We start from the raw sequence: 57,671 nt of genomic DNA, 5'->3' as shown, positions 1-57,671 counted from the left end.
GTATATATGACGGGATTTTCATAAACATTGTAGATTTTAAAAGGTATCCTTATGACCGCTAGTCCATTTGATGATTTTCGTGCTTTGCTTACAAATTTACCTGTTGCTGATGAGTTTTCTATAATTTTGGCAAAAAAACGGCAAAAAGACTTAACAAAAGAGCAAGGAACATTAGGAAAACTAGGAGATATTGCTGTTTGGTATGCGGGGTGGAGGGGTACAGAAAAACCTATCGTAACGAGACCTTTGGTCGCTATTTTTTCTGGAAATCATGGTATTGTAGAGGAGAATATTACACCATTTCCACAATCTATGACACAAAAAATGGTAGAAAATTTTGCCTCTGGTGGAGCTGCTATCAATCAAATTTGTATTGCTTATGATCTTGGATTAAAAATATTTGATTTAGCATTAGAATATCCAACAATGAATATTACGAAGGATGCCGCAATGGATGAGCGGAGTGCGGCTGCTACAATGGCATTTGGAATGGAATCCATTGCGGGTGGAACAGATCTTTTATGTATTGGAGAAATGGGAATTGGAAACACAGCAATAGCTTCAGCTTTATGCTTAGCATTGTTTGGAGGGGAAGTGGAAGAATGGACAGGAAATGCTATGGAATCAGAAGGTGATTTTTATCAGCGTAAAATTGCAGCGGTTAAGACAGCTATTTCTTTGCACAAGGATTATTTCAATGATCCTTTTGAGATAATGCGTCGCTTAGGAGGACGTGAGATTGCTGCTATGGTTGGTGCTATTTTAGCAGCAAGAATAGAAAAAATACCCGTTATTTTAGATGGTTTTGTGGCAACAGTAGCTGCAGCGGTTCTTTATAAAATGCATCCAAAAGCTCTTGATCATACCCTTGTTGGACATGTTTCTTCTGAGACAGCTCATCGTAAACTTTTAAAAAAAATTGGCAAAGAACCACTTCTAGATTTGGGGATGCGTCTTGGTGAAGGGACAGGAGCAGCTATGGCAGCTGGTATCGTCAAAGCCGCTGTTTTAACACATGCACAAATGGCAGTTTTGGAACAAGAAAGTTTGAATGCCTAAAAGATCATGAGACGGATATAAAAATCTTAAGAGTTTTGTTCATGCGTCTTGTCGTGTAATTTAATATAATTAAGTGGAAGTTCCGTTGTATATTTAATCTGTTCCATTGCGAAAGAAGATGAGACATCACGGATATCAATTTTAGAAATTAATTTTTTATAAAAAAGATCATAAGCTTCAATGTTGGGCACAACAACACGCAATAAATAGTCAATATCTCCACTCATTCGATAAAATTCAATGACTTCACGGAATTCTTGCACAATTTTTGAAAAACGCTTAAACCATTCATGACTATGTGTATTTGTGCGAATAGACACAAAAACAGTGACGTGTGCGTTTACTTTTTCTGGAGAAAGAACAGCAACACGACGCTGAATGACGCCATCTTCTTCAAGTTTTTGAATTCTACGCCAGCAAGGAGTGGTCGAAAGTCCCACTTTTTTAGCAATATCAGCAACAGAAAGTGTCGCATTTTCTTGCAAAAGATGTAAAATTTTTCGGTCAAGACGATCCATATTTTTTCTCAATATTTTAATTTATAAAAATTTACGCACTAAACAACGCAGATATACAATAAGCTCATCGTTAAACCATGGGTTTTTCTGTAACCAAGAAGTATTTCGCCATGACGGATGAGGCAAAGGCATAACATTATAGCCTCGAGGTTGAGGAATGGAAAGAATATTTCTCCAATCACCAACAGTTGCAGAAACGGTTTTATGTTTTAATTCTGTAATGTGCCACTTTTGCGCATAACTGCCAATAGCAAGAACAAGCTTTATTTGAGGCATTGCCTGAAATATCTTTTCATGCCATATTTCTCGACATTCACGTCTTGGTGGTAAATCAGCTTTATTTTTATCATAACCTGGAAAACAAAATCCCATAGGAACAATAGCAAAGAGAGATTTATTATAAAATTCTTCTTTCGTGACACCTAGCCAATTACGCAATTTTTCGCCAGAGCGATCATTAAAAGGGATAGAAGTTTCATGGACACGCAACCCTGGCGCTTGGCCTGCAATTGCAATCGAAGCAGTATCGGATAAATAAACGACAGGGTTTGGTTCATGAGGAAGAGGAGGAAAATAATGGGGTTGTTGGACGCAAACACGACAGGAATAGATCTTTTTTTCAAGTTTGATAATTGGGCTACATTGTTTCATTAGTAAATAAAATTAAAAAATATTTTTTTATTCTGTGCGAGGATTTGCTTTGCGCCATTCTTTTGGTCGTTGAAAACTTGATGCCCATATTCCTTTCTTTTTCTTTCTAGCTTCTTGCTCTTCTTTGGGGTATTCATAATAATTTACAGCCCAACCATTATGTACAAGTGTTGCGTTGATATTGCTAACTTGTTTTGTTTTACATGTTGCAAGAATACGGCGATATTTATCTGTTTTTTTCCAGTGACATGTAACAGTTTGATTTTTTAATAGTTGTTCTAAATATTTTTTTGCCTCAAGCCCACAAGGGTAGCGCGCTTCCTTTTTTCCACAAAATTGGTGGAGTTCAGGAGCATCAATTCCAGCTAGTCGAATCTTAATTGAAGAAATCATAATGGTATCGCCATCAATGATTAATGCATTTCCTTCAACAGAGTTTTGAGAAGAAAATTTTTCTTTTTGAGGCAACCGCTGAGTTTTCTTAAAATAAGTTGACATAATGATAAGAATGCTAGCAGCGACAAAAATACTGAAACCGATTACTTTTAGATTAAAGCTTCTTAGATTAAAATGAGAAAAAGATTTTTTCATGAAATAAAGAAACTGCTAACATTATTATAACTCTATTTTAGTATTGTTTATAATTGACCCGAGAAACTTTATTCATATGACGAAACAGTGTTTCGTTTTAATGACAAAATTTTCATTAGATATCACAATAATCAAATACTCATACAGAATATATGTAAGCAACTTAAATAATAAATCAACTTATCCAAATCCGTACAAAACATACAAAGTTTAAAGTAAACTTTTTAAACTTAAGGAAATAAAAAAACATCCCTCAAAAAATAACTTTGAAGAGCAATACTCCCACATTTCTTTTGGAGTATAAAATCTATCAATTTAATAATAATTTTATTTATTTAATTTTTGTTTCCTTAAATTCAACGTGCTTTTTTACAACTGGATCATATTTACGCTTGCTCATTTTATCTGTCATTGTACGGCTGTTTTTCTTTGTTACATAGAAAAAACCAGTATCTGCAGTTGATAAAAGCTTGATCTTAATGGTTGCTGCTTTAGCCATAATGTAAATACCCTATTTATACTGAAAAAATATTATTGCTGTCAAAACTTATTTCCGACATCATCAGATTTTCCGGCAACACTACGGATGTTCTCAAAAAAGTCAAGAGCTGATTAATTTTCTCATAAGTTGGACAAACACCAAAATGACATATAAACCGAAAAAAACAGCCATGGCTATTGAAAAACCAAAGGGTTTAAAGATATCCATGGATTTTCCGATAAAGGTCGGTCCGATGAGCATACCAATTCCATAACAAAAAATAAAAGCAGAATTAGCAGCAGCAAGTTCTTGCCCCTTGAGACGGGCTCCTAAATGTGCAAGACTAATTGTATAAAGGCTCGCTGATACACCACCCAGAAAAAACAAATCAAGCATCAGAATCCATGGATATTGAAGAATCCATGGTACTATAAAAGTTCCTATAAAACCTAAAATAGCGCAACTCATCAGCGGGTAGCGTCGATCTTTGGCGTAGTCGCTTATAATGCTGATAGGAATTAAGAGGAAAATATTCCCAAGTGCAAGGGTTGCCATAAAATGTGCTGCTTCATTCTCATTATAACCAATGGATAAACTAAAGGGTATTATAAGAGTTAATACGCCCATTTGAATGGCCCCGTAAACAAGGACCGCCATCATTGCACTTGGAACGTGAAAAAGATAACGAAAAAATGGCATATATTGATTTTTTTGAAATTCTGGACTTAATTTCCAAGCGGTAAGAATTGGTATAGTAGCAAGTATAATAAGGCTATATCCAACAGCAAAAGGAATAAATCCTTGTGTTCCCACTTTTGCTAGCAGCGTTAGACCTATTATAAACCCTAATCCTAAGACAATAGCATAAATAGAAAGGATCAAACCGCGTTTTTTTGGGGGAGCATAACTGTTGATCCAAAACTCTGACAGGATAAACATAACTGTCATGCTGAAATGTAATATAAACTTTAAAATAAACCAAACCCATATGGGATCAAAAAAATAGAATCCTAAAAAACTTAAAGATCCTATCGCCATCATAAGCAATATTGTTTGAGCGATTCCTAAGTATAAGGCAATTCGAGACGTAAAAATAGCTGCAATAATTGTGGCGATTCCACCAACTGTTCCACTATAGCCGATTGTACTGTTGGAAAGTCCTTTCTCTGCCATAAGAAGAGAGACAAGTTGTGTTCCCATTGCCAATGCTGTTCCAACAGTGCCAATGGTTGCAATAGCGGCAATAATTGCACGCAAAGAATTATTTTGAGAGTCAAAAGGTTTTTTTTTCATGAGAATGGCTTAAGGTACTCTTGTTTATTTAAACAATGAAAAGATGAGCTGAAATGAAAGGGAGCCAAAACTATCCTTTGCAGTTTCTCTCATTTTCTAAGTATAAAAAACTGCAAGATTTTTATATGGTTATTATAGACTTAACAATAAAATTTATCCTCTTGTATACTAAAGAAATAAGATTGTATATATAAATATTATATAATATAAGTCATTTCTTAAATTGAATTTATTATTCATATATATTCAATGGAGGGCAAGAAGATTAATTTTTTCTTTTCCCATAAAAAGTATACTTTTGTTTTTTTAATTTGTTTTTATGGTAGGATGTCGGTGAAAATTTTATTGGACGAGGTTTTGTTAACAGTTCAAAGCATAAAGCGCCAGCAAAAGGTTGTACCGTTATAAGTTTTACTTCTACAACATCACTGAGCTGATAGCCTTTATGGCTACGCTGTCCTACAAGAACATGTTGTGCTTCATCAAAATGATAATAATCATTTTTAAGTGTAGAAATATGGATAAAACCATCTGTATTGAGTTTATCAAGTGAGATAAAAAGACCTGCTTTTGTAACTCCGGAAATGCGGCCTGTAAAAATACGACCGATTTTATTCGTTAAATAGTGAGCAACAAGCCGATCAATCGTTTCTCTTTCAGCCATCATTGCACGGCGTTCGTATAAAGAAACTTGCGTAGCAATTTCTGCAAGATTTTGTTCTTGTGTATCTGTTAATTGATCATTTCCTAATTTGAGAGCTTTAATGAGTGCTCGATGAATAATGAGATCAGCATAACGACGGATTGGTGATGTAAAATGTGTATAGTTCTGCAAATTTAAACCAAAATGGCCACTATTTTTAGGGTTGTACTCTGCTTGTGATTGTGAACGCAAAATAACTTGATTGACTAGTTCTTGTTGTTGAGTATGAGCGACCTTTTCTAAAATTCTATTAAGGCGCGCTGAGGTAAGTTCGCTTCCGCGGGAGAGTGGTATCCCCAAACTTTGAAGAAAGCTCCGAAGTATTTCTTGCTTAGCAAGAGAAGGTTTTTCATGAATACGATAAATGAGCGGCTGGTGATGTTGTTTTAATGTTTCAGAAGCTGCAATATTAGCTTGTATCATAAACTCTTCAATTAAACGATGCGCTTCTAATTGTGTTTCACTCACAACATCTTTTATGCATCCATTTTGATCAAGAATAATCTTTTTTTCTGCAATTTCTAATTCTAGTGGTTGGCGACGATTTCGCGCAGCTTTAAGGCATGCATAGGCTTCCCATAAGGGGTGCAAAATGCTCTCAAAAAGAGGGGTTATTTTTTCATTTATATTACCTTCAATTGCCAATTGTACTTCTTGATAAGAAAGTTTGGCTCTTACACGAATCATAGTACGATGAAAACTATGTTTTCGTTTATTACCGTTTGCATCAAAAATCATACGAACGGCTAAAGCTGGTCTTTCTTTTCCTTCACGCAGAGAACATAAATCATGAGAAAGGCGTTCAGGTAACATTGGCACAACGGTATCAGGAAAATAAACAGAATTTCCACGTTTCAATGCTTCTTTATCTAAAGCGCTTCCTGTTTTGATATAATAAGAAACATCTGCAATGGCTACAATAATAATCCAACCATCATTATTTGCTGGATCCGTATCCTTGGTTGCATAAACTGCATCATCATGGTCTTTTGCATCTGGTGGATCAATTGTAATAAAGGGTAATTGTCGCCAATCTTCACGATTATCCATATTGGCAGCTTTGATATGTTTGGCTTGCTCAAGAACACTTTCAGGAAAAATATAAGGAATTCCTTTCGAAAGAAGCGCTATCATTGAGAGTGTTTTCTCACTCTTAATGTGCCCTAAAACATTCTTTATTTTTGCGCTCTTTAATCCGTAACCAGTATTTTTTTTTATTTCGACTTCAACGAGATCACCAATTTGAATCTTCATTTCTGGAGACATTTCAACAATGAGTTCATTGGTTTTGCGGTCTATAGGATCAAGGCGCCATTGATTATTTTCCAATTTTCGCACAATAGCAAATGCGCTTTTGGGAGATACATCAATTTTACGAATAATTCGTCCCGTATAAGGATGGCTTGAGCTTTCAGAATTTTTATTTCGAAAAACTTTTACAAGAATATGATCTCCAACACCAATATTACTTCCTTTTATGTGATGAAAAGAGTGTATTTCAATATTGGGCTTTGGAGAATCTTCCCATTCAAGAGGTTGTGCAATAAAACTTCCATCTTTATCACGTCCGCTAATTTTTACTAAAGAAACAGGGGGTAATTTTCCTTTGTTTATTGCTCTTTTGTGGTGTTTAGATATGAGATTTTGATCCTTTAACTCACGTAACATATCTCTAAGCCAGATACGAGAATCGCCTTTTAAGTTAAAAGCTTTAGCGATTTCTCGTTTACTTGAGTGGTTAGGATTCTCAATTATAAAGGAAAGGATTGCTTCCTTATTGGGAAAAGTTTTCCCCTTGAATGAAGAGAGATATTTTATGTTTTTTTCACCTTTAGCCAAAATTTATGTCTCTTTTATTTTTGCTTTTGTTTTAGAAGAAGCTCTTTTTGAAGTTGTTTTTTTACTCGATGCTTTAGCCGATATAAGTTCTAGTGCCTCTGGAAGTGTTACACTAATGGGATCTTTATCTTTTGGCAATGTTGCATTAATTTTACCCCAATTGACATAAGGACCATAACGCCCGTTGCGCACGGTAATGGTTCCTCCTTCGGGATGCTCTCCTAATGTTGCCAATGCTTCAGGTGTTGTTCTGCTTTGCCTGGTTTTGTTTTCTTGTTGTTCTGCTAATACTGTAACAGCGCGATTGATACCAATATCAAAAACTTCATCTGCATGAAGAAGGCGCGCAGATTTTCCATTATGGCTAAGATAGGGACCATATCGTCCAATCGTAGCCGTGATTGTTTTTCCGGTTTCAGGATGAATGCCAATTTCACGGGGAAGGGATAGTAAAGCCAAGGCTTTATCAAGGGTTACATTTTCTGCCTGCCATTCTTTTGGTAATCCTGCACGCTTAACTTCTTTGCTTTCACCAAGTTGAATATAGGGACCAAACCGGCCATTACGAAGAGAGATCTCTTTTCCTGTTTCAGGGTCAATACCAAGTATAACAGGTTCATCATTGCGTACAGCTTCATTCTCTTCTCCAGTATCTGTACCAAGTTGGTGTGTGTATTTACATTCGGGATAATTGGAACAGCCAACAAAAGCACCATAACGCCCAAGTTTTAATGATAATTGACCATTTTTACAAAGAGGACAGGAACGCACATCACTTCCATCTTCGCGTTCAGGAAAGGCGAGAGGTGCTAATGTTATATTTAAAGCATCAAGAACATTGGTTATACGGAGTTCTTGGATATTGCTAATAGATGCATTAAATCCATCCCAAAAATCTCGCAATACGTCTTTCCAAGAAAGTTTGCCATCAGAGATAAGATCCAGCTTTTCTTCAAGATCTGCTGTGAAACCATATTCTACATAGCGATTAAAAAAATTTTCAAGAAAGGCTGTAACAATACGTCCCTTGGCATCGGGAATAAGCTTTCGTTTATCAATGACAATATATCCACGGTCACACAATGTCGCTAATGTGGATGCATAAGTTGAAGGACGACCAATTCCTAACTCCTCAAGCTTTTTAATTAATGAAGCTTCAGAATAACGAGAAGGGGGCTCTGTGGTATGTTGTACAGATTCAACTTTTTCTTTTGTAAGTGCTTCACCAGTGTTTATTTGTGGTAAACGTGTTGTTTCATTTTCTTCATTATTTTCTTCGTCTCGTTGATCCGTGTAGACGGAAATAAAGCCATCAAAACGAACAACAGATCCTGTTGCCCGTAGATTTGCACGCTCTTCTCCTTGCTGTGCTTCAATTTCAACGGTTGTACGTTCAATGTCAGCAGAGCGCATTTGGCTGGCAATGGCACGCTTCCATATCAGATCATAGAGCTTTGCTTGATCGCTATCGAGAAAATTACGGACTTGACTAGGATTGCGTTGAAAATCTGTTGGGCGGATCGCTTCATGTGCTTCCTGTGCATTTTTTGCCTTTGTTGAATAAAAACGTGGCTTTTCAGGAATATAGTCTTTTCCGAAAGTTTCATGAATAACTTTTCTTGCTGAATCAATAGCCTCTGGTGCTATCTGCACACCATCGGTACGCATATAAGTAATAAGCCCTGCCGTTTCACCATTAATTTCAATGCCTTCATAAAGCTTTTGGGCAATTTGCATAGTGCGAGAAGCTGAAAAACCTAGTTTTGAAGAAGCTGCTTGTTGTAGTGTAGAGGTCGTAAATGGAGGAAAAGGATTTCTCTTTGTAGGTTTTGCTTCAACACTGAGTGTATGATATTGAGCTTTCTCCAGCATAAAGCGAATTTGGTCTGCTTGTTCTTGAGATTGAATATCAAGCTTGCCTATTTTTCTTTGATTAAACATTGTCAATCTTGCTTGGAAACTATCATTTTGGATGGTTTTTAACTGTGTTGTAATGGACCAATAATCTTCTTTGATAAAATGTTCTATTTCTGATTCACGATCACAAATAATACGCAAAGCAACCGATTGAACGCGTCCTGCTGAACGCGCACCAGGGAGTTTACGCCATAAAACAGGTGAAAGTGTAAAACCAACGAGATAATCGAGAGCACGACGTGCAAGATAAGCATCGACAAGGGATGTATCAATATCACGTGGATTATTCATAGCATCAAGCACAGACTTTTTGGTGATGGCATTGAAGACAACTCTTTTAATAGGTTTATCTTTTAAAACTTTTTTTTGACGAAGAACATCCAGAATATGCCATGAAATAGCTTCCCCTTCACGATCAGGGTCTGTTGCTAATATAAGGCTATCGGCTTCTTTAACGGCTTTTGCTATTTCATTTAAACGTTTAGCGGCAGCAGAATCTATATCCCATTTCATAGAAAAATCTTGATCCGGTAAAACAGAACCATCTTTTGCAGGCAAATCACGAACATGTCCAAATGATGCGACAACTTTGTATTGAGATCCAAGATATTTATTAATTGTTTTTGCTTTTGCTGGAGATTCAACGATAACGATATTCATAATTTTACCCAAATATTGAAATAAAAATTTTTTTATAAACGCCTTTTACGCGAATAGCTAATGCCAATTGCTTAAGAGCACATAAAAAAATATTAGCCATATAAAAAACATGAATATTGTACAACTTATGATTGTCATTATTAGAGTACACCCTATATAGAATTACACGATTTATTTTCCACTGTTATTACAAAAACATACGGCGAAATACTAAGATAACGTCTATTGAGAGGTAGGAGGGGAAATGCTCAAGGATAGAGGATTATGTTTATAAATCATTTAAAAGTTATCCAATATATTACAGACATGTCAAAGCAAATGAATCAGATGGCGCGTCAGGCGCACAGTCCGCTTTTAGCATTGCTTTTGGATATGGTTGCCAAAGAAGGGCAAAGCATTATTAATAGTGCTGAGGCTCTTGGGGAAGATCAAGATTCGACAATGACACACAACCACCAGAGTGTCGAATAAGCTTTCCAGCAAGCTCGAGTTCTACCAACAAGAGGTAGAGAGTTGGGAGTGAAATACCTGAGTGGATACTGAGTGTGTCTAAGTCGATTGGCGTTGTTGAAAGAGCGGAGAGAACTGCTGCACGTGCTGCATCATCATCTGCTAAAGAGAGATCGCTGTTTTTTTCATCTGCTAAATTAAAATTCTCCTTTTCAAGTTGTAAGGAGGATGGTTCCTCAAAAAAATTGAGTTGCGAATTTGGAAGCGGTGAAATTAATGGCGTAAGTGTTTCTATAATGTCAGAAGGATGTGTGGTGAGTAGAGCACCGTCTTTGATAAGATTGTTTGTACCAACAGATCTTGGATCAAGTGGAGAACCGGGAATGGCAAAAATTAGCCGTCCCATTTCAGCTGCTTGACGTGCGGTAATTAAGGACCCTGAGCGCAGGGCTGCCTCTACAACCAAGAGACCAAGTGATAGAGCTGCAATAATACGGTTTCTTCTTGGAAAATCGATAGCACGCGGCTTCCAAGAAATGGGCATTTCGCTGATGATGGCTCCACCGTTGGCAATAATATCTTCATGCAACTTTTTATTTTCAGGAGGATAGATATGATCAATTCCTCCCGCCATGACTGCAACAGTTCCTGTTTTTAAACTTGCTTGATGCGCAACGCTATCAATTCCACGAGCGAGCCCAGAAATTGTTACAAAGTCTGCTTCTCCGAGAAAACGCGCAAATTGAGCTGTAAGCTTTTTTCCCGCAGCTGAAGCATTTCGAGAACCTATAATTCCAATAGAAGTTTTTTGAAAAATTGAAACATTACCTTTGATAGCAATAAGCGGCGGAGGGGCTTCTGTAACCTTAAGAAAAGCTGGATAATCTGGTTCTCCCATACCGATAAACCGGACACCTAATCTTTCAGCTTCTTGCATTTCTTTTTCTGCATCTTCTAAGCTTGCTATTTTAATAGATACAGAACCACCCCCTTTTCTACTAAGCTCTGGCAGTGCTGCCAGAGCATTTTCTGCTGTTTTATAATGATCAACGAGATTGCGAAAACTAACAGCTCCAATATTTTCACTGCGCAATAACCGTAACCAGCTTAGACGTTGATGATCAGTAAGCAGGATTCCTTTATTTATCTCCGTGTTGCGTACCAATCTTACTTTCTTCCCCAATTAATAATCTACCGATATTTGCAGAATGTTTTATAAACACAAATACGCTCATCACAATCAGCATACAATAGAAATAAGAAGCGGAAAAATAAAAAACAAATATCGGTGTGATCGTAACAGCAATAAGCGCAGATAATGAAGAATAACGCATGAGGAGAAAAATCGCACTCCATACAATAATAAAAATAATTGCTGCAGGCCAATAGATTCCTAAGCAGACTCCTAGATAGGTAGCAACACCTTTGCCACCTTTAAATTTAAGCCATACGGGGAAAAGATGTCCTAAGAAAACAAAAAAGCCTGCTAGAGAAACAAGGATACTATTGTCTAGCGGATCACTAAAAAACTTTATAACGAAAACAACGATAGTTCCTTTCAACATATCACAAAGAAGTGTTAGAGCAGCAAGCTTTTTATTTCCTGTTCGTAAAACATTTGTTGCTCCAATATTGCCGGAACCGATTGTTCTTATATCACCAATTTTGAACAATTTCGTAAAAAGAAGCCCAAATGGAATCGAGCCAATGAGATAAGATACGAGGAAAATAAACCATGGAGTGGACTGAAAAAATATTTCTGCTTCATTCATTAAGAATCTCATTAAGTTTGTTGATCAAGTTTAAAAACGTTTTTCCCTTTCACAAAAGTCTGGATCACGCGTCCTTGAAAACGTGCATTCTCAAAAGGGGTATTTTTTGAACGTGAATAGAGCTTCTCTTTCGAAACAACCCATGGTTCTTCAAGATCAACCACAATAAGGTCTGCATGAGCCCCTTTTTTGAGTGTTCCTGCATTGAGTCCAAAGAGCTTTGCAGGCGCCGTTGACAAAAGTTCCGTTATCCGTAGAAGAGATAGGCTCTCATTATGATAAAGACGTAAGGCTGCGCTCAATAAGGTCTCCATACCAATAGCGCCAATTGCCGCGTCATTAAATGGTAAATGTTTTGTGTCGATACTCTGAGGATCATGAGAAGAGACAATAACATCTATAATCCCATCCTTTATTGCTTCAATCATTGCTACACGGTCTTCTTCTGTACGCAATGGGGGCATTAAGCGAAAAGAAGTGCGATATTGTCCAATGTCATTTTCATTGAAAGATAAATGATTAATAGATACACCCGCTGAAATTTTCTCACTGCGTTTTTTACCTAAACGAAGTGCATCAGCAGAGAGTGCTGTCGATATTTGAGCGGCATGATAGCGTGTTTGCGTTAATGCTGCTAAACGTAGATCTCTTTCAAGTGGGATAACTTCTGCTTCGCGAGGGATGCCAGAAAGACCAAGCCAACTGGCAAGCAGTCCTTCATTCATCACACCTTGCCCTGTAAGATCTTTATCTTGCGTTTCATGCATCAATGGAACATCAAAATCGCGTGCATAAGTCATTGCACGCCGCATAACAGATGAATTTTGAAGTGTTTTTTTTCCTTCACTAAAGGCAACGGCTCCAGCATCTTTGAGCAAACCAAATTCGGTTATTTCTTGTCCGTTGAAACCTTGTGTGATTGAAGCAACGGGATAAATATTGACCAATGAGATTTCCTGTGCTGTATGCGTAATAAATTTAACGAGTGCTACATTATCAATAACTGGATGCGTGTTTGGCATCATAAGAAAGGAAGTAATACCACCTGCTGCGGCCGCGTAACTTGCTGATGTAATTGTTTCACAATGTTCATTCCCTAATTCTTCAACAAAAACGCGCGCATCAACAAGTCCAGGGAGAATTGCTTTGTTTTGTGCGTTAATAACTTCTGCTTCTTCAGGGAATCCCTGATTCAGAGCTTCTTTTCCAGCGGCTATAATTCGTCCATTTTCAACAATAACTGTACCAATTTCATCGATTGCGCGCGAAGGATCAATAATACGAGCATTTTGAAAAACAACTGGTTTTATCATTTTTTTTCTCCACTGATCTTTGCGCGTGAATCTAATAGAGCCTCCATGACAGCCATACGCACTGCAATTCCCATTTCTACTTGCGTATGAATCATACTTTGTGGTCCATCTGCTATATCGGATGCAATCTCTACACCACGGTTTATTGGACCAGGGTGCAGAATAATAGAATCATTTTTGGCATAGGCTAAATTTTCTTTATGTAAGCCAAAATAATGGAAATATTCACGCGTAGAAGGAATAAAAGAGCCTGTCATCCGTTCATGCTGTAAGCGCAACATCATGATAACGTCAGCATTTTTAAGACCTTCTTTCATCGTGTTAAAAACCTCAACACTCATATGAGCGATTTCTGCGGGTAAGAGTGTTGAGGGAGCAACAGCACGAACACGAGCACCCAAAGCATTGAGACACAGGATATTGGAACGGGCAACACGTGAGTGTAAGATATCTCCGCAAATCGCAACAGTTAATCCTTCAATACGACCTTTTGCCCTTTTAATGGTTAGAGCATCTAATAAAGCTTGGGTTGGATGTTCATGAGCACCATCACCTGCATTAATAACACAACAATCAACTTTTTGCGCTAATAAAGCTGCCGCTCCTGCACTGTTATGGCGAAAAACCAGTATATCTGGCTTCATCGCATTGAGAGTTGTAGCAGTATCAAGTAATGTTTCTCCCTTTTTTACAGATGAGTTGCCGATCGCAAGACTCATCACGTGTGCACCTAGCCTTTTACCCGCTAATTCAAAAGAAGATTGTGTTCGCGTAGAGGCTTCAAAAAAGAGATTAATTTGAGTCCGTCCATGCAAAGTAGATTTTATTTTATCAATTTTGTTAGAAAGGATAATATTTGCTTCTGCACGATCAAGCAATGTATTAAGATCTTGTACACTCAGATCTTTAATAGCTAAAAGATGTTGATGAGGGAAAAGTGGGAAAAAATTATCTTGCATCATAGCATTCTTCTTTATCTCTCTCTAAACAGGTTAAACAAGCATTTGTTTGAATATGATAAATGTTTCTTAACTCTAAAAAGACAAATAGTCTATGATATGAATGATTTGAATGTAGGAATATACCTATGAGTGCTGTATCTGCGCAAAATACTCGTCGAAAAAATACATTTCTTAGCGATACGCTTATGTTTCGTATTGCTTCTACTTTGCCTAAGTTTTTGTTAGCAAGTTTTGAAGAAATAGGGGATTTTGCCGCGAGTCGAGAAGCATGGAAACTTTCTTGCTTAGCGAATCATTATAAGCCTTTACTATGCTATAATGATGAATGGGGGCAACCAACAGAAAGATTAGAGATCCATTCTTCCTATCAAGCTCTTCAACAATATTCTAGACAAGCAGGTTTGGTTACCTCGCTTTGGGAAAATACGAGCTCAGAAAATGGAGTACGCTATCAAGCGCGTGCGATTCGTTTAGCTTTATCTGCTGGTTTAGAAACAGGACATTTGAATGAAGTTATCATAACGAGTGCAGCTATTGCTGTTTTAATTAGTGATATTGAGCTCTTCAAAAAATGGCAAAATGTACTTTTATCACGCCAATATGATTCCTCATCAAAGCCTATTCATCATAAAAAGGCTGCTTCTCTAACTTGTGCATTTGACGATATTGAAAAATACGCTTTCAATTTTCCAAGTGTTAAGAAAATTTCTTTCGATGAAAGTATGGAACGTGATCTATATCGTTTAAATGTTGTAAAAACCAACGTTATTAATCCTACCGCTGACGGATATCTTGTTAGTGCAGATTTAGATGGTCATTTAAGTTGTTTTTTTATTCCACGCATACAAGAAAATGGTGCATTAAATGGATCTATATCGATTCGTCATTTAATTCAGCGTTCTGGAGAACTGTTAACACCAGAGGGGGTTGTCGACTTCCAAGGCAGTTATGGCTGGCTTTTGGGAAATGCTGGAGAAGGGCTTAAAGTTATTAAAGATATCGAGACGATGATGCGTTTCGATCAATCTGTCATGTCGGCAGGTGTTTTACGAGCTGCTCTTCAATTTGGTATGGATTTTTTCCGGAAAAAAATGCCCAATCAGCCTTTACCTCCACTGACAGAACGTATTTTTGCAGATATTGCATTAGATATAGCTGCCTCACAAGCATTGGTTTTGCGTTTAGCAAGAGCATTTGACAATGCAGCAAATGACCGTTCTGAAGCAGCTTTTGCCCGCATTATGACACCTATTATTGCTTATCATGTAAGTCAATTGGTTGTGCCTATTATTGGTGAAATTATTGCACAACTTGGTATTGAAAGTTTTATAGAGAATAATCCATTATCACAAATGTTGCATAATGGGCCTGCGCGAATTGTGAGAAATAGTTCTGCTAATCAATTGGTAAAGGATGCTATTCTTATTGCTGAAAAAGCACCGGGATTGTTTCAGAAATTGTTGGAAAAAATTGCTCTTGATATTGGACCAGCGGGACCCCGAGCAATTGAAATTATTAAGTCAGCAGGTGATATGGCATCAGCAAATGAAGGTGCAGGAAGATTTTTTGTTGAACAAGTAGCTTATGCAGCAGCAGCAGCAGCATTACGTTCTACAGACATAGAACATGTTGCGAATGCCTATATGGAAAGCCGCCTTGGGGGACAATGGAGATCTTCTTACGGGATGCTCATTGCACGATATAATGCAGGGCATTTGCTCAATGTCCTCTATCCTTCCATATGATGAAAGTTTTGAATTCTATTGAGAGCACCTTGCAATATAAAAGCGGCGGCTGCCGAATCAATACGGCTTGCTCTTTTAGCGCGCGATACATTCATTTCTAAAAGAGACCGTTCCGCAGCAATTGTTGATAAACGTTCGTCCCAAAAAACAAATGGAATTTTTGTATAAGCTTTCATATTGCTCACAAAAGCTCTGGTTGCTTGAACACGAGAGCCACTGCTGCCATTCATGTTAAGAGGTAAGCCAATGATAATAACGCCTACATTTTCACGGTCAAAAATTTTAATAAGTGTGTAAGCATCTTCTGTAAATTTTTTTCGCTGTAGTACAGGACGCGGATTTGAGACAGTCAGCCCCATATCAGAAATCGCAATTCCGATAGTTTTTGTCCCTAAATCTAAGCCTGCTATTGTTTGTCTAGGCAAAAGATGTTTTATAACTTCATCTATATTAATAACAGTCATAAAGGTATAATACGTTTTTTAATGTTTCAGATCTATAGTTATATTCTTTATTCATGTTATCTAATATTCTTGCACTTACAAGTGCACCCTTGTATAGCCAGAATAAAGATCAAATAAATAAACAAAAAAGCAGAAAGGCGTAAAGAGTATGTCTGTTGATCAAGAGACAGTCAAGCGGATAGCACATTTAGCAAGGATTGCCCTCCACGATGATGAGATAGAACCTGTGACAAAAAAATTCAATGCTATTTTAGGTTTTGTAGAGCAATTGAATGAAGTTGATGTCAGTGGGGTTGAGCCATTAACATCTGTGATGCCGATGACTCTACGAATGCGTGAAGATAGTGTTACAGATGGCGATAAAGCAGCAGATATTGTAGCCAATGCCCCTGTTACAGAAGAAAATTTTTTTCTTGTCTCAAAAATTGTTGAGTAACTTTTTATATTTTTGAAATTTGAGAACCAATATGACTGATTTAACAACTCTCACAATTGCGCAAGCTCGTGATGCTCTAACAAAGAAAAATCTCAAAGCAACAGAATTAACGGAAGCTTATTTACAAGCAATAGAGTTGGCGAATCCAACTTTGAATGCTTATGTAACAATAACAGCAGAACAGGCAATGAAAATGGCTGCTGAATCAGACAGTCGCTTAGCGAAAGGGCAGGGAGGGCTTTTGGAAGGAATTCCCTTGGGGATTAAAGATCTTTTTGCAACCTATGGTGTTCATACTCAAGCCTGTTCAAATATCCTTGATGGTTTTAAACCGCACTATGAATCAACTGTCACGGCTAATTTATGGCAAGATGGTGCTGTGATGTTAGGAAAACTTAATATGGATGAGTTTGCTATGGGCTCATCCAACGAAACATCATATTATGGTCCCGTTATTAGTCCATGGAGAAAAAAAGGCTCAAATGAAAAACTCGTACCCGGTGGTTCTTCGGGAGGATCCGCAGCCGCTGTTGCTGCACAAATTTGTGCTGGTGCAACTGCAACCGATACAGGTGGCTCAATACGTCAACCAGCAGCTTTTACTGGAACTGTGGGAATAAAGCCAACTTATGGACGTTGTTCGCGATGGGGCGTTGTCGCGTTTGCTTCATCTCTTGATCAAGCTGGACCTGTTGCTAGAGATGTTCGTGATTGTGCTATCTTACTCAGATCAATGGCCTCTTTTGATGAAAAAGATTCTACTTCCGTCAATTTACCAGTTCCTGATTATGAAAGTTATCTTGGTCAATCAATCAAAGGAATGAAAATCGGTATTCCAAAAGAATATCATGTGGATGGAATGTCTCCAGAAATTATTGAGCTTTGGCAAAAAGGAATAAATTGGTTAAAAGAAGCAGGTGCTGAGATTAAAGATATTTCTTTGCCCCATACAAAATATGCTCTACCTTCTTATTACATTATAGCTCCTGCAGAAGCCTCTTCTAATTTAGCGCGTTATGATGGTGTGCGTTTTGGTTTGCGCATGCCTGGGAAAGACATCATTGAGATGTATGAAAATACGCGTTCTGTTGGTTTTGGTGATGAAGTCAAACGGCGCATTCTGGTTGGGACTTATGTTCTTTCATCAGGTTATTATGATGCCTGTTATTTAAGAGCTCAAAAAGTAAGAACACTCGTAAAACGTGATTTTGATCAATGTTTTGCTTCAGGCATTGATGCTATTTTGACACCAGCAACACCAACATCTGCTTTTGGTATTGCTGATGAAAAAATAAAAAATGATGCTGTAGCAATGTATCTTAATGATATTTTTACTGTACCAGTTAATATGGCTGGATTACCAGGAATTTCTGTTCCTGCTGGTCTGTCATCAAATGGTTTACCTCTAGGATTGCAATTGATTGGTAAACCTTTTTCTGAAGAAGTCATTTTTCAGATAGCGCACATTATTGAACAAGAAGCAGGAATATTCAGTGCAGAAAAATGGTGGATGTAATAGTCAAAATTCACAAAGGAGCATTTCTCATCCTTAATGAGAAATGCTCTTTTAAATGGTGGAGGGAATGAGCTCTATTTCCTTAATTCGTAGTCTTACCCACCAAGATAGGCTTCTTTAACACGCGAATCAGAGAGCATAGTTTTTCCTTCACCGTGAAATAAAATATGTCCTACCTCTAAAATATAAGCATAGTCAGCTATGGAAAGTGCAGCAAATGCATTTTGTTCAATAAGAAGAACAGTTTTCCCCATATCATTAATTTTTCGAATAATCGAAAAAATTTCTCGAACGAGAAGTGGTGCTAACCCCAACGAGGGTTCATCTAATATGACCATATCAGGATTGCTCATGAGTGCACGGCCCACAGCAACCATCTGTTGTTCACCACCTGACATTGTTCCTCCCAACTGTTTTGCTCTTTCACGTAGGCGCGGAAAAAGGTCAAATATCCATTCAATATCACGGGAAATTCCCTGCTTATCGTGACGAATATAAGCGCCTAGATGAAGATTCTCTAAAACAGTGAGATGGGGCATGATACGTCGTCCTTCAGGGCTTAAAGCAATCCCTAATCGCAAAATCTCTTCTGGTGATTTTTTAATAATAGATTTGCCATTATAGGTAATTTCTCCATAAACAGAGCGATTAAGCCCTGTAATAGAACGTACAATACTGCTTTTTCCTGCACCATTGGCTCCAATTAAAGTGACAATACTGCCCCGCTTTATGGACATAGAAAGATTTTGGACAGCTTTAATGGCGCCATAATGAACGTAAAGATTTTTTATTTTAAGAATATCCATAAACATCTCCGCCAAGATAAGCTTCAATAACTTTAGGGTTATTACGAATTTCATCTGGTGTACCACTGGCAATGCAACAGCCATATTCCATAACCAAAATATGTTGGCAAAGCCCCATAACCACTTTCATATCGTGCTCAATAAGAAGAATTGTAAGATCAAAGTCTTTTTGCACTTTTGCTATGAATTTTCTAAGATCTTCACTTTCTTGTGGATTCATGCCAGCAACAGGTTCATCAAGAAGAAGCAATTTGGGCTTTGTGGCTAACGCACGTGCAATTTCTAGACGTCGTTGCACACCATAAGGTAAAGCTGTTGCCGATTGATTGGCAAGATGATCAAGTTGTAGCTGTTCAAGGAGCTCCAAGGAATTTTTATAAACTTCCTTCTTTTCTTTTATTGCTTTTGAAAAAAAGAGAGCTGAAGAAAACCAAGGATATTTTTGTCGAACATGCGCTCCTACCATAACATTCTGCAAAACCGTTAACCCTGAGAAAAGACGAATATTTTGAAATGTTCTGGCAATATGGCTTCTACAGATAATATAAGGAGACGCTCCAGAAATTTTTTTCTCATCAAAAAGAATGATGCCGCTTGTAGGAGCATAAAATCCAGAAATCATATTGAAAACTGTTGTTTTTCCAGCACCATTGGGACCAATTAATCCAGTAATACTTCCTCGTTTAATTGCCATATTAACATTATTTACAGCAACTAATCCGCCAAAACGCATTACAATATTATTGAGTGAAAGGATATTGTCGTTCATAGCTTTCCCTCAGTATTAGAAAGCTTTTTGCGTGTCAAAAAGCTATAAATTCCATTCCATGAAAATTCTCGTTGTCCCATTAACCCTTTTCTCCAAAACAAGATAATTACCAGCAATAAAAGAGAAAAAACAACCATACGAAGCCCTGGGGTTTCTGGAATATGTATAAAACCTAAGTCAAATGGACTTTCAATGATACGAAGCCATTCAAGCATGACTGTAATAATAATGCTGCCAATAATGCTCCCTGTAATTGAACCGAGACCACCAGCAACAACAATCATTAAAATATTAAAAGTCAGAAGAAAATTAAACATTTTTGGATCAATGGTTGAAATAAGAGCCGCCATTAATGCGCCACCTATACCTGCAAAAAATGCTCCAACAGTAAAGGAAAAACTACGGTAGAAAAAAGCATTAATTCCCATAGTTTTCGCAGCTATTTCATCATCACGGATAGCACGTAATACGTTACCAGTATTGCTTTGCAGTAAGAGGACAATAAAGAGAACTGTAAATGCTAGCCAACCATAGTTCCACCATAATGTTGCATTTTGAGGTATTCCTTTGATTCCCAAAGAGCCATTTGTGAGCGATGTTGCGTTCGTAATGACAATGCGAATAATTTCCGCAAAACCTAATGTTGCAATTCCAAGATAATCGCCACCAAGACGCAATATTGGTAAAGCAATTAATAAACCTACAACAGCAGCACACAAACCACTTACGACAACAGCGATAAAAAAAGGTAACTGCAAATGATATAATGGTTCAGCAATAGGATCAAGAATCCACATCATTTCTTTTTGTTCAGGGGAAAGAAGTAAAATTGCGCAAACATAAGCACCAATAGCCATAAATCCAGCATGTCCAAGAGAAAACATACCTGTGAAACCGTAAATCAAATTAAGCGAAATTGCCAATATCGCATTAATAGCAATCAGATTGATGATACGAAGCGTATAGTCATTAAAATGGCTATCAGCATAAAATAAAAAACCTATGAGAACTAAAACACTTATACACGATAAAACAGTTGTCGCTGACTTTGCCATTAGATTTTCTCCTGATTTCTTTTACCCATTAATCCTGTGGGCAATATCAATAGAATCAGAATCAATAAAATGAAAGCGAAGGCATCTCGATATCCAGATAGCGCGGGGAAAAATGCGATAATCATAATTTCAATAAACCCTAATAACAATCCTCCCAACATTGCTCCTGGTATCGAACCAATACCTCCGATAACAGCAGCAATAAATGCTTTGAGACCAGGAAGAACACCCATATAAGGCTGAATTTGAGGATAACGTAAAGACCACATAATGCCTGCTATGGCGGCAAGAGCTGAGCCTATTCCAAATGTAAACGCAATAACTTTATTGACAGACACACCCATCAAACGTGTTGTTTCAATATCATGGGAGATTGCGCGCATAGCAAGACCCGGTTTTGTTTTATGGATAATCCATAATAGTAATAAAATAAGAATTAATGACACAAAGGGAACGATCAGAGACATGGGAGCAATTCTGATGATACCATCTGCTCCTGATCCTAGATGCCATAAAAATGGTGTTACAAGAAAGTCTGGCTGTTGTACACCTTTCGGAACACCACTAAAGAGTACAGTAGCAAGATTTTCAATAAAAAAAGAAACACCAATTGCACCGATAAGTGCCGAAATACGCGGAGCATGGCGTAGAGGTTTATAAGCAAATTGATCAACAGCAACACCCACAGCACTTGTAATAAAAATGGAAAAACAAAGAGCTAAAACCCAAATCGGTGTAAAGTCTTGCGGGGAAATTTTAAAATAATAAACAAATCCTAGCGCAAGAATTAAAAAAGCAGCAATCCAATAAATTGGAGGACGCCTTTTAAAGCCTATAAAGACCGAATAATAAACAAGAGCAGCAAGGAACAAAAGAAGAAAAGCTGCCCAAGCAGGCATAAAGCCAATTGTGGAAAAGAAAACAAAATATGCTCCCAGCATAAAGATATCACCGTGAGCAAAATTAATGAGTCTCAGTATACCGTAGACCATGGTGTAGCCAATAGCAATAAGCCCATAAAGAGATCCCAATGCCAGTGCATTAAAAAAGTACTGGATGAACATTTCAGTGCTCATCTCTCATCCTTCCACATTTGTTAATTTACATAGGACAATAAGAAATTTCTAAGTTTTTGGTTGAGAAAAAGATCCTCAACCAATTCTTGCATTTTAATAAGCACAACTTTTTAATTAAAAAGCAGGTTTAACTTCTTCTAAATAAACACGTTTTCCATCCTGTATTTTAATGATACCAATAGGAATTTTAGGATTATGATTTTCATCCATTGACATATCCCCAAAGGGGGTAGGAAAATCTTTTAATTGGCTAAGTGCGATAGTAATTTTTTCACGATCAGTGCTACCAGCATTTTCAATAGCCTTCATGAACATCATATAACTCGTGTATCCCAAAACAGAATTGATATTTGGCTCTTTGTCTGGGTAAGCTTTTTTCCATTCTTTTGTGAATTCTTGCGCAGCTACTGACATATTTGGCATATCCTCACTATAGGGAAGTGTCGTATGTAAGAAACCTTCTGCAGCTTTTCCTGCAATCGTAATGGTTTCTGGATTATCCATAGCATCTCCACCCATAATTTGAAATTTAGCCCCTAATTCTCGTGCTTGTTTCATGATGATAGCACCTTCAGAAAAGTAAGATGGAATGAATAAGATATCAGGTTTCTGGGCGATAATTTGCGTGAGAACAGCTGAAAAGTCCTGATCTCCAGAATTATAATTTAAATTTGAGATAACTTCACCACCTAATTTTTTGAAAGCACGCGTAAAATAACTTGCAAGACCAATAGCATAATCGCTTGAAATATCTTTAAGGATAGCAGCCTTTTTTGCGTGTAAAGTTTGGCTTACATAAGTTGCGATTCCTACTCCTTGATAGGAATCAATAAAGCAAGCACGAAAGTAATATTTTTTACCCTGTGTAACAAGGGGACTTGTTGAGGACGTTGCAATGGTTGGAGTCTTTGCCTTTTCAGATATTTCACCACCTGCTAACGAGAGCGAAGAACCATAGCTACCAATGATTCCACTCACTTTTTCACTTGCTGTTAAACGCATAACAGCATTAGCCGCTTCTACTTTATCAGACTTATTATCAATAATAACAAGTTCTACTTTACGTCCTAAAATTTCTGGAACTTTTTTATGGGCTAATTCTATACCTCTAATTTCAAGCTGACCTCCAAATGCATTTTGACCACTTAATGGAAGATAAACACCAATCTTAATAGGTTCACTCGCATAAACATTTGCTGTAAATGCCATAAATGCTGCGATTATCGTAAGGATTTTCTTCAATTGCATTGCGCATTTTCCTTAATTGAATTGTCGTTTTTTCACCTTATATTGAACTTCTTCATCATGCAAGTTACACATTAATCAAAATATCATTATGTAAAAAAACTTTTATATGATCTCTTTTGTAGGGCACTTCTTGTAAGGTATGTAAAGTGTACAATCAAATAGTTTTATAAATATTCACGTTGATATTCTCTGACATTAACATAGAAGATACGACAATGTGGGGAAATCTTATCTTGGGGCTTGCGTGTTGATACAAGAGCAATGTTTACTTAAACCTAGAGAATCAATATCGTACAATTTATAAGCTACAGGATCACGTTATTATGACGAGTAAGGATGCATTAAAGGATTGTTCCCCATCTGAGGATAGTATAGGTGCTTGTGGGGAGATTATCGAAATCAGTGGTGTCATTAAGTGGTTTGATGGTAGTAAGGGGTATGGATTTATTGTACCTGATTTACCTCATTTCCCCGATATATTATTGCATGTTACAGTAATGCGAAGGGATGGTTTTCAAACAGCTTTGGAGGGAGCTAAAGTCATTTGTGCTGTGGAAAAAACTGAACGAGGATTAAAGTGCGTTCAGGTGAAATCCATAGATTGTTCTTCAGCAATCCATCCATCAGAAGTTCCAGCCCGTACCCATGTTGTTGTTACTCCAGAAAGTGGACTAGAACGAGCAATTGTTAAATGGTTTAATCGTGACAAAGGATACGGTTTTCTTAGCCGTGGGCAAGGAACGGAAGATATTTTTATTCATATGGAAACATTGCGCCGTTTTGGTTTAGCAGAGCTTCGTTCGGGTCAAGTTGTTCTTGTACGTTTTGGTAAAGGAGAAAAAGGTTTAATGACAGCAGAGATTTATCCGGATATAGGCATTCCTTTAGCTACGCATTAAATTTCACGAGTGAAATCAGTGTGTTTTCTATATTTTTAAAGGTGATTGTTTCATAAATTGCTATAGAAGTAGATTTTTAAAGAAAATATAGCTCTCGTGAATCCATAAACCAAATGAAGAAAATTGTGCATATTACGTTGAAAGAAACTAGAAAATAACAAGGAAGCAATTCTCTTGTTTTTTGACTTTTAAACTCTGGTACTTTTTATTTTATAAACAAAATTTAAAATTTTTCTCTGGTGGAGACAAGAATGTTAAAGCCTTTTAAAAAGGAGTATATTGTTTTATTGGTGATGCTTTTTATGTTAGATATGCGTGTTGTTGTAGCAAAGGAGCCCATAGAGATTCCTGTGCATCCGATTCCTTTAGAAATACATACAAAGCAAGGTCCGGTTTTTTATAAGGTAGAGATTGCTTTTACGCCATCTCAAGCAGCAGCTGGTTTAATGTATCGAACTGATTTTCCACGCGATCGTGCAATGCTCTTTAAGCAGCTAAAAAGTTATCCATCGGGAGATGAGCAGAAAATTTTTATGTGGATGGCAAATACGCCTTTACCTTTAGATATGATTTTCTTAAACTCTGAGGGAATTATTGTATCGATTATTGAAAATACTTCTCCATTTTCAACAAATACCATTTCATCAGAAGTTCCTGCAGCTTTTGCACTTGAAATTAATGCTGGTGAAGTTTCTGAAAAACAGATACAAAAAGGACAACGTGTTATTCATCCTGTACTTTGTGGAAAGTGCAATAAAAAATGACCGCTGAAGATATTCGTTTTTTTGAATATAATGGTTTGCGATTTGCTTATCGAGAAGAAGGACAAGGCGCTCCTGTTTTGTTGATCCATGGTTTTGGATCTTCTGCACGGGTGAATTGGTATGCAACAGGTTGGTTTCGTATTCTCACGGAAGCAGGATATCGTGTTATTGCTCTTGATAATCGCGGTCACGGAGATTCAGTTAAAAGTTATGATCCTGCTTTTTATACACCTCAAGCTATGGCTGGTGATGCGATAAAGTTACTACAGCATTTAGAGTTATCTAAAGCTCATGTTATGGGATATTCTATGGGAGCTCGTATTAGTGCTTTTATGGCTCTTTTGCATCCAACATATGTGAACAGCGTTATTTTTGGTGGTTTAGGTATTGGTATGGTAACGGGAGCAGGAAATTGGGAGCCTGTGGCTGAAGCTCTTCTAGCGGAAGATATTTCTACCATTACCAATACGCGCGGTTTAATGTTCCGTAAATTTGCAGATCAAACGAAAAGCGATAGGCGTGCTCTTGCTGCTTGTATCATTACATCAAAACAGGAGTTAACGGCGTCTGAAGTTTACAAAATCAAACAACCAGCACTTGTTGCCGTTGGTTCATTAGATGAAATTGGCGGTGATGCAGAGCCATTGGCAGCCTTGTTGCCTTGTGGTGAAGCTTTATCAATTCCTGATCGAGATCATATGCTTGCTGTAGGCGATAAAGTTTATAAAAAAGGCGTTATCGATTTTCTTTCTCGTTATCCTATAAAATAAGAACTCTTCATAGCTTTTAGAATTTACAGAAATACCCAATATTTTTATTTCGTATAAATTGAAAAAAGCTTATTAAAAAATCTTTCTGTTATGACGTAAGTTTTTATAAAAAATGAAAAGAAAAATAAACTCTTATTAGCTTATTTTGTATATTTTCCAGAGAGGTAATTCTTCTAAGATTAGATAATTATACTTTAAAGGTTATTAAAAAGAATTATTTTCGAATGATGTAATAAATATTTTTTGCTAAAAAATGTAGTTTTAAATAAAAAAATATTTTTATTTGTATTTTTTATAAAATAAACAAAATTATAAATTATTGATCAATTTATTCTTACGAATATGCATTTTAAATACAGATGCTAAAATTGGAGATAAAGTAAAATTATTAAAAATATACAGTTTTTTTTTGCCATTTTTTAATCTATACGGGTATATTTAATAATGATAGACTCCTTTTGTAAACGTTCTTTATGAATGTATAAAGAACGTTGTGAATATATGTAATATTAAGTAAATATTCAGATTATGCTTTTTTACTGACTTTACAGAATCATAAGAGTGTCTTATTTGCACGACACGCAATTATTTTAATCGTTTCAAAAAAACAGGAGAGCATAGTGAATGCTGATGAAATAAAAAAACTTGATAATTATTTTAAAAATATATTCCAAAACTCAGCATTGCAAGTCAGAGCACGGCCTAAAAAGAGTGATTCTTGTGAGGTTTATATAGGAGATGAGTTTTTAGGCATTATCTATCGAGATGAAGATGAAGATGAGCTCTCCTATAATTTCTCAATGGCTATATTAGATATTGATTTAGAAAATTGATTCGTTATTCATAGTTGAATGAAGTCTTTTTTATCCCATAAGATTTATATAAGTTTTAACGCTTTAAAACTCGTATGGTTATTTCGTGCAATAATAAGATGGTCATGGATAATAATGCCTAATGCATTTGCTGCATCTTTTAATCTATATGTCATTGTTATATCTGCATTAGAGGGGGTGGAATCGCCAGAAGGGTGATTGTGGACTAAGATAAGTCCTGATGCGGATAACTCTAAAGCTCGAGAAATAACTTCACGAGGATAAACAGGGGTATGATCAATGGTTCCAGTTTGTTGCACCTCATCAGCAAGTAAGCCGTTTTTCTTATCAAGAAACAAAATACGAAACTGTTCACGTGTTTCGTGAGCCATAACAGCTTTACAATACGCTAACACTTTATCCCATGATGAAAAAATATCGCGCTTAAACAATTGCGCACGAGCAAGACGTCCAGCAACATCTGAAATAATTTTTAAATCAACTGCAGTGGCGGGACCACATCCTGGAATTTCTTGAAGTCGGTGAATATCCGCTCCCAACACATCAGCTAATGAACCAAAACGCGCTATCAAATTTTTAGCTATGGGTTTTGTGTTTGCACGGGGTATTGTGCGAAAAAGCAATAATTCAAGATACTCATAATCTTCAATTGCATTTCCTTTTGACTTTAAATAGCGCTTCCGAAGACGTTCACGATGTCCTTGATAATGTTTATGAAGCTGTGCGTTTTTCTGAGGCTCTTCACTTTTTCTTTCTGATACTGGGGTGAGTGGAGAACTCGATGTTAATGCAAAGTGATTACTTTGAGTACCTTCCTTTTGATTTAATTTTTTAGCCATAACATCTCTACGTTGCGTTAGGTATGCGAATTTGGAATATAAAAAATATTTTTAGGAGATTGCGTAAATATTTCATATCCTTCATTTGTCACACCAATTGTATGTTCATATTGTGCTGTCAGAGAACGGTCACGGGTAACAGCAGTCCAACCGTCAGATAAAATCTTAACTTGTGGTTTACCAAGGTTAATCATAGGCTCAATTGTAAACATCATACCTTGTTTTAATTCGACTCCTTCTCCAGGGGCTCCATAATGGAGGATATTAGGAGCATCATGAAAAAGCTGGCCGATACCATGTCCGCAAAAGTCTCTCACAATTGAACAGCGTTCAGATTCTGCATACTGTTGAATGGCTGCCCCGATATCACCTGTCGTTGCTCCAGGCTTAACGACAGCGATTCCTTTCATAAGACTTTCATAGGTTATTTTTAGCAAGCGTTCTGCTGCACGCCTAATTTTTCCAACAGGATACATTCGGCTTGAATCCCCATGCCAACCATCAAGGATAAAGGTTACATCAACATTTACAATATCACCTTCTTGCAAAGGTCTTTTATTGGGAATGCCATGGCAGACAACGTGATTGATAGATGTACAGCATGAATGGCTGTATCCATGATAATTTAGATCAGCAGGAAGTGCTCCTCGCTTAGCACCAAAAACGAATACAAAATCATCAATTTCTTGCGTAGTAACGCCCGGCTTAATAATATCCGTAAGCGCATCAAGGCATTCTGCAGCAATACGACCAACTTCACGCATTTTAGCAAAAGCATAATCATCGAAAATGCGGATTTTTCCATTAAATTTTAAAGGGATTTTATTATATTCGATATACTCAGTCATTGTTTCTTCTATTTTCTATTTTTACTCTCTGAATCGGAAAAATGCCTTCTACACTTACATGACACTTTACAGCATAACATTCTACCCCTGATTTTAATGCTAAATCAAACTTACGTCCATAGAGTGGATCAAGATCATGACAAATTGTAAAAGCTGTGCAATCTTCTCGTTGAATAATATAAAGCATAGCAGCTCGTTTTCCTTGTTGTACAACTCCTATGAGCTCATCAAGGTGACGTGCACCACGTTTTGTTTCGCTATCAGGAAATTCTGCTAATCCTTTCTGACGAATAAAATGAACATTTTTGACTTCTAGGTAACAATCAGGAAGAATGTCATCTTGTAAAAGAAAGTCAATTCGTGATTGTGTCCCATAGCGTTGTTCTTTTAAAATTGTTTTATATCCACTTAATTCTGGTAGTAATCCGTTTTGAATTGCCTCTAACGCAAGCTTATTGGGTAAAGAAGTATTAATGCCAACCAAAGTATTATCGGCTTCAATAATTTCTAATTGATAGGCATATTTTCGTTTGATGTCGTTATGATAAGAAAGCCAAATATTGGAGTTGAAAGCTGTTAATCCAAGCATTGATCCTGTATTAGGTACAGACACGGTGAGGACATGCTGATCATCTTGTTGAACATCTGCAAGGAAACGTTTATAACGACGGATAAGCTTTGCAGGAAAAAGTTTGGGAATAAAGTGCATATCCCTTTTTAGGATTTATGATTTCATAATTCAACTGAGATTATGATTTATAGGGGCTGTTCCCTATTAAAAAAGATAAAATTGATGTAAAAAACGCTACGATATCTTATATAAATTGTTATAAATTCCATCGTTCACTTTAATGGCTTTTAAAATTTATTATTAGGTTTAGAAACTATTATCTTTGAATGAAAAGATAACATTGTCTATAATTTATTATTAAACAGCATTAGAGTATTGTGAAAAAGGTTTCGTAAAAAATAGTGGAGAGGGAGATAGTTTAAGTGAAACTAGGTAAGATTGATGGCAGGAACGAATAAGAATCGTGAAAATTTAACAAATGGTCCCATTATTATTTTAGTTGAACCGCAGCTTCCTGAAAACATTGGTATGGTCGCAAGGGCAATGGCAAATTTTGGGCTTTCTAAGCTTCGATTAGTCAATCCTCGAGAAATGTTTCCAAATGAAAAAGCTAGAGCTGCTGCAAGTAAAGCTGATCATGTCATTAACAATGCTGTGATTTTTAACACATTGCGTGATTCAATTGCAGATTTACACTATGTTTTTGCCACAACAGCACGTGAAAGATGTGGATTTAAAACTGTAAAAAGTGCTGTCGAAGCAGCAAGCGTATTACGTCAGCGTGAAAGTATCGGACATAAGACAGGTATTGTCTTTGGAAGAGAGAGATGGGGACTAGAAAATGATGAAATCAGCCTTGTTGATGAAATTATTACTTTTCCAGTTAATCCTGCTTTTGCGTCACTTAATATTGCGCAAGCGGTTCTTTTAATGTCTTACGAATGGATGAAAACTGGTTTAGAGAATGTCAGCGATACGGCATTTCGTGCCGCAGAGATGGAACCTGCAAATAAAACAATATTTCATGGTTTTTTATCTCAGTTAGAAGAGGCTTTGAATATCCGTGGGTATTTTAGACCCCCAGAACGCAAAGAAGTAATGATTGCAAATTTGCGCTCTGTTTTTACGCGCGCTAACTTTAGTGAACCTGAGGTTCGTTTATTGCGAGGCATTATATCTTCTTTGGATCATTTTTCGCCACAATATCCACGAGGGAGTAGAGCACCTGAAGAACGTGATCGTAAAAAAATTAAAAATAAGTGTGAAAACTAATGGATGAACGACCTGTTCTTTTTTTTGATAGCGGTATTGGTGGTTTAACAGTGTTTAGGGAAGCGCGTATTCTTATCCCTGACATGCAATTTATCTATGTTGCTGATGATGCAGGATTTCCTTATGGAAATTGGAAAGAAAATATTTTGAAAGAGCGTATTTTGAAGATTTTTACAAATCTTTTAACACGCTACAATCCAGCTTTATGTGTGATTGCTTGCAACACTGTTTCTACACTGATGATAGCAGATTTACGACAGAATTTTCCTCATGTCCCTTTTGTAGGAACGGTTCCTGCAATTAAATCAGCTGCAGAACAAACAAAATCTGGTTTTATTTCCGTATTAGCGACTCCAGGAACAGTTAAACGTGCTTATACAAATGAATTAATTAACTCTTTTGCTGGACAGTGTCATGTTCAGCTTGTGGGAAGTAAAAAGCTGGCTGGACTTGCTGAAGATTATTTACGGGGAAAATCTATCGATTCAGAAGAGTTAAGAAAAGAAATCCTGCCATGTTTTGTGGAAAAAAATGGACAATATACGGATGTTATTGTTTTAGCCTGCACACATTATCCTTTTTTGATTAATTTCTTTCGTGAACATGCTTTATGGTCCGTTGAGTGGATTGATCCGGCGAAAGCGATCGCCAAACATATCAGATCTTTATTACCATTGTCGGGAGAAATACACCATCAATATATAAAGAAATATCAAGATTTTGCGTTGTTGACATCGAAAAATATCACTTCTTTAACGGAGAATTTGTTTAAAGGATTTGGCTTAAAACTCATGAAAGGAGTTGACTTTGGGTTACGAGACCAATAATGATGATCTAGCTATTTTTTCAAGAAAATAGCATTAATTGACGTGTCCCGTGGATAACTTTGCATATTGATATGTTAAGGTATTCTGTCAGTCTTTATAGTATTTAAAGGCAGAGGAGGGCGCGTTTCCTTGGGGTCTTAAGATCTCGTGTTTTATTTTATAAGGAAATGCGATGAGTAAACGCGAAACAACAAAGTATAAAATTGACCGTCGTATGGGAGAAAATATTTGGGGGCGTCCAAAATCTCCTGTCAATCGTCGTGATTATGGTCCAGGTCAGCATGGACAGCGTCGTAAAGGAAAACTTTCTGACTATGGGGTGCAGTTGCGCGCTAAACAGAAATTGAAAGGGTTTTATGGAGATATTTCAGAAAAACAATTTCATAAAACCTATGAAGAAGCTGCTCGTCGACGGGGAGATACTGGTGAAAATCTTATCGGTCTGTTAGAATCACGTTTGGATGCTGTTGTTTATCGTGCAAAATTCGTACCTACGATTTTTGCTTCTCGCCAATTTATCAATCACGGTCATGTTAATGTCAATGGGCGGCGCACAAACATTCAATCTTATCGTTGTAAACCCGGTGATGTTATTGAGGTTCGGGAAAAATCGAAACAACTTGTTTTAGTGTTAGAATCAGTGCAATTGGCAGAACGTGATGTCCCTGATTATATTGAAGCAGATCATAAACAGATGAAAGCAACCTTTACACGTATTCCTGCTTTTGCAGATGTTCCTTATGCTGTGCAAATGGAACCTAATCTGGTTGTTGAATTTTATTCTCGATAATTTTTCTGTAAGAGAAATTGTTTCTCTCTTCTATTATGATAACTTCAAAATATTATGTTATTCTTACAATATTTGAAGTTAATAAGTTCTTTTTGTAAATGGTTCTATATTAAGTTTATTGCTATGTTTTATAGTCATAAATTTGTATAGTTCCATTTCTTTTTTGTGTATCTAATTTATAAATTCAAAAAACATAAATGTAAGCTTGCTTTAATATTTGTTTTTATCTTTGCAAAACGAGCCGTTTATTGTGCAGGATATGGTATTATGAATGATGTTTCAGTTGAATATCAGGCAATAGAAGAAAACGAAGGGAGAGATGATCCTTTAATAAGCGAAGCAGATAATTGTCATCCAATGTTTCGTGTTGCTCCTTCAAGCGTAGAATTTAATAAATTACGCAAACGACTTTTACGTCATATGCGACAAGCTTTGGATGATTTTTCTATGCTCTCTACAGGAGAAAAATGGCTTGTTGCTTTATCGGGTGGAAAAGACTCTTATGGTTTATTAGCGCTTCTTTTAGACTTAAAGTGGCGAGGTCTTTTATCCGTTGAAATTCTTGCCTGTAATCTTGATCAAGGGCAACCAGGATTCCCTAAGCATATTCTTCCAGACTTTTTAAGTTCTTATAAAATTCCATATCGTATTGAATATCAGGATACTTATTCCATTGTTACAGATAAATTGGCAGAGTCGCAGACATATTGTTCACTTTGTTCTCGATTACGACGTGGTAATCTCTATCGTATTGCACGTGAAGAGGGATGTTCTGCATTAGTTTTAGGTCATCATCGTGATGATGTTTTAGAAACATTTTTTATGAATTTGTTTCACGGTGGCCGATTAGCTGCCATGCCTGGAAAACTTAAAAATGATGAAGGAGATCTTTTTGTGTTACGTCCTCTTGTTTATGCTGCTGAGGAAGATATGGAAAAATTTTCTCAAGCAATGCAATTTCCGATTATTCCTTGTAATCTTTGCGGTAGTCAAGATGGTTTGCAACGTAATGCCATGAAAGAAATGCTGAAAAATATAGAAAGACAAATGCCAGGACGTAAAGATACGATGATTCGCGCTTTAACAAATGTACGCCCAAGTCATTTGCTTGATAAGAAATTCTTTGATTTTAAAACGTGTTAATAATAATTAGATATTTAAAAAAAATACGTTCAAAGAGTTTAAGATAAGATACTTATTTATAATGATAATTTATTGTTTTTTTAATTTAGATACGTCAGATTGTTTTGTTTCAAATTCTCTTATATTGCATCTATAAAAAACATCTGCCTGCATATCACAAAGGAAATTCTCGTGTGCATCAAACTCTCTTGAAAAAATTTTTCTTTCACTAACCAATGACTGTCGCAATATCAAAAATAGGAAAATAGTACGATTGTTGATTTGCTCTTTTGTTAATTAAAAATAGTGAACCTTGTGGATTTTATTTTATTCTGTTGCGCCGCCATCACCGTCATTTAAGGTATTAAATTAAGAGAATATATAACTGCTTGATATTTTGGGAGTGTATAGCAACACTCAGGGCAAGAATTGCTCGTAAATTCTCATGAAGTGAGTTACATAAGTGATCAAGTTCGATTGTGAGTAACCGACCTTTTATAAACCAATGCTGATAGAAATCTTCATCATTGAGGACAGAGAAGGAGTTAAATTTTTAAACGGCTATACCATAAAGGTCATAGGCATCCGATTGTTCGATTTTAACGGTGACAAATTCACCAACACGCAGTGGGCGTCGTGATGATATATGGACAACACCATCTATTTCTGGAGCATCGTACTGACTCCGTCCTTTGGCAACTTTTCCTTGACTTTCATCAATAAGAACTTGGAGTCTTTTTCCAATTTTTTTCTTTAAAAGATATGTAGAAATTTGTTGTTGTTTTGCCATAAAACGATGCCAGCGGTTTTCTTTCACCTCTTCAGGAATATTTTCTAATCCCAAATCATTTGCGGCAGCTCCTTTTACTTCTTCATATTTAAAGCACCCAGCGCGTTCAATTTTTGCTTCTTCTAGCCATTCTAGAAGTATATTAAAATCTTCATTCGTTTCACCAGGAAAACCAACAATAAATGTTGATCGCAAAGTAAGATCTGGACAGATTTTCCGCCATTTTTCAATTTTACGGTTTGTTTTTTCCATAAGTGCGGGACGCTTCATGTGACGCAAAACAGCCGGTGATGCATGCTGAAAAGGAATATCCAGATAAGGAAGAATTTTTTTTGCAGCCATAAGTTCGATAACTTCATCAACATGGGGATAAGGATAAACGTAATGCATACGTACCCAAATACCCATATCGCCTAGTTCGCGACAAAGATCAAAGAATTTCGTTTTGATTGTACGATCTTTCCAAGAATTTTCGAGATATTTAAGATCAACACCATAAGCACTCGTATCTTGTGAAATAACCAAAAGTTCTTTTACACCCGCTTGCACGAGTTTTTCAGCTTCACGAAGAACATCGCTGATGGGACGTGAAGTGAGATCACCACGCAGAGTAGGGATGATACAAAAACTACACTGGTTAGAGCATCCTTCAGAAATCTTTAAGTAGGCGTAATGGCGAGGTGTTAAACGAATACCTTGGGGAGGAACTAAATCAAGAAAAGGATCATGAATTGGAGGAATTGCTGTATGAACAGCTTCTATAACGCTTTCATAAGCTTGCGGTTTTGTAATAGCCAATACATTAGGATATGTTTGGCGAATAGCATCAGGATCAGCACCAAGACACCCTGTTACAATAACTTTTCCATTTTTTTTAAGAGCTTCATCAATATTGGCTAATGATTCTTTCCTTGCCGAGTCAAGAAAACCACAGGTATTCACAATAACGACATCAGCTCCTTGATGTTGACGTGAAATCTCATACCCTTCGGAGCGAAGGCGTGTAATAATTCGCTCAGAATCTACGAGTGCTTTTGGGCATCCGAGGGAGACAAAACTAATACGAGGTGCTACCATGATGATCCTACAATTACTATGAATGATTCAGTTACGTTTTTATTAACTTAAAAATAATGTTCTTTATTTTTATACCTATGCAATACAGTCTGTTACAAAGTTATTTGATTTTTTTCTACAAAATTTTATGTGTTTTTATGCATGCATACAATTTTGTCTTATTATATCGTAAAATTCCATCATTGAGGACGAGGATATAAGGCTGCTTTCTTAAAAGCATTCAAGTTCTTTTCAAAGTACGTGGTGAATATTTTAAAGCTTACTTGCCAAGCCTTGCATAAGTGAAGAACATGGAGGGAAGGGAAAGTGAAATCCGCTCGATAAGGATCTGGATTGTTTATAAACCGAATTGGGGGCATCCTTTGGCTGTGGAGAAGAAGTCAATTGCATGTGGCACAATAAAAAAATACTCAACAGCTTCTTATTGCGATATATATCACGTACTATAAGGTTTATTTTTTAATATTTGCGAATAAGTCCGGTAAGTTTTCCTTGTATTTCTACACGCTCGGATTCGTATGTCCGTACTTCATAATGAGGATTTGCAGCTTCTAATGCAATAGAAGCTCCTTTGCGTCGATAACGTTTTAATGTTGCTTCTTTTTTATCAATAAACGCAACAATAATTTCACCTGTTATTGCTGTATTTTGACGTTTCACAATGATCGTATCTTTATCAAAGATACCAGCCTCCATCATAGAATCATCTTTAACTTCTAATGCGTAGTGCTCACCTGTATTAACCATATCGAGTGGAAGAGAAAGGCTGTTTATTTGTTGCAGTATAGCAGAGGCGGGTACGCTTGCAGAAATACGTCCCATAATAGGAATGGTGATATTTTTTTTTTCTTCTTCATCAAAGGGACTCAAGCTTTTTGATATTTCCCTTTTATTTCTTTCTATTATACTGGGAGAAATTTTACGTGCTAAAGAAAGGTTAAATGTTATTTTCTCAGGAAGTCGAATCACCTCCACAGCACGAGCACGATTGGGCAAACGACGTATAAAACCTCTTTGTTCTAAGGCTATAATGAGCTTATGAATACCAGACTTTGAAGAAAGCTCTAATGCATTTTTCATTTCTTCAAAAGAAGGAGGAACACCAGTTTCTTTTATATGGTTATGAATAAACAAGAGTAGCTCATACTGTTTACATGTTAGCATTCAATATTCCAATCAAAATAATAAAAATTAGTAAAGTAAAAATACATGTATATATAACACTTTTACAATTTTTATCGCCAAATCAAAATTATTTTCTTTGTTTTTGATCTTATCGTTTAATAAAGCAATATTTTTATTTATAGATATATTTAAATTATTATTTATATAGCTATATAGCTACATTAATATTAAATAATGTATAAAATACTTTATAGTTCTGACTGAATTATATAACACCAAATTTTATGACCAGTATTATCCTTTTCTTCTAAAAATATATCTACATGTTTTGTAATTTCTGATATAAAAAAGTTAAATAGAAGGCATTCTATATATTTAGAACTCTCTATGGGTATTTAAAATCATTTTACATACTGCATATTATTTCTGCTTTTTTATTCTTAGTAAAATTATCTACAGCTCTAATAGTGAGCACAATTTATAGTCATTCGGGATATTTTCAATGAGACTAAATTTTGCTTCATATCTACTTTATTCTATAGGATAAATTGGCTTTCGTTATATATTCATTATGCATAAATAAAATTATACTCTCAAAATGCCATTGTTGCTCATTGTTCCATTTTCAGGTCTAACGTGTCAACTGCTATATACTATTTTCATGAACCCTAATGTTACGATAAATTTTGATTATTGAAAGGAGGCATAAAAGGTATTTTCATTTCTTTTTTATAGTTTTATTCTCTCACTTATATTGGTCAAGAAAATGCTTTTTATTGTTTCAATATAAAAAAGATTTGAAATGAGATAAGCTTACAGTATTTGAGACTTCTCACTCAAGTGAAAAATAATAAATTATTATAAATCAATATATTATCTTATAAAGCTGTATTCATATTTGAAAATTAAACACTAAAATATAAAGATATAAAAATAATATTATAATAAAAGGTATTTTTTCTTCTCTACCCATTATGCTCAACAACCCATGTGAGGGGAAGGGGGTATTGCTCATAATTTTAACGCTTCGAATCTATGCAATATTTTGCAGTGAAATTTTTCCTTTATTGAAACTTCAAAAAGAAGATTAAAGAGTACTTATACAATGATGAAGTAAAGGGGCGAAAACGGAAAATTATTGATAACTGAAGAAAATAATAATATTTTTTCCAAAAGGTGTTGACCAAATGGAAAGTCAACCGTATGTTCCCTTCACTTTCTGCAAACTAGATAGCTTGTGTGAGAGCGCGTAGCTCAGCTGGTAGAGCAACTGACTTTTAATCAGTAGGTCCAGGGTTCGAATCCCTGCGCGCTCACCAAATTTAAGTAATATCAATAGGCTATAAAAAATTTAAGAATCTTTTTTGTTTTGATTCTTTTTGAAGTTTTTATCGATTCTATAGTCTGTCATTTTCTATCAGCTGTTTTTGGAATAGAGCGGTGCTATGCTGTCTCCATTTTCAACAAACTTACGGATAGGGTTGTACCTGCGTTGGCAGCACATGCGGTTTCTAATTTTCTCAATCCATAGGTGGTTTTTAATACCCACTGCATTACATGATTCGCAAAACAGTTGCTAAAATCACCACTTATTCACACTTATATTATGAAATGAATTTTCTATAAGATGTTGATTTGTTTAAATTTTAATCTTTTTAACATCTACTATAGTACATTTATTTTGTATGAAAACCATAAAAAGGTTAACAATACGTTAATTTCTTGATAGAAGGGGCCAATTCAAGAGTGGTATATGCGCGAGGGGAATCATTTAAAAACGTAAATTCTTCCGTTGCGTACAAAAAGCGTGACGTGGTTTTTACAAGTAGTACTTAACAGAAATAAGTGGACTGAATAGATGCCTTCAAATAGAAAAAAGAAAATTACTTTTATGATTAAACCAACACTTCAATTGTTTTCTATGATCGTCATTTCTCAGTCACTGGTATCTTGTTGCGCAAGCCAAACTATGAATTTTTCAATAAAAGATTCCTATCATAATAAACCAATTAACGTAAACACTTCTGTACTACCTCAACAAGTATCTAATAAGAAGAATCAATCGGAAGAAAAAAAGCGTGGACGAGCGATTGTTGGTAAACCTTATCAAATAAAAGGAAAGTGGTATTATCCTCAAAGTGATCCAACTTATAAACGTGTTGGCGAAGCATCATGGTATGGTTCAGATTTTCATGGACGTTTAACTGCCAACGGTGAAATTTATGACATGAATCTTTTGACTGCTGCTCATCCTACAATGCCTTTACCTAGCTATGCTCGTGTTACTAATTTGAAAAATGGGTCTTCAATCGTTGTTAGAGTGAATGATCGCGGACCTTTTATGAAAGACAGAATCATTGATTTATCAAGGCAAGCTGCGGCAATATTGGGGTATGTAGATAGGGGGGTCGCAGATGTTAAAGTAGAATATATTGCTGAAGCACCTGTTGGCTATTATGATGCTGCATATTTAATGTCCTCTTATACTCCTGGAAATGCTGCCCCATATTCATTAGCGTCGGAAAATGTTGCGAAAAAAAGAGAAACTGTTTTGTTAAAAGAGCAGCGCAATACAAGGAACAAAAAAGAATTAGCTAAAGCAGCTGCTGTTGAACAAGAACAACGTAATAAAACTGTTGCAGTTAAATTGCCAGAAATTGGTCCTATCATGGTTGATAAGCCGATACCATTCGATCAAGTTGCTTCTATAAATAAGCTAAACAAAAAAACAAAGGTTAATTGGCTACAACTGTTTTAAGAAAAAATGCATTGATTTTTTATCTATATAATTTTCTAGTAAAAAAGGTAAGAAATTACGGATTTAGTGTAGGATTTTTATCTTAAAGCGCTTTGTCCTTTTCAAAAAGCGTGGTTGGGTTCTATTATTATAAATTCAGTACGGCCTTTCCACTCCATTGCTGGTCTATTCGTCGTTTTATGATATTGCTTGCTTAATAAAGCGTGTACTTTTCTTGCTGTAATAGCTTTTGCTAGACGAAGGTAAATTATTGTGTCAGTCTGTTTGTGTAATCTCTAAAACAACTTGTACTCTCGATTTGAGAGGAATAAAAAGCTTAACAAGTAAAAAAATATTTTCTTTTGATTCGGCCTTGCATCTTTCTAAAGTATCTACGGTAATATCTTATGAAAAGATTATGCATTATCTCATGCTTTTGTTTATCATGTTCTTTAATGGAGTAAGTTCCCTCACGAAAAACAGAGCGTCTCAAACAAAATACACTTACATTGCCAATTCATGGACTTATTTAAAAGAGACATACTTTAACACGCTACAAGCCTATTTTGCGACAGCGCCTGTGAATGGTATAACTGTTAACGCCTTTAGACATCAGCATCTTTACTCTTATGAAGATATAAATCGACACCATCATACACTTTGCAAGCCCCCAATGTTTTGTGCGATAATTCTTAACACTTGAGAGGTTTATAAGAAGTATTTTTACTCTCTTTTTTAATAATTTTTATCCATATACGAACCCTACTTATGACCCGTAAGTAAGCGATTTTTAATGAATTCAATATGAGAAGAGGGGATGAGAGAATCTTACAGTATTTTGAGTTAGCTTCAATTTTAAAATGATAATTTATCATAACAAATCAAAATACTATCAATAAAAATAGGAAAAAATCTTTTGTCTCTCATACATTTAAAATGTTAAATTGAACCTACATGGAAGATAAAAAACGTGTCATATTATTTTTTCTAAAGCTAAATGAAAATAAAATCTTTTTATGAGTTGTAAATAATTCCTCAATTTTCAGAAATCAAAAAGTTTTTTCCTATATAAGATTCTTTATGTTGATCTTTGGGATGGGAGGAGCAGCTATGTATACAGCATTAAGGATCTTATTGATATTATGGGGAGTATTGGCATTTGATACGTGGGGGAGAGCACAAGATTTTCAAACTCCCGCATCACAACTGTTATTACTCGATGATGATACAGAGACAATACTTTATGAAAAACAAAGTGATATTCCTTTTTTTCCTGCTTCATTAGTAAAATTGATGACAGCAGAAGTTGTATTTCATCAATTAAAAAAAGGATTATTAAAAAGTACGCAGAAATTCAAGGTCAGTGAAAATGCTTGGCGCAAAGGTGGAGCACCTTCCGGTACAACCACTATGTTTGCAAAGATAAAGACAGAAATCAGTGTTTCTGATCTTTTACGTGGTTTAATTATTGTGAATGGAAATGATGCTGCTATTATTCTTGCTGAAGGAATATCAGGACATGAAGATCATTTTGTAAAACTGATGAATCAGCGCGCAAAAATAATCGGATTATCTCAGAGTCATTTTGTTAATGCTACAGGGCTACCCGAAGAGGGACAATTTGTAACTGTGCGTGATATGATTATATTAGCACGTCATATTGTTCAGGAATATCCGGATTATTATGCACTTTATTGTGAGCCTCATTTTACATGGAATAATATTTTTCAACGTAATAAAAACCCTCTTATTTCTAAGGAAATTGGTGTAGAAGGATTTGGTTTTGGCTACAGTGAAAAAGAAGGTTTTTCAATGGTTGCCACCATTTCTAAAAATCATCGACGTCTTTTTTTAGCAATCAATGGTTTGCAAGATGGTAAAAAATATACAAAAGAAATAGAACGCATTCTTCAATGGGGGATGACGGCATTTGATCTCAAAACAATTTTCACAAAAGAAGAAACGGTTGGTCGTGCTTCTGTTTACGGTGGTAAGAAAAATTTTGTTCCACTCATTGTTAAAACACCAATAAGTTTTATGCTTTCGAATGAAAAAAAAGTAAATGTTAAAGCAAAAATTAAATATCATGGTCCATTGAAAGCCCCCATCGTTTCTGGGCAATCAGTTGGTGTTATTCAAATTTTAGAAGATAAAAAGATTCTTCTGGAAAAACCAGTTTTTGCCGGAATGAATATTCAGGAAGGAAGTTTCTTTGCAAAAGTAAAAAATGCATTCTATGAAATAACAATTGGATGGTTACGGAAATATTTGTAGTTACGCGCTAATAAGGTTAAGGTCATACGTGTCAGGTTATTTTATTACATTCGAAGGAGGGGAGGGGGTAGGAAAAACGGTGCAGATTTCTTTACTTGCTGAGTCTCTCTCTCACCAAGGTTATGATGTTGTTACAACACGAGAACCAGGAGGAACGCCAGGAGCAGAAGCAATCCGGCATATTTTGTTGTCGGGGCAGACGCAACAGTATGGACCGTTGATTGAAGCTGTTTTGTTTACAGCTGCACGCGCTGACCATTTTCATGAAGTTATTGCACCTTCTTTGCAAAAAGGTAAAATCGTTTTATGTGACCGCTTTATTGATTCTACACGCGTTTATCAAGGACTCAATAATAGAGTCAGTTCTTCTCTTCTTTCTGTTTTAGAGTGTATTGCGCTCAATGGTATTTTGCCTCATTTAACATTTTTATTAGATATGCCAGCAATGTGTGGTATGAAGCGTGCAAATTTACGAAGAAAAAAAACAGAAGAAATTGATTATTTTGAAAAAGATCAGTTGGAAATTCAAGAACAAAGACGTCAGGCTTTTCTTCAATTGGCCAAACAAGAACCCCATAGATTTCGAGTCATTGATGCCACTGGCTCAGTGGAAGCTATTGCTCATCAAATAAAAAATATTTGTCATCAGGTATTGTTGGATCAGCTTTCATGAGTAATTTAAATACCTTACACCAATATGATGATATTGATACAATTTTATCACCATCCCAGAACAATGTTATCTTTGGTCATGAGGATGTGCGTCATTTTTTGACACAAATGCTTAAAGAAGAGCGTTTGCATCATGCATTATTATTTGAAGGAGAATACGGGATTGGAAAGGCTACATTAGCCTTTCATCTTGCTTGGAACATTTTAAGTTTTCAACAGAGTTCTTTCTTGAAACCCGATCCTTATTCTACCCCATGGCGCCAAATTACACAAGGAAGTCACCCTGGTCTTTTGTATATTTCACGTCGATTTGATGTGAAAACACAAAAGTTTAAAACAGGAATACTCGTTGATGATATCCGTGATATTATGCATTTTTTAAGTCGAACATCGCAAGATAATGGATGGCGTATTGTTATTATTGATTCTGCAGATGATATGAATAGAAATGCAGCAAATGCAATTCTCAAAATACTTGAAGAACCACCTACAAAAACGTTATTTGTTATTATCGCACATTCTTCAGGAAAATTGCTTCCAACAATCCATTCACGGTGTCAAAAAATTTCTTTTCGTCCGTTGAATAACGATGAAATGAAAAAAGTTATTATACATATTTTCGCCGATCAGGATTTACCTGATGAAAAAACAATTGAAATGATTATTAAAAAATCTAAAGGAAGTCCTCGAAAAGCCGCTTTACTTATTTGCCATGGCGGTCTTGAAGTTATTAAAACAATTGATGCTCTCCTAGAGAAACCTGTTTGTAATGCAACGATTGTACATACTCTTGCACAAACATTTTCATCTGCTTCTTCTACATTCCAATTTCAACAATTTTGTGATGAAATTCTTAATAAAATTCAAAAAAAAGCTATCATGCTCGTTGAAAAGGGAGACTTATTTCTCTCAAAAAAATATGCGGAAAAATGGCAGGAGATTCATCAAGAAATAGAGGAAATACAACTGTTTAATCTCGATAAAAAGCAGTTTGTTATTAACTTACTTTTTAAAGTTCATAAGATCATTCATGAGAATTAGTTTTTCCGTGACAATGCGATGAACAAGCGTTATGTCATTATATCTTCTATTTATAGCGTTTTACAACGAGTATGACATGCGTGACACATATTACATAACAACTCCCATTTTTTATCCTAATGCTGCTCCACATATTGGACATGCTTATAGTGCCATTACAAGCGATGTTTTAGCCCGCTTTCAACGGTTAAACGGAAAAAATGTATTTTTTCTTTCTGGTACAGATGAGCATGGTCTCAAGATGCAACAAACCGCAGCTGCATTAGGCATGACACCTCAGCAACTTGCAGATCGTAATAGTGCGGTGTTTCAAAAAATGCTTGCAGTATTAAATTGTTCTAATGATGATTTTATCCGTACGACAGAAGAACGCCATTATCAAGCTTGTCAAGAAATTTGGAAAAAGATGGAAGCAAATGGCGATATTTATCTCGGTCGTTATACGGGGTGGTATTCGGTTCGCCAAGAAGCGTATTATGAAGAGAAAGATACAGAAGTTGGAGCAGACAACATCCGTCGCGAGAAGGAATTAGGCTCTCCAGTTGAATGGAATGAAGAAGAAAGTTATTTTTTTAGACTTTCTGGTTATGAAAAGGCTCTTCTTGAATATTATGAAAAATATCCTGATTTTATTTTGCCACTTGAGCGGCGTAATGAAATTATAAGTTTTATCAAATCGGGATTAAAAGATATCTCTATTTCACGCACAAGTTTTAACTGGGGAATTGCTGTTCCTGAGAATCCAAAGCACGTGATGTATGTCTGGGTTGATGCGCTTACAAATTATCTATCAGCAATAGGTTTTTTCAATGAAAATTCAAAAAAACGTGATTTTTGGCCTGCAAATACGCATATTATTGGTAAGGATATTATTCGTTTTCATGCAGTCTATTGGCCGGCATTTTTAATGTCTGCTGGAATTGAATTGCCTAAAAATATTTTTGCACATGGTTTTTTACTTAATCGTGGTGCAAAAATGTCAAAATCTATTGGAAATGTCGTTGATCCTTTTGAAATGGTTGATCATTATGGTCTTGATCAGGTCCGTTATTTCCTTCTCCGTGAAGTGCCATTCGGACAAGATGGTAGTTATAGTCATGAAAGCCTTGTGAACCGTATTAATGCTGATCTTGCTAACGATCTTGGTAATTTAGCACAGCGCTGTTTGTCTATGATTGCCAAAAATTGTAATGCACAAGTCCCGAAACCAGCTTTATTTTTAGCTCAAGATAAACAGCTTTTAGAACAATCTCTTCAAGTACTTGAAACTGTACACCAAGCTATGTCTTCTTATAGTATGCATTTAGCACTTTCAGCTATTTTTTCAATTGTAGCAGATGCCAATCGCTATTTTGCCAACGAACAACCTTGGAGTTTACGTAAAAACGATCGAGAACGATTTTCTACAGTTCTTTATATAACTGTAGAAATCTTGCGGAGAATAGGAATTATGCTTTTGCCTTTCATACCCCAATCAGCAACGAAACTTCTTGATAGCCTTGCGGTTGCTGAAGATGATCGGTTATTGTATCATATAAGTCATTCAAAAATTCAAGAAGGGCTTGATCTTCCACCACCAGAACCAATTTTTCCTCGTTATATCTTGAAGAAAGAAGACACTCATCATGTTGATTGATACACATTGTCATCTTGATTTTGAAGACTTTTCACAAGATTTGGATAATGTTATCCAACGGGCTTTAGATGCTGACGTTAAACGTATGATAACAATTTCAACCCATGTTCATAAGTTAGATAAACTGTTAGCCATTGCGCAAAGCTATGATCAAGTCTTTTGTTCCGTTGGAACACACCCCAATCACGCGCATGAAGAACAAAATATTACAGCGGAAGAGCTTATACAGCTCTCGAATCATCCTAAAATTGTTGCGTTTGGGGAAGGGGGCCTTGATTATCATTATGATTACTCTACACCAGAAGAGCAAAAGAAAGTTTTTCAAGAACATATCATTGCTTCTCGAGAAACACAGATTCCTCTTGTTATACATTCACGCAATGCCGATATCGATATGGAGAAAATATTACGTGAACAGATAAAAGAAGGAGCTTTTCCCTTTATCCTTCATTGTTATTCGTCTGGAATGCAACTTGCTCGTGCTGGAATTGAACTTGGTGGTTATATTTCTTTTTCGGGTATTCTTACTTTTAAAAACGCACTTGAAATCCGTGAAATAGCAAAAATTGTGCCCCATGAGCATTTGTTAGTGGAAACAGATGCTCCATTTTTAGCACCTAGTCCCCATCGGGGCAAAACAAATGAACCATCTTTTGTATGTTATACAGCAGCTGTTTTGGCTGAAACAATTGGCTTAAGCATTGAAGAAACAGCTCAAATAACAACGCGTAATGCTTTTCGTTTATTTAGCAAAATGAAATAAGGCAAAAGATATGTGTGATCAATACCGATTTACAATATTAGGTTGTGGTCCTTCTCCAGGAGTGCCAAGACCTAATGGTGATTGGGGAACATGTGATCCGAATAACCCTAAAAATAAACGCTACAGAAGTTCTTTATTAGTTGAACGTATTAAACCTTCAGGAGGCAAAACAACGATCGTTATTGATACAGGTCCAGATTTTCGCTCACAAATGATCGATGCGCGTGTAAGCCATCTTGATGCTGCTCTTTACACGCATTCTCATGCAGACCATATCCACGGTATTGATGATTTACGCAGCTATGCACTTGCACAAAAATGTTTAATAGATATCTATGCCGACAGATTTACACTAGAGCATCTCAAAAGTGCTTTCGGATATTGTTTTCAAACTCCAAAAGATTCATCTTATTCTCCCATTTTAAAAGAGCATCTTATCAATGAAGATAGCCAATTTATTATTCAGGGGCAGGGCGGAGAAATAAGCGTCAATACACATTTACAACACCACGGAAACATTCATTCCTTAGGTTTTCGGATTGGGAACGTTGCCTATTGTACGGATGTTAGTGAATTTCCTGAAAAAACATTATCCAAATTAATGGGTTTGGATGTTCTCATCATCGAAGCCCTTCAATTTAAATCTCACCCAAGTCATTTTTCTGTTGATCAAGCATTACAATGGATAAAATATTTAAAGCCAAAACAAGCAATACTCACACATATGGATAGATCGCTGGATTATAATGCAGTCGTAAATTACGTTCCATCCTATGTAAAACCTGCGTATCAGGGCCTTACTTTCGAAACAACTGCATAAGCTTATTCATACAATATTTTACGTTAAATAAAGTTTTTTGAAGATTATCCTTTATTTTGTTTTATTTTTGACATAAATATCACTTTTTTATGTTTAAAATGAGGTTTTTATGTATAAGAATTTTAAGCGGGGTGTATGTATTGCCGTTTTAGCAGTTTCCTTGACAGCATGTGGGGGGCGTTTAGAAAAAAATATTGCAACGACAACATTACATGATGGATCAATGAGTTGCACCGATATTCAACGGGAGTTTTTTGCTAATAAACGACAGATTAATGATACAATTAGAGAGCGTTCTACAGCAAGAAATAAAAATGTAGCTTTAGCAGCGGCAGGTGTTGTATTTTTACCTGCTCTGTTTTTTATGGATCCTAAATCCAGTGAAAGCAATGAAATTTCGGCTTTAAATAATCGTAATGCTGTTTTGAGTGATCTTGCACGTATGAAACGTTGTAAAATAGTACAGTAATTTTTCTTATTTATCATATGTAATTTCATTTTTTGGTCTTTAAGGAATATACCTTAAAGACCAAATCGAAATTAATGGATTTGGATGTTCTCATCATTGAAGCTCTACTCACACATAATTACAATGTGGTCGTAAATTACGTCCCATCCTATGTAAAACCTGCATATCAAGGTCTTACTTTTTAAACAGATGCGTGAACTTATTAACGAAATATATTTTTGTTGATAGTATATTTGTTAAAATTTTAATCTTACTTTTGCTCTATTTAAATCTCATTAAAAACATTTTGTGTTAAAAGTGAGGTTTTTATGTATAAAGAAAATTTTAAATGGGGTGTATGTATTGTCGTTTTAGCGTTTTTTTTGACAGCATGTGGGGGGCGTTTAGAAAAAAATATTCCAGTTACCACATTACATGATGGAACAATGAGTTGTTCTGATATTCAACGGGAATTTTTTGCTAATAAGCGCCAAATCGATGCTACAATTAGAGAGCGTTATAAAGCAAGAAATAAAAATGCGGCTTTAGCAGCAACAAGTCTTGTATTTCTTCCTGCTTTGTTTTTTATAGATCCTAAATCCAGTGAAAGTAATGAAATTTCAGCTTTAAATAACCGTAATGCTGTTTTGAGTGATCTTGCACGTACGAAACGTTGTCAAATAGCACAATAATTTTTCTTAGTTTTATTATACGTAATTTCATTATCACTATCACTATTTTTGGTCTTTAAGGAATGTACTTTAAAGACCAAATTTTATTTTAAAAGTAAATTGTATGATATAAATATGATGATGTTTTAAAGGAGGGTTTTCTTTTTGGATAAAGGATTTATCTTCTGCATCATATTATCGCATAATATATATTATGGAACTTTATGGAGAAGTATAGCTAGCATCAGCGTTTTGAGGAACGAAGCTTTAAAATGAGCTACTTAAGTTAGCTAAGATCGAAAATCGAGCCTGTTATTCTGGCTCGAAAATTTCAATCACAATGTTTTTTTATTTTTTACTCTTTTAAAAAAAATAATTACAATTTGTAGTACTATAAAAGCTAAAAACAATATTCCATGAAATAATGGTACAAATGGCTGATAAATAAAATCGGAATAATATATTGTTATTGCTTCAATCAATGCTGCAATACACCACACAATAATACCCCATAGTGAATACATCCAAAGTCCAACTAAGGCAATAGGATAGAGAATAGCCAATATAGCTGATGCAAATTGCCACTGCCAAGGCATAAGATCAAAACGCCATAGAATACCTGGAAAAACACCAACAAGGCGTATCCAATAACAAATACCTAGAACTAAGCAAATAAGTGCCAAAAACCGTAAGTAACAGTTATAGATTAAATTGATTTTTGAAATCTGTTTGTGAGAATTATTTTTCACAATAATAACTCTTGTTCAACAGGTTGGAAGTAAGAATCTACCATTTCATCTGTCACATTTGAAAGTTTATCTGGTTGCCATTGAGGTCTTTTATCCTTATCGATTAACATAGCACGTATACCTTCATAAAAATCATGTGAATGAATCATATGATACGCTATGCGGTTTTCAATTTTCATACAATCTTCCAACGTTTGAGATGAATTTTGTTTCATTTGTTTCCAGATAACTTTTAAACTTGTCGGAGAACGTGACTGCAAAATATCATAACATTCTTTAGCAAATAAAACATCTTCATTGCTTTTTTTATGTAGCAACTCGAGACATTCTTCTAAGGTATGGGCACTAAAACAAGTGTTAATAATACAACGTATTTCATGACTTGTTTCATAGTCTTTTGTAATTGTTCGCTCGTTTAAAGCTAAAGTAGGATCTCCTTGCTCAATAACAGCTTTTCTAATCATATCGAATTCAGTTTCAGCAACGGCGTGTGTTGCTAATCCTAAATTTAAGCAATCTCCCCACTTTATACGTGCGCCCGTTAATGCAAGATAGATACCAAAATGATTGGGAAGAGATGGTAAAAAAAAACTTGCACCTACATCTGGGAAAAATCCAATCGCACCTTCTGGCATAGCAAAAACTGTATTTTCTGTAACAATTCGATGCGAGCCATAGAGAGAAATACCTACCCCTCCTCCCATCCAAATACCGTTTAAGAAAGAAATGTAGGGCTTTGAAAAATGTTTGATATAAGCATTTAAACTATATTCATTTCTAAAGTATTGACAAGCAGCAGCACTTTTCCCCATATGATAGATTTCTACAACATCTCCACCAGCACAAAAAGCACGCCCTTCCCCTTCAATTAAGACACAAGAAACATTATCATCTGTTTCCCATGTTCTGAGAGCTTTTTTTAAAGCTGAAACCATTCGTTGATTAAGAGCGTTTAATGCTGAAGGACGTGTGAGCTTTATAATACCAGCACGCCCTTCTTTCGTAAAAGAAATATCATCATCTGCTCCAAAATTAATTTGCATCTCACACCCTTCTTAAAACAATTATTTCATTGTTTTTTTTATACTTTTTTCCCCAAGTTTAGGAAATATTTGCATGATTGCGCCAATACAATATATATAAATTCCTGTTACCGAAATTCCTATTTTAACCCAATAGGGAGCCTCTAGTTGATAAAAGAAGGCAGAAACACCAAAAAAACACCATAAGAGAAAAATGGGAAAATTAATTCTACGTAAACGAAGGACTCTTACTGGATGAATAAAATAAATTGGCAAAAAAGATATAATCGCCGATAGAACAATAATGATAAAAGTAATCCACTCTCCTGGTCTGACGACAAAAAGCGTAAAAATCATCATATTCCAAACAACAGGAAATCCTTTAAAAAAGTTTTCTTTGGTTTTCATACTAGTATCTGCATAATAAATAGCAGATGAAATAACAATAATTGCACTCAATGAAAATGATAACCCTATCCCCATGAAACCACTTTGATAGAGTGCAAAGGCAGGAATTAAGACATAAGTCACGTAATCAATAATATTATCTAACAGCTCTCCAGACCATGTTGGAAGAACGTACTTAACATCAAGTTTGCGTGCAATTGGTCCATCTATACCATCAACGAGAAGAGCAAGCCCAAGCCAACAGAACATAGCTGTCCATTCTTTTTGAGAGGCTGATATAAGAGAAAGAAACGCTAAAAATGATCCCGAAGCTGTTAGTAAATGAACGGAAAAGGCCTTTGCTTGTGGCATTGTTACTTTTTTATGGCGTAATAATTTAGCATTTGTTTTGATTTTCTTTGTTAATTTACGTTTCAAGGTTTTCTTATCCTCGTTTTTAAAGTCTTCAACCATCTATCAATACGCCATTTTTTAACGATGATATAACTCAGCATTTAAAAAAATCATAAAAAGGTTACTTTTTTATATCGCATTATTTATTACATACTATAATAATAGAAGAGCTTCATATAATAAAAAGAGAGAGATCATTTGGAAATGTTAAAATATTTTCTCAATGAATAAAGGTTCAAATCGTTGTGATATTTGAAAAGGAAGAGCATAAAGATATTGCTGTTATTGGTGCAGGTCCTGTCGGAATGTTAGCCGCGCTGAGTCTTGCACAGAAGGGGCTTTCTGTTTTTCTTGTTGGGCCCCCTGCTCATACAGATGAGTTACGGACAACGGCTCTTATGATGCCTGCAATACGCATGCTTCAAAAACTCAATATTTGGGATAATCTTCAAAAACATGCAGCTGCTTTATCGTCCATGAGAATTATAGATATAACTTCTAGAATTGTGCATGCTCCTACGGTGCATTTTTCTTCTACTGAAATTGGCGAAAAAGCTTTTGGCTATAATATACCTAATGTAAAATTGAACAGTGCTTTAGTCGACGCTGTTACACATACGCCCAATATTACAAGATTTGTTTCTGCAGCCAAATCTGTTCATCACACAAAAAACCATGTATGCATTACTCTTGCTGATCATAGAATTATTCAAGCACCACTTGTTGTTGCAGCTGATGGACGTCACTCTCTTACACGTGCCGCAGCAGGGATAAGTGTGAAACAGTGGAATTATCCACAAAAAGCACTTGTTCTCAACTTTTCTCATGAGTTTTCTCATCAAAATACATCAACTGAATTTCATACAGAACACGGTCCATTTACACAGGTCCCACTACCAGGACGAAGATCTAGTCTTGTATGGGTTGTTCATCCTTCCCGCGCTGAGGAATTATTAAATATAGAACCAAAAACAATTGCAAAAATGATCGAAAACCAAATGCAATCAATGCTTGGAAAGCTAAGCTTAGAAACATCAATTCAAGCATGGCCGCTTTTCGGACTTCTTTCTCATCATTTTGCTGCTAATCGAACAATTTTAGTGGGTGAAGCCGCTCATGTTTTTCCCCCTATTGGGGCACAGGGATTGAATTTAGGATTCCGTGATGTCCAAACTTTAATTGATATTTTACCCAATAAAATATCCAATTCTAACTCTGAAATGATTGTTGCACATTATAACAAATGCCGCAAACCAGATATATTAATCCGAAGTGGAGCTGTTCATACACTGAACTCTGCTCTACTTTCTCATATGTTGCCTGTTCATATCATACGAAGCATTGGGCTTGGTTTGTTGCATAGTTTCCCACCATTACGTAATTTATTTATGCGCGAAGGAATGTATCCCGGTTATGGATTCAAGGAAATTATGCAAATATTTCCAACAAAATCATCAAAACAGCTCTACTAAGCAATAATGGATAATAACGTAAAATAATAAATTGCATTTTGAATCATATCTATTACTAATATAAAAAATATTTTTGTTCTTTCTAAGAAGTAACAATTTATATTAAAATAATTAATTATATTTATTTGATTTATTTATAATAATAACATGTTTAATTAATATAACTGTAAATTATTTTTTATTAAAAATTATTATATATATTTAGTATATTGATATGAAATAAGAGAAAACTGAATTATATACTACAAATTAAATTATAAAGATATCTTGCTAAATCATAGCTGTTAAATTTAGAACTATAAATAAAGTGAAAAATAATACCGTTTTGAAAAAGTTATTTTATAAAATTAATTTTAATAAGAAAATAAATAATAAAAAAACAGTTTTATTTAATCAATATATTTTTAAAAATTTTTATTGTTAAGTATAATATTAAAAATAAAATCATCTTTGGAACCTGTTAGTAACACAGAGGTTAATGAAGTGTTGTTTCAACAAATGGTAACAAGATGACACTAAATAATTTTTTGAAATTAAGTACTTTTTTTATAATGATTGCATGTGTCTCGTTGATAGTCACGACTTCAATAAGTGAAGTTTTTTACCTTCCTTATTGTCAAACCTTTACCTATAGCTCTACTCAAAAGGTCACTAAAATAGGTCAGAACTCATTTACTGCTTCACAAGTTAAAAATTGTCTTATGCAAAATGGTTTTGAGAATATTAAACGATTGCGCTTAGATGACAATGGTATCTGGCGTGCTTTAGTAAAATTTAAAAAGTCCCATTTTTTCGTATCCGTTGACTATTCAGGAACAGTTAGCATTCAAAATGAAAGAAAAGAATATGATTGATTTAAAAACTTACAGCAACGTTTCTTTTCACAGCTGTAAGAAAAAAAAATTAAAAAAGTGCTACCATTCTATTAAAGAATTTGCTTTCATTGGCGGTTTAAATGGTAGCATATCAGGAGCTATCGCGGCAACTCTTGCAGCTTATGGTTATATTGCTCTTCCAGGATTTGGTCCAGTTATCGCAATGGGTATAGGAGTAGCACTTTCTTCCGGAATAATAATAGGAGCACTGATAGGATCAGGAATGGGAGGGAGTGTCGGTATATGCTGTATTTTATTGGGAAATTTATATGAATCATAATAATTTTTTCTCTTATAAATTTCATAATGAATAGAAATTTCTCGTCATTTTTTCTATGAAAAACAATTAAATCATCAACAAATTATATGTTCTTTTTTTGATGAAACGATCATCATATTGTAAATGAAATAATAGCTAACTTACTAAAATTCCTTATTTAATTTCTTATTATACCTCAAAAAGTAGATTTTTTAAAAGCATCTCTTGAAGAAATGTAAGTGAGATATAATTATCCATCCATAAAAGCTGTATTTTTTATAGATCAAAAAATAAAAGTTATGTTCAGAAATATATATAAACACACTTTAATTTATTTGCTCTTTCTAATAACAGAATATTTCTATGTAAATTATTTTTCTTAAAGTTAAATTTAAGACATTTATATAATATATCATTAATATAGATTGTTATTTATAGACAACAATATATTAAAATATAAGTATAAAGGTATTTTATGAAAAAAATATTATTATCATTATTGTTTTTTATGGCATTTTTAATTCATAAAAATTCTGCATTAGCACTATCAAAACAAGTAAATATTTATAAATTAGAATATAACAATTCCAAAAAGGCTATTGGTAGCATTAAAATTGAAGAAACCACATACGGTTTGATTTTCATCCCTAATTTATCTACTTTATCAGAAGGAATGCATGGTTTTCATGTACATGTAAATCCTTCATGTGATACAAAAGATGGCATAATTGGTGGAAGCGCAGGTGGACATTATGATCCGGAACATACCGGAAAACATTTAGGACCTTATAATGTCAATGGTCATCTTGGTGATTTACCAGCACTTTATGTTGATAAGCAGGGATATGCCATAATGAGCGTTCTTGCTCCACGATTAAAAAAAATCTCTGAAATTAAAGGGCGCTCTTTAGTCATTCATTTAGGGGCTGATAATCAATCAGATAAACCATTACCGCTTGGCGGAGGTGGTGCACGTTTAGCGTGCGGTATTATTGAAAAATAAAGAGAGTATTGTGGCAGACTGCGACAGTACACACTTCCTTTACCATAAGGTGTGAGAGAAATTTATTTTTTAAATCTATTTCAAGAAATTGAGTAAACTATGTGAATATTTTATAAAATTAATGTTTTTTTGAATGTTTACTTCGGATAACAAAAAGCTTAGTAATCATCAAAACGAACAGCAATGGAAATTAAAGAAATAGTAGTGTAAATTCTCCGTAAGAAGACTTCAATATGAGGAAGTAATATTTTCCATGCTTGATGTAAACAAAGCAAAAAAGTCGAATTTCACCCTCTATAATAGCAAATTTATAATAAATTATAATCATTAAGTCTAGTATTTAATGGAATCACGCTCAATGCACAAAATAGAACAGGCTTAAAACAGAATTTTTACTCTTCCCCTACTCAACCCTACTCATGAGGTACGTGAGAAAAATTTTAATTGATACAATATCAATATGAGATGGTTTGAAAGGATTGAATACTAGGATATTCATTCCCCTCATTTAAGTTTAAAGACTAATTATCATTAGTAAATCAACATATTATACCAATATAATAAGACAAATAAAATAGTTAGAGTAATTTTCATCATTCTGAAAAAAAGCTTTTAAACAATAGAGTCTTTTTAAAAATACCCCTCATAGATACATATGATCCCAATCTAGAGGACGCATCTCACCAGTTTGATAAAATTGACGAATGAGCTTAATATAATCAAGAAAATCTTCGTTTTCCTCCACTAATCTATTAGCAGTATCCCAATCAATATCACTACGTTCTTTGGCAGGAATTAAGATCTCACTCTCGGAAGAGTTTTCCTTATTAAGTCTTATAAATCCAATTCCATGCAAACTTGAAAGCATCCGAAGCTCTTTTAATGTATCAACTCCTTCAATTTCACTAGCAACTAAATAACTCAAATTAGCCCATGAAGAATTACTAACTGTTTGAAAAAATGCTTTTCGTAAATTTGAACGATTGATGAGAATTTTTACTTCAAAAGACCAAAGCTTTGTCTTTTTATCAAAATATTGCAAAATACAGGCTTTGATTTCACGATTCCATTCCTTGCTTAAATCTTGCATCCCTACGAGATCTGGATAAAGCCATTTATTTCCGCCTGCACCATGTTTATTACGAGAACATTTCTCATTAATGCGCTTGCTATAAACTGCAAGCTCTGACCATAAAAATTTAGATAATAATGGATAAAGATCATGCTCTTTAACAGAGCCATCTTCTGTTCTACTCTTTGCATTGTCCTCTATTGCATCAATTTCAGCACTATCTGTTTGTTCAGTAAAATAATATTGTCTCGGTCGTCCTTCAGTGGTTTTAATTTCTGAATAACGCTTTTGTAACTGAGGGCGTTTTGCCCCTATTTCAGCAACAATTTGCTGAATAAGAGCCGCATCACTATTAAGGGGAGTGATTATTGCCGTTGAATTCTTTTGTTTTTGACGGCATTTTTCTGGGTAATTTTCAAATATCCATTGAGCAATTTCTCGAGCTGTAAACTTTTTTGTCGGGTTTTTCTTTAAAAAATTAAAAACAGTGTTTGTTAAATTTAAAGTCATATGAAAAACTCCCCCTTTTATTCTCTGGGTATTTCATTATATTCAGGCGTTTTAAATGAAAGAACAATAAACTGTTTAAGTTTTTTAAAAAAAGAATATTTATCAAATTACTCAATAAAATTAAAATATTTTTTTTAATTTATGACTATAACTCAAAGATCTTTTTACATAACGAAAATAAGATTGTACTTTTATAAAAAAGTGTAAATGTGCTACAAATCCCCATACAAAAGCATAATCTTGTATAACTTTGCTATACATTTTTCCTTTTATTTTAACGTCGTTAGAAAAAAGTTAAAAATAATTATTCAAACATTTGATTAAACCTCACACCCGTCAATTAAAAAACTTATGTGTTTTATTTTTGAAGCAAAAAGTTATAAGCTCTCAAGTATAGATTCTGAAATGGTAAACTCTGCACACAAACCTTCAAAACTACTATTTGCTTTAATAGCATCATGGGGAATAAGAACATAATACCATTTTTTATCGCCATAAGTCGCCGCATAGCGCGTTGCATGACAACACCATTGAACTGCAGCTTCTCTCTTTTTTAAAACAATAGGATTTTGCATTTCAGAGGCTTTTTTAGGCTCACAAAGATATTTGGCATCCTTCGTTTCTACAACAAAGTCTGGTTCATAGATTGATCTTTTATCATATTCTATTCTGAAAAAACCTCGAGCGGGTTTCATCCATTTCAAGACTTGTGCATCATCCTCTAATATTTGAGCAAATCGTAATTCCCCTTCTACTGAATCAAACTTTTGTAAAGGATAACAGCATTTTCTAAAGCCGCTGAATACAAGTTTTTTAATATCGCTTTTAATGGCAGGAATATTACGAAAATCAAGAGGAGACGTCCCTTGCGGCAACACATAATGGATAGGTTGTAAAATTGTAAAACCTCGTGTAACTTTAACCGCATAATCTTTTTGCGTTTCCCATTGATGTTCTCTTAATTGCGCAACAATAAAACTAGTAAGCTTGTGCTGATAGTGAATTAATACGTTCTCAACAGCTGTATCATTGGGTAAATAAGATCGGAAATGTTCTACTATCTGACTAGCTAATTTTCGTAATAAGAGCGTATGGTTATCATAATCGACAAAGTCATTATCAATCAAACCACGAATGATGTAGTTTTCAAGATAAGGCTCTTTGACATATTCATTCTTAGATGTGAGAAAAATGCTTTTATGGGTACGCAATTCTCGAATTAAAAGTTCTTTACTAACAGGTTGAAAATTTAAGTTTTCTAAATTTTCCAAATCAAAATCATAAAAACCATAAGTAACATCACGCGAAGGAATGAGTATAATATTTGGAATATCTATTATCAGTTCTGTTAATTGTTTTGTCAGAATTGTCACCACTTTTGATACAAGAGACTTTTGTGATGAAGGCTTAATATTCATAACTTTATTAGCAATTTTTTCTTGTATCTGTGCAGAACAAAGCATTTGAGAACTTGGCAATTTATCATTCTCTTTGATAAGATCCCACGCGATCGCTGCAATATCTTGCTCTTCAGGTGTTAATGTAGGGGAATCTGTATGATGTAATATGATACCTTGTAAATCAGAAGATGCTCCATTTATATCGGAATTACGTATTACCATCGTTTGCATCAATAAAGCTTCTACTTGACTTGGAACTGTCACTATATCGGTCTTTTCAAAGGGGATATTCCCTCCTGTTCCAATCTCAATATGCTTTTTTATAATTGAGTTTGGATCGTTTGCACGATCAATAATATCTTGAAAACGATCATGCGCAATAATTGTTAAACGATCAATAGCTTCCACGCCTGTTCTATACCCATAAGGCAAACGCAATCCACGCCCAATTGTTTGCTCTGTTAAAATTTCTGAAGCCGATGCACGCAACGGTACAATAGTATAGAGATTCGTAACATCCCACCCCTCCTTTAATTTATTAACGTGAATAACAATTTCTGTTGAGTCATGAGAATCTTCAATTGCAATCAGCTTTTGAATATTTTGATCTTCTTCTATATTCGACTGTTTTGTATGAATCTCTATAACTTTTCCCTTATAAGCTCCTGCAAAAAAATCATCTGATTCCAATAAATCACGCAATTTCTGTGCATGATTTGTATCTTGAGCGACAACTAAAATAAAAGGCTTAACGAACTTTTTGTTATAATCTTTTGCATAGACAATTAAATCTGCTTTCACGTTTTCATGGGCATGAATTGCATCTTGTAATTTGATATGTTCTAATTGTTCAGATGTATAATTTTGAGGTTGAAAATCTTTACGTGTAGCAACAGCAGGCTCTTTTACAAAACCATCTCTCATAGCCTCTGCAAGTGAATAACTATAGACAACATTTTTAAAATCTACGGGTTTTGCACCTATTGTTTTTGGTGTCGCTGTAAGCTCTATTCCTAAAACAGGTTTTAACTCATTAATTGCTGCCGCACCAGCAGAAGCTCGATAACGATGTGCTTCATCCATTAACAAAACTAAATCAGGAAGATTTGCGAGATAATCAAAATAACTTTCACCAATCGTTTCTTGTAAGCGTTTAATTCGCGGAATACTAGATTTTAGTGCGCCTTTTTTATTATCCGTTGTATTAATTTTAGAAATATTAAAAATATTGATAAAGGCCGTATCTCTATTCTCAAACAAACGCTTTTGTCCTTGAATATGGTGTTCATCAACGCGAATACCTTTACCACTTTCATAATCTTCACCTGTAATAATAACGGGTCTATTGGCAATAAATTCACTCATTCCACTGAAAACATACTTCGGACTTTGGGGACTAAAATCCTGTTTTAACTTTTCATAAATAGTCAAATTTGGCGCTAAAACAAAAAAATGGCGACTACGACCTGTTAAATAAAGATAGCTGATAAAAGCCCCCATAAGTCGCGTTTTCCCAACACCCGTTGCTAAGGCAAAACAAAAAGAGGGAAAGTTTCGTTCAAAATCTTGTACAGAAGGATAAAGATTTTTTATCA

52 protein-coding genes, 1 tRNA gene and 2 pseudogenes (1 of these 55 only partly in view) are annotated in these 57,671 nt (G+C 35.2%); 28 read left to right on the top strand and 27 right to left on the bottom strand.

Annotation, left to right across the window (positions count from 1 at the left end):
• The first annotated feature begins 51 nt into the window (after nucleotides 1-51).
• On the top strand, nucleotides 52-1,059 hold the full coding sequence (gene cobT / locus ACFINK_RS05840; protein WP_375628152.1) for a nicotinate-nucleotide--dimethylbenzimidazole phosphoribosyltransferase: 1,008 nt from the start codon (nucleotides 52-54) through the stop codon (nucleotides 1,057-1,059).
• Between the two features lie 26 nt (nucleotides 1,060-1,085).
• On the opposite strand, the gene ACFINK_RS05835 is transcribed toward cobT, so the two are convergent.
• The 7 genes from ACFINK_RS05835 to topA all read right to left on the bottom strand — a co-directional run bounded on the left by ACFINK_RS05835 (nucleotide 1,086) and on the right by topA (nucleotide 9,712).
• The gene (locus tag ACFINK_RS05835) at nucleotides 1,086-1,577 is read right to left on the bottom strand and encodes an Lrp/AsnC family transcriptional regulator (RefSeq protein ID WP_015856433.1); all 492 of its coding nucleotides are present in this window, start codon (nucleotides 1,575-1,577) and stop codon (nucleotides 1,086-1,088) included.
• A 21-nt stretch (nucleotides 1,578-1,598) separates the two neighbouring features.
• Entirely contained in the window at nucleotides 1,599-2,228 is a 630-nt protein-coding gene (locus ACFINK_RS05830) for a uracil-DNA glycosylase family protein (protein WP_375638419.1), read from the bottom strand.
• 27 nt (nucleotides 2,229-2,255) lie between these two features.
• Complete coding sequence (locus ACFINK_RS05825) at nucleotides 2,256-2,819, bottom strand: thermonuclease family protein (protein WP_375628149.1); 564 nt, start codon at nucleotides 2,817-2,819, stop codon at nucleotides 2,256-2,258.
• A 331-nt stretch (nucleotides 2,820-3,150) separates the two neighbouring features.
• Nucleotides 3,151-3,318 (bottom strand): 50S ribosomal protein L33, encoded by a 168-nt coding sequence (rpmG, locus tag ACFINK_RS05820; RefSeq protein WP_004864083.1) that lies wholly within the window; start codon nucleotides 3,316-3,318, stop codon nucleotides 3,151-3,153.
• Between the two features lie 102 nt (nucleotides 3,319-3,420).
• Nucleotides 3,421-4,593 (bottom strand): MFS transporter, encoded by a 1,173-nt coding sequence (locus tag ACFINK_RS05815; RefSeq protein ID WP_375628148.1) that lies wholly within the window; start codon nucleotides 4,591-4,593, stop codon nucleotides 3,421-3,423.
• Nucleotides 4,594-4,858: 265 nt separating this feature from the next.
• Entirely contained in the window at nucleotides 4,859-7,135 is a 2,277-nt protein-coding gene (gene rnr / locus ACFINK_RS05810) for a ribonuclease R (protein WP_375638418.1), read from the bottom strand.
• 3 nt (nucleotides 7,136-7,138) lie between these two features.
• On the bottom strand, nucleotides 7,139-9,712 hold the full coding sequence (gene topA / locus ACFINK_RS05805; RefSeq protein WP_375638417.1) for a type I DNA topoisomerase: 2,574 nt from the start codon (nucleotides 9,710-9,712) through the stop codon (nucleotides 7,139-7,141).
• Nucleotides 9,713-9,976: 264 nt separating this feature from the next.
• Here topA and ACFINK_RS05800 point away from each other — a divergent pair, with 264 nt between their 5' ends.
• Nucleotides 9,977-10,183 (top strand): hypothetical protein, encoded by a 207-nt coding sequence (locus ACFINK_RS05800; protein WP_005773510.1) that lies wholly within the window; start codon nucleotides 9,977-9,979, stop codon nucleotides 10,181-10,183.
• Here ACFINK_RS05800 and dprA read toward each other — a convergent pair.
• Genes dprA through ACFINK_RS05780 form a run of 4 tightly spaced genes read right to left on the bottom strand, consistent with a single transcriptional unit; the run spans nucleotide 10,113 to nucleotide 14,209 of the window.
• Nucleotides 10,113-11,345: a DNA-processing protein DprA gene (gene dprA, locus ACFINK_RS05795; protein WP_375638416.1), complete on the bottom strand. Its 1,233-nt coding sequence runs from the start codon at nucleotides 11,343-11,345 to the stop codon at nucleotides 10,113-10,115. The genes ACFINK_RS05800 and dprA overlap by 71 nt on opposite strands.
• The gene (gene plsY, locus ACFINK_RS05790; protein ID WP_375611937.1) at nucleotides 11,302-11,934 is read right to left on the bottom strand and encodes a glycerol-3-phosphate 1-O-acyltransferase PlsY; all 633 of its coding nucleotides are present in this window, start codon (nucleotides 11,932-11,934) and stop codon (nucleotides 11,302-11,304) included. Before plsY ends, dprA begins: the two co-directional genes overlap by 44 nt.
• A gap of 11 nt (nucleotides 11,935-11,945) precedes the next feature.
• Entirely contained in the window at nucleotides 11,946-13,247 is a 1,302-nt protein-coding gene (locus tag ACFINK_RS05785) for a dihydroorotase (protein WP_375638415.1), read from the bottom strand.
• On the bottom strand, nucleotides 13,244-14,209 hold the full coding sequence (locus tag ACFINK_RS05780) for an aspartate carbamoyltransferase catalytic subunit (RefSeq protein ID WP_375638414.1): 966 nt from the start codon (nucleotides 14,207-14,209) through the stop codon (nucleotides 13,244-13,246). Before ACFINK_RS05780 ends, ACFINK_RS05785 begins: the two co-directional genes overlap by 4 nt.
• 125 nt (nucleotides 14,210-14,334) lie before the next feature.
• Here ACFINK_RS05780 and ACFINK_RS05775 point away from each other — a divergent pair, with 125 nt between their 5' ends.
• Nucleotides 14,335-15,954 (top strand): acyl-CoA dehydrogenase family protein, encoded by a 1,620-nt coding sequence (locus ACFINK_RS05775; RefSeq protein ID WP_375638413.1) that lies wholly within the window; start codon nucleotides 14,335-14,337, stop codon nucleotides 15,952-15,954.
• Here ACFINK_RS05775 and ruvX read toward each other — a convergent pair.
• Complete coding sequence (ruvX, locus tag ACFINK_RS05770) at nucleotides 15,939-16,418, bottom strand: Holliday junction resolvase RuvX (protein ID WP_375611932.1); 480 nt, start codon at nucleotides 16,416-16,418, stop codon at nucleotides 15,939-15,941. The genes ACFINK_RS05775 and ruvX overlap by 16 nt on opposite strands.
• A gap of 148 nt (nucleotides 16,419-16,566) precedes the next feature.
• Here ruvX and gatC point away from each other — a divergent pair, with 148 nt between their 5' ends.
• The gene (gatC, locus tag ACFINK_RS05765) at nucleotides 16,567-16,854 is read left to right on the top strand and encodes an Asp-tRNA(Asn)/Glu-tRNA(Gln) amidotransferase subunit GatC (RefSeq protein WP_375606898.1); all 288 of its coding nucleotides are present in this window, start codon (nucleotides 16,567-16,569) and stop codon (nucleotides 16,852-16,854) included.
• A gap of 31 nt (nucleotides 16,855-16,885) precedes the next feature.
• On the top strand, nucleotides 16,886-18,370 hold the full coding sequence (gene gatA / locus ACFINK_RS05760) for an Asp-tRNA(Asn)/Glu-tRNA(Gln) amidotransferase subunit GatA (RefSeq protein ID WP_375611931.1): 1,485 nt from the start codon (nucleotides 16,886-16,888) through the stop codon (nucleotides 18,368-18,370).
• 95 nt (nucleotides 18,371-18,465) lie between these two features.
• Here the strand turns inward: gatA and ACFINK_RS05755 are convergent, their stop codons facing one another.
• The 5 genes from ACFINK_RS05755 to ACFINK_RS05735 all read right to left on the bottom strand — a co-directional run bounded on the left by ACFINK_RS05755 (nucleotide 18,466) and on the right by ACFINK_RS05735 (nucleotide 23,324).
• The gene (locus ACFINK_RS05755; RefSeq protein WP_273791026.1) at nucleotides 18,466-19,176 is read right to left on the bottom strand and encodes an ABC transporter ATP-binding protein; all 711 of its coding nucleotides are present in this window, start codon (nucleotides 19,174-19,176) and stop codon (nucleotides 18,466-18,468) included.
• Nucleotides 19,163-19,945 carry an ABC transporter ATP-binding protein gene (locus tag ACFINK_RS05750; protein WP_375611930.1) on the bottom strand — a complete coding sequence of 261 codons (783 nt, stop codon included), beginning with the start codon at nucleotides 19,943-19,945 and terminating at the stop codon, nucleotides 19,163-19,165. The genes ACFINK_RS05755 and ACFINK_RS05750 overlap by 14 nt, the downstream gene beginning before the upstream one ends.
• Complete coding sequence (locus tag ACFINK_RS05745) at nucleotides 19,942-21,000, bottom strand: branched-chain amino acid ABC transporter permease (protein ID WP_375611929.1); 1,059 nt, start codon at nucleotides 20,998-21,000, stop codon at nucleotides 19,942-19,944. Before ACFINK_RS05745 ends, ACFINK_RS05750 begins: the two co-directional genes overlap by 4 nt.
• Nucleotides 21,000-22,076, bottom strand: coding sequence for a branched-chain amino acid ABC transporter permease (locus ACFINK_RS05740; RefSeq protein WP_375611928.1), 1,077 nt, complete (start codon nucleotides 22,074-22,076; stop codon nucleotides 21,000-21,002). The genes ACFINK_RS05745 and ACFINK_RS05740 overlap by 1 nt, the downstream gene beginning before the upstream one ends.
• 114 nt (nucleotides 22,077-22,190) lie before the next feature.
• Nucleotides 22,191-23,324 (bottom strand): ABC transporter substrate-binding protein, encoded by a 1,134-nt coding sequence (locus ACFINK_RS05735; RefSeq protein ID WP_273791030.1) that lies wholly within the window; start codon nucleotides 23,322-23,324, stop codon nucleotides 22,191-22,193.
• A gap of 323 nt (nucleotides 23,325-23,647) precedes the next feature.
• On the opposite strand from ACFINK_RS05735, the gene ACFINK_RS05730 reads away from it, so the two are divergent.
• The 4 genes from ACFINK_RS05730 to ACFINK_RS05715 all read left to right on the top strand — a co-directional run bounded on the left by ACFINK_RS05730 (nucleotide 23,648) and on the right by ACFINK_RS05715 (nucleotide 26,590).
• On the top strand, nucleotides 23,648-24,223 hold the full coding sequence (locus ACFINK_RS05730) for a cold-shock protein (RefSeq protein WP_273791031.1): 576 nt from the start codon (nucleotides 23,648-23,650) through the stop codon (nucleotides 24,221-24,223).
• Between the two features lie 251 nt (nucleotides 24,224-24,474).
• The gene (locus tag ACFINK_RS05725; RefSeq protein ID WP_375628133.1) at nucleotides 24,475-24,987 is read left to right on the top strand and encodes a DUF192 domain-containing protein; all 513 of its coding nucleotides are present in this window, start codon (nucleotides 24,475-24,477) and stop codon (nucleotides 24,985-24,987) included.
• Nucleotides 24,984-25,757, top strand: a complete 774-nt coding sequence (locus tag ACFINK_RS05720) for an alpha/beta fold hydrolase (protein WP_375638412.1) — start codon at nucleotides 24,984-24,986, stop codon at nucleotides 25,755-25,757. Before ACFINK_RS05725 ends, ACFINK_RS05720 begins: the two co-directional genes overlap by 4 nt.
• 620 nt (nucleotides 25,758-26,377) lie before the next feature.
• Nucleotides 26,378-26,590: a DUF3126 family protein gene (locus ACFINK_RS05715; protein WP_375638411.1), complete on the top strand. Its 213-nt coding sequence runs from the start codon at nucleotides 26,378-26,380 to the stop codon at nucleotides 26,588-26,590.
• A gap of 44 nt (nucleotides 26,591-26,634) precedes the next feature.
• Here ACFINK_RS05715 and radC read toward each other — a convergent pair whose 3' ends face one another.
• Genes radC through sfsA form a run of 3 tightly spaced genes read right to left on the bottom strand, consistent with a single transcriptional unit; the run spans nucleotide 26,635 to nucleotide 28,986 of the window.
• Nucleotides 26,635-27,429 carry a RadC family protein gene (gene radC / locus ACFINK_RS05710; RefSeq protein WP_375638410.1) on the bottom strand — a complete coding sequence of 265 codons (795 nt, stop codon included), beginning with the start codon at nucleotides 27,427-27,429 and terminating at the stop codon, nucleotides 26,635-26,637.
• A gap of 17 nt (nucleotides 27,430-27,446) precedes the next feature.
• Complete coding sequence (map, locus tag ACFINK_RS05705) at nucleotides 27,447-28,277, bottom strand: type I methionyl aminopeptidase (protein ID WP_375638409.1); 831 nt, start codon at nucleotides 28,275-28,277, stop codon at nucleotides 27,447-27,449.
• Nucleotides 28,270-28,986, bottom strand: a complete 717-nt coding sequence (gene sfsA, locus ACFINK_RS05700; protein ID WP_273791037.1) for a DNA/RNA nuclease SfsA — start codon at nucleotides 28,984-28,986, stop codon at nucleotides 28,270-28,272. The genes map and sfsA overlap by 8 nt, the downstream gene beginning before the upstream one ends.
• A 303-nt stretch (nucleotides 28,987-29,289) precedes the next feature.
• Between sfsA and ACFINK_RS05695 the strand changes: the two are divergent.
• The 4 genes and pseudogenes from ACFINK_RS05695 (at nucleotide 29,290) to ttcA (ending at nucleotide 32,880) form a co-directional block, all read left to right on the top strand.
• A pseudogene (locus ACFINK_RS05695) lies at nucleotides 29,290-30,127 on the top strand (RNA methyltransferase).
• Nucleotides 30,120-30,947, top strand: coding sequence for a glutamate racemase (murI, locus tag ACFINK_RS05690; RefSeq protein ID WP_375638408.1), 828 nt, complete (start codon nucleotides 30,120-30,122; stop codon nucleotides 30,945-30,947). The pseudogene ACFINK_RS05695 and the gene murI overlap by 8 nt, the downstream one beginning before the upstream one ends.
• Before the next feature lie 172 nt (nucleotides 30,948-31,119).
• The gene (gene rpsD, locus ACFINK_RS05685; protein ID WP_273722651.1) at nucleotides 31,120-31,737 is read left to right on the top strand and encodes a 30S ribosomal protein S4; all 618 of its coding nucleotides are present in this window, start codon (nucleotides 31,120-31,122) and stop codon (nucleotides 31,735-31,737) included.
• Nucleotides 31,738-32,004: 267 nt separating this feature from the next.
• A complete protein-coding gene (gene ttcA, locus ACFINK_RS05680; RefSeq protein ID WP_375638407.1) occupies nucleotides 32,005-32,880 on the top strand; it encodes a tRNA 2-thiocytidine(32) synthetase TtcA in 876 nt (291 codons plus the stop codon).
• A 532-nt stretch (nucleotides 32,881-33,412) separates the two neighbouring features.
• On the opposite strand, the gene rimO is transcribed toward ttcA, so the two are convergent.
• A complete protein-coding gene (gene rimO, locus ACFINK_RS05675) occupies nucleotides 33,413-34,726 on the bottom strand; it encodes a 30S ribosomal protein S12 methylthiotransferase RimO (RefSeq protein ID WP_375638406.1) in 1,314 nt (437 codons plus the stop codon).
• Between the two features lie 459 nt (nucleotides 34,727-35,185).
• Nucleotides 35,186-35,890: a transcriptional repressor LexA gene (gene lexA / locus ACFINK_RS05670; RefSeq protein WP_273791042.1), complete on the bottom strand. Its 705-nt coding sequence runs from the start codon at nucleotides 35,888-35,890 to the stop codon at nucleotides 35,186-35,188.
• 1,204 nt (nucleotides 35,891-37,094) lie between these two features.
• Between lexA and ACFINK_RS05665 the strand changes: the two genes are divergently transcribed.
• The 11 genes and pseudogenes from ACFINK_RS05665 to ACFINK_RS05615 all read left to right on the top strand — a co-directional run bounded on the left by ACFINK_RS05665 (nucleotide 37,095) and on the right by ACFINK_RS05615 (nucleotide 46,934).
• Nucleotides 37,095-37,170, top strand: a tRNA-Lys gene (locus tag ACFINK_RS05665).
• A gap of 539 nt (nucleotides 37,171-37,709) precedes the next feature.
• The gene (locus ACFINK_RS05660; RefSeq protein ID WP_375610370.1) at nucleotides 37,710-38,609 is read left to right on the top strand and encodes a septal ring lytic transglycosylase RlpA family protein; all 900 of its coding nucleotides are present in this window, start codon (nucleotides 37,710-37,712) and stop codon (nucleotides 38,607-38,609) included.
• A gap of 1,089 nt (nucleotides 38,610-39,698) precedes the next feature.
• On the top strand, nucleotides 39,699-40,862 hold the full coding sequence (locus tag ACFINK_RS05655; protein WP_375628125.1) for a D-alanyl-D-alanine carboxypeptidase family protein: 1,164 nt from the start codon (nucleotides 39,699-39,701) through the stop codon (nucleotides 40,860-40,862).
• A 28-nt stretch (nucleotides 40,863-40,890) separates the two neighbouring features.
• Nucleotides 40,891-41,535: a dTMP kinase gene (gene tmk, locus ACFINK_RS05650; RefSeq protein ID WP_375613423.1), complete on the top strand. Its 645-nt coding sequence runs from the start codon at nucleotides 40,891-40,893 to the stop codon at nucleotides 41,533-41,535.
• The gene (locus tag ACFINK_RS05645; protein ID WP_375638405.1) at nucleotides 41,532-42,575 is read left to right on the top strand and encodes a DNA polymerase III subunit delta'; all 1,044 of its coding nucleotides are present in this window, start codon (nucleotides 41,532-41,534) and stop codon (nucleotides 42,573-42,575) included. Before tmk ends, ACFINK_RS05645 begins: the two co-directional genes overlap by 4 nt.
• 76 nt (nucleotides 42,576-42,651) lie before the next feature.
• On the top strand, nucleotides 42,652-44,211 hold the full coding sequence (metG, locus tag ACFINK_RS05640) for a methionine--tRNA ligase (RefSeq protein ID WP_375638404.1): 1,560 nt from the start codon (nucleotides 42,652-42,654) through the stop codon (nucleotides 44,209-44,211).
• Entirely contained in the window at nucleotides 44,201-44,974 is a 774-nt protein-coding gene (locus ACFINK_RS05635) for a TatD family hydrolase (RefSeq protein WP_375638403.1), read from the top strand. Before metG ends, ACFINK_RS05635 begins: the two co-directional genes overlap by 11 nt.
• Before the next feature lie 10 nt (nucleotides 44,975-44,984).
• Nucleotides 44,985-45,794, top strand: coding sequence for an MBL fold metallo-hydrolase (locus ACFINK_RS05630; protein ID WP_375638402.1), 810 nt, complete (start codon nucleotides 44,985-44,987; stop codon nucleotides 45,792-45,794).
• A 109-nt stretch (nucleotides 45,795-45,903) separates the two neighbouring features.
• Nucleotides 45,904-46,263: a hypothetical protein gene (locus ACFINK_RS05625; protein ID WP_375606871.1), complete on the top strand. Its 360-nt coding sequence runs from the start codon at nucleotides 45,904-45,906 to the stop codon at nucleotides 46,261-46,263.
• Nucleotides 46,264-46,319: 56 nt separating this feature from the next.
• Nucleotides 46,320-46,448 (top strand): annotated as a pseudogene (locus ACFINK_RS05620) (MBL fold metallo-hydrolase); the annotation flags it as partial.
• A 123-nt stretch (nucleotides 46,449-46,571) separates the two neighbouring features.
• A complete protein-coding gene (locus tag ACFINK_RS05615; protein ID WP_375618144.1) occupies nucleotides 46,572-46,934 on the top strand; it encodes a hypothetical protein in 363 nt (120 codons plus the stop codon).
• Nucleotides 46,935-47,248: 314 nt separating this feature from the next.
• On the opposite strand, the gene ACFINK_RS05610 is transcribed toward ACFINK_RS05615, so the two are convergent.
• From ACFINK_RS05610 to pcsA, 3 genes are read right to left on the bottom strand one after another with little or no spacing between them, the layout of a single operon-like run.
• Entirely contained in the window at nucleotides 47,249-47,662 is a 414-nt protein-coding gene (locus ACFINK_RS05610; protein WP_375611911.1) for a DUF6163 family protein, read from the bottom strand.
• Nucleotides 47,659-48,705 (bottom strand): enoyl-CoA hydratase/isomerase family protein, encoded by a 1,047-nt coding sequence (locus tag ACFINK_RS05605; RefSeq protein ID WP_375638401.1) that lies wholly within the window; start codon nucleotides 48,703-48,705, stop codon nucleotides 47,659-47,661. Before ACFINK_RS05605 ends, ACFINK_RS05610 begins: the two co-directional genes overlap by 4 nt.
• A gap of 21 nt (nucleotides 48,706-48,726) precedes the next feature.
• Entirely contained in the window at nucleotides 48,727-49,545 is an 819-nt protein-coding gene (gene pcsA / locus ACFINK_RS05600; protein WP_375638400.1) for a phosphatidylcholine synthase, read from the bottom strand.
• A gap of 185 nt (nucleotides 49,546-49,730) precedes the next feature.
• Between pcsA and ACFINK_RS05595 the strand changes: the two genes are divergently transcribed.
• From ACFINK_RS05595 to sodC, 4 genes are all read left to right on the top strand, one after another.
• Nucleotides 49,731-50,957, top strand: a complete 1,227-nt coding sequence (locus ACFINK_RS05595) for a UbiH/UbiF family hydroxylase (protein ID WP_375632233.1) — start codon at nucleotides 49,731-49,733, stop codon at nucleotides 50,955-50,957.
• A gap of 509 nt (nucleotides 50,958-51,466) precedes the next feature.
• On the top strand, nucleotides 51,467-51,811 hold the full coding sequence (locus ACFINK_RS05590) for a hypothetical protein (RefSeq protein ID WP_375638399.1): 345 nt from the start codon (nucleotides 51,467-51,469) through the stop codon (nucleotides 51,809-51,811).
• Complete coding sequence (locus ACFINK_RS05585; protein WP_375636733.1) at nucleotides 51,804-52,112, top strand: hypothetical protein; 309 nt, start codon at nucleotides 51,804-51,806, stop codon at nucleotides 52,110-52,112. The genes ACFINK_RS05590 and ACFINK_RS05585 overlap by 8 nt, the downstream gene beginning before the upstream one ends.
• Nucleotides 52,113-52,566: 454 nt before the next feature.
• Complete coding sequence (sodC, locus tag ACFINK_RS05580; RefSeq protein WP_375632234.1) at nucleotides 52,567-53,094, top strand: superoxide dismutase [Cu-Zn] SodC; 528 nt, start codon at nucleotides 52,567-52,569, stop codon at nucleotides 53,092-53,094.
• A gap of 643 nt (nucleotides 53,095-53,737) precedes the next feature.
• On the opposite strand, the gene ACFINK_RS05575 is transcribed toward sodC, so the two are convergent.
• Nucleotides 53,738-54,676, bottom strand: coding sequence for a COG2958 family protein (locus tag ACFINK_RS05575; RefSeq protein WP_375638398.1), 939 nt, complete (start codon nucleotides 54,674-54,676; stop codon nucleotides 53,738-53,740).
• A 377-nt stretch (nucleotides 54,677-55,053) separates the two neighbouring features.
• Nucleotides 55,054-57,671, bottom strand: the 3' portion of a protein-coding gene (locus tag ACFINK_RS05570; RefSeq protein ID WP_375638397.1) for a DEAD/DEAH box helicase. Its footprint extends 136 nt past the window's final position; only the last 2,618 of its 2,754 coding nucleotides appear in the window; the start codon falls outside the window, past its right edge; its stop codon occupies nucleotides 55,054-55,056.

This window comes from Bartonella sp. AA16NXGY (assembly GCF_042197325.1).
Classification (GTDB): Bacteria; Pseudomonadota; Alphaproteobacteria; order Rhizobiales; family Rhizobiaceae; genus Bartonella.
This window is presented reverse-complemented; position numbering and strand designations above follow the sequence as displayed.

What these genes read in the sequence shown, in the direction of transcription:
- plsY (WP_375611937.1), bottom strand. Translation starts at nt 11,934, where the DNA reads ATGAATGAAGCAGAAATATTTTTTCAGTCCACTCCATGGTTTATTTTC.
- ACFINK_RS05615 (WP_375618144.1), top strand. Translation starts at nt 46,572, where the DNA reads ATGTATAAAGAAAATTTTAAATGGGGTGTATGTATTGTCGTTTTAGCG.
- ACFINK_RS05825 (WP_375628149.1), bottom strand. Translation starts at nt 2,819, where the DNA reads ATGAAAAAATCTTTTTCTCATTTTAATCTAAGAAGCTTTAATCTAAAA.
- lexA (WP_273791042.1), bottom strand. Translation starts at nt 35,890, where the DNA reads ATGCTAACATGTAAACAGTATGAGCTACTCTTGTTTATTCATAACCAT.
- ACFINK_RS05730 (WP_273791031.1), top strand. Translation starts at nt 23,648, where the DNA reads ATGACGAGTAAGGATGCATTAAAGGATTGTTCCCCATCTGAGGATAGT.
- ACFINK_RS05630 (WP_375638402.1), top strand. Translation starts at nt 44,985, where the DNA reads ATGTGTGATCAATACCGATTTACAATATTAGGTTGTGGTCCTTCTCCA.
- ACFINK_RS05645 (WP_375638405.1), top strand. Translation starts at nt 41,532, where the DNA reads ATGAGTAATTTAAATACCTTACACCAATATGATGATATTGATACAATT.
- cobT (WP_375628152.1), top strand. Translation starts at nt 52, where the DNA reads ATGACCGCTAGTCCATTTGATGATTTTCGTGCTTTGCTTACAAATTTA.
- radC (WP_375638410.1), bottom strand. Translation starts at nt 27,429, where the DNA reads ATGGCTAAAAAATTAAATCAAAAGGAAGGTACTCAAAGTAATCACTTT.
- sodC (WP_375632234.1), top strand. Translation starts at nt 52,567, where the DNA reads ATGAAAAAAATATTATTATCATTATTGTTTTTTATGGCATTTTTAATT.
- ACFINK_RS05755 (WP_273791026.1), bottom strand. Translation starts at nt 19,176, where the DNA reads ATGGATATTCTTAAAATAAAAAATCTTTACGTTCATTATGGCGCCATT.
- ACFINK_RS05660 (WP_375610370.1), top strand. Translation starts at nt 37,710, where the DNA reads ATGCCTTCAAATAGAAAAAAGAAAATTACTTTTATGATTAAACCAACA.
- ACFINK_RS05830 (WP_375638419.1), bottom strand. Translation starts at nt 2,228, where the DNA reads ATGAAACAATGTAGCCCAATTATCAAACTTGAAAAAAAGATCTATTCC.
- ACFINK_RS05725 (WP_375628133.1), top strand. Translation starts at nt 24,475, where the DNA reads ATGTTAAAGCCTTTTAAAAAGGAGTATATTGTTTTATTGGTGATGCTT.
- ACFINK_RS05800 (WP_005773510.1), top strand. Translation starts at nt 9,977, where the DNA reads ATGTTTATAAATCATTTAAAAGTTATCCAATATATTACAGACATGTCA.
- rpsD (WP_273722651.1), top strand. Translation starts at nt 31,120, where the DNA reads ATGAGTAAACGCGAAACAACAAAGTATAAAATTGACCGTCGTATGGGA.
- ACFINK_RS05785 (WP_375638415.1), bottom strand. Translation starts at nt 13,247, where the DNA reads ATGATAAAACCAGTTGTTTTTCAAAATGCTCGTATTATTGATCCTTCG.
- metG (WP_375638404.1), top strand. Translation starts at nt 42,652, where the DNA reads ATGCGTGACACATATTACATAACAACTCCCATTTTTTATCCTAATGCT.
- ACFINK_RS05605 (WP_375638401.1), bottom strand. Translation starts at nt 48,705, where the DNA reads ATGCAAATTAATTTTGGAGCAGATGATGATATTTCTTTTACGAAAGAA.
- ACFINK_RS05775 (WP_375638413.1), top strand. Translation starts at nt 14,335, where the DNA reads ATGAGTGCTGTATCTGCGCAAAATACTCGTCGAAAAAATACATTTCTT.
- ACFINK_RS05590 (WP_375638399.1), top strand. Translation starts at nt 51,467, where the DNA reads ATGACACTAAATAATTTTTTGAAATTAAGTACTTTTTTTATAATGATT.
- ACFINK_RS05575 (WP_375638398.1), bottom strand. Translation starts at nt 54,676, where the DNA reads ATGACTTTAAATTTAACAAACACTGTTTTTAATTTTTTAAAGAAAAAC.
- ACFINK_RS05720 (WP_375638412.1), top strand. Translation starts at nt 24,984, where the DNA reads ATGACCGCTGAAGATATTCGTTTTTTTGAATATAATGGTTTGCGATTT.
- murI (WP_375638408.1), top strand. Translation starts at nt 30,120, where the DNA reads ATGGATGAACGACCTGTTCTTTTTTTTGATAGCGGTATTGGTGGTTTA.
- gatC (WP_375606898.1), top strand. Translation starts at nt 16,567, where the DNA reads ATGTCTGTTGATCAAGAGACAGTCAAGCGGATAGCACATTTAGCAAGG.
- ACFINK_RS05655 (WP_375628125.1), top strand. Translation starts at nt 39,699, where the DNA reads ATGTATACAGCATTAAGGATCTTATTGATATTATGGGGAGTATTGGCA.
- ACFINK_RS05735 (WP_273791030.1), bottom strand. Translation starts at nt 23,324, where the DNA reads ATGCAATTGAAGAAAATCCTTACGATAATCGCAGCATTTATGGCATTT.
- ACFINK_RS05750 (WP_375611930.1), bottom strand. Translation starts at nt 19,945, where the DNA reads ATGAACGACAATATCCTTTCACTCAATAATATTGTAATGCGTTTTGGC.
- ACFINK_RS05635 (WP_375638403.1), top strand. Translation starts at nt 44,201, where the DNA reads ATGTTGATTGATACACATTGTCATCTTGATTTTGAAGACTTTTCACAA.
- ruvX (WP_375611932.1), bottom strand. Translation starts at nt 16,418, where the DNA reads ATGACTGTTATTAATATAGATGAAGTTATAAAACATCTTTTGCCTAGA.
- ACFINK_RS05585 (WP_375636733.1), top strand. Translation starts at nt 51,804, where the DNA reads ATGATTGATTTAAAAACTTACAGCAACGTTTCTTTTCACAGCTGTAAG.
- rimO (WP_375638406.1), bottom strand. Translation starts at nt 34,726, where the DNA reads ATGGTAGCACCTCGTATTAGTTTTGTCTCCCTCGGATGCCCAAAAGCA.
- ACFINK_RS05745 (WP_375611929.1), bottom strand. Translation starts at nt 21,000, where the DNA reads ATGGCAAAGTCAGCGACAACTGTTTTATCGTGTATAAGTGTTTTAGTT.
- pcsA (WP_375638400.1), bottom strand. Translation starts at nt 49,545, where the DNA reads ATGGTTGAAGACTTTAAAAACGAGGATAAGAAAACCTTGAAACGTAAA.
- gatA (WP_375611931.1), top strand. Translation starts at nt 16,886, where the DNA reads ATGACTGATTTAACAACTCTCACAATTGCGCAAGCTCGTGATGCTCTA.
- map (WP_375638409.1), bottom strand. Translation starts at nt 28,277, where the DNA reads ATGACTGAGTATATCGAATATAATAAAATCCCTTTAAAATTTAATGGA.
- ttcA (WP_375638407.1), top strand. Translation starts at nt 32,005, where the DNA reads ATGAATGATGTTTCAGTTGAATATCAGGCAATAGAAGAAAACGAAGGG.
- rpmG (WP_004864083.1), bottom strand. Translation starts at nt 3,318, where the DNA reads ATGGCTAAAGCAGCAACCATTAAGATCAAGCTTTTATCAACTGCAGAT.
- topA (WP_375638417.1), bottom strand. Translation starts at nt 9,712, where the DNA reads ATGAATATCGTTATCGTTGAATCTCCAGCAAAAGCAAAAACAATTAAT.
- ACFINK_RS05815 (WP_375628148.1), bottom strand. Translation starts at nt 4,593, where the DNA reads ATGAAAAAAAAACCTTTTGACTCTCAAAATAATTCTTTGCGTGCAATT.
- ACFINK_RS05740 (WP_375611928.1), bottom strand. Translation starts at nt 22,076, where the DNA reads ATGAGCACTGAAATGTTCATCCAGTACTTTTTTAATGCACTGGCATTG.
- ACFINK_RS05625 (WP_375606871.1), top strand. Translation starts at nt 45,904, where the DNA reads ATGTATAAGAATTTTAAGCGGGGTGTATGTATTGCCGTTTTAGCAGTT.
- sfsA (WP_273791037.1), bottom strand. Translation starts at nt 28,986, where the DNA reads ATGCACTTTATTCCCAAACTTTTTCCTGCAAAGCTTATCCGTCGTTAT.
- ACFINK_RS05780 (WP_375638414.1), bottom strand. Translation starts at nt 14,209, where the DNA reads ATGATGCAAGATAATTTTTTCCCACTTTTCCCTCATCAACATCTTTTA.
- ACFINK_RS05835 (WP_015856433.1), bottom strand. Translation starts at nt 1,577, where the DNA reads ATGGATCGTCTTGACCGAAAAATTTTACATCTTTTGCAAGAAAATGCG.